Raw genomic sequence first — 56,185 nt, 5'->3', positions numbered from 1 at the left:
GACACCCCCGGCCACGTGGACTTCACGTACGAGGTGTCCCGCTCCCTCGCGGCCTGCGAGGGGACCGTCCTGGTGGTCGACGCCGCCCAGGGCATCGAGGCGCAGACCCTCGCCAACCTGTACCTGGCGCTGGAGAACGACCTCACGATCGTCCCGGTCCTCAACAAGATCGACCTGCCGGCCGCCCAGCCGGAGAAGTACGCCGAGGAGATCGCCCACATCATCGGCTGCGACCCGGGCGACGTGCTCAAGGTCAGCGCCAAGACCGGTCTGGGCGTCGAGGACCTGCTGGACCACATCGTCAACACCGTCCCGGCCCCGGTCGGCGTCGCGGACGCCCCGGCCCGCGCGATGATCTTCGACTCGGTGTACGACGCCTACCGCGGCGTGGTCACCTACGTCCGTGTCGTGGACGGCCAGCTGAACAAGCGCGAGCGCATCCAGATGATGTCGACCGGCGCCACCCACGAGCTGCTGGAGATCGGCGTCATCTCGCCCGAGCCGAAGGTCGCCGACGGCCTGGGCGTCGGCGAGGTGGGCTACATCATTACCGGTGTGAAGGACGTCCGGCAGTCCAAGGTCGGTGACACGATCACCTCGCAGCACAAGGGCGCCACCGAGCCGCTGGGCGGCTACAAGGACCCGCGTCCGATGGTGTTCTCCGGCCTCTACCCGCTGGACGGCTCGGACTACCCGCTGCTGCGCGACGCCCTGGACAAGCTGCGGCTGAACGACGCCGCCCTGGTGTACGAGCCGGAGACCTCGGTCGCGCTGGGCTTCGGCTACCGCTGCGGCTTCCTCGGCCTGCTGCACCTGGAGATCATCCGGGAGCGCCTGGAGCGCGAGTTCAACCTCGACCTGATCTCCACCGCCCCGAACGTGATCTACCGGGTGGTGATGGAGGACGGCACCGAGCACACCGTCACCAACCCGAGCGAGTTCCCGTCCGGCAAGATCTCCGAGGTCTACGAGCCGGTCGTGCGCGGCACCATCCTGGCGCCCAACGACTTCGTCGGCGCGATCATGGAGCTCTGCCAGTCCCGCCGCGGCAGCCTGCAGGGCATGGACTACCTGTCCGAGGACCGGGTCGAGCTGCGCTACACCCTGCCGCTCGCGGAGATCGTCTTCGACTTCTTCGACCAGCTGAAGTCCAAGACCCGTGGCTACGCCTCGCTCGACTACGAGCCCATCGGCGAGCAGAGCGCCCAGCTGGTCAAGGTCGACATCCTGCTGCACGGCGACGCGGTGGACGCCTTCTCCGCGATCGTGCACAAGGACAAGGCCTACAGCTACGGCGTCATGATGGCCGGCAAGCTGCAGAAGCTGATCCCGCGCCAGCAGTTCGAGGTGCCGATCCAGGCCGCCATCGGCTCCCGGGTTATCGCCCGGGAGACGGTCCGCGCGATCCGCAAGGACGTCCTCGCCAAGTGCTACGGCGGTGACATCTCCCGCAAGCGGAAGCTGCTGGAGAAGCAGAAGGAAGGCAAGAAGCGGATGAAGATGGTCGGCAGCGTGGAGGTCCCGCAGGAGGCCTTCATCGCGGCGCTGTCCACCGACGCCGAGTCTCCGAAGGACAAGAAGTAGCGACGACGGAGACGTGGTGACGACGGAAGGGCCCCGGGGCCGAACGCCCCGGGGCCCTTCCGCGGGTCGGACCCGGTCAGTCGACCTCGGCCACGGCCTCCGCGAACTGCGCCTGGTAGAGCCGGGCGTAGGCGCCGCCGGCGGCGATCAGCTCGTCGTGCGAGCCCTGCTCCACGATGGAGCCGTTCTCCATCACCAGGATGACGTCGGCGTCGCGGATGGTGGAGAGGCGGTGCGCGATGACGAAGCTGGTGCGGCCGGTGCGCAGCCGGGCCATGGCCCGCTGGATGAGCACCTCGGTGCGGGTGTCGACCGAGCTGGTGGCCTCGTCCAGGACCAGGATCGACGGCTGGGCGAGGAAGGCCCGGGCGATGGTGATCAGCTGCTTCTCGCCCGCGCTGACGCCGGTGCCCTCGTCGTCGATGACGGTGTCGTAGCCGTCCGGGAGGGTGCGGACGAAGCGGTCGACGTGGGCGGCCTTCGCGGCCTCGACGACCTGTTCGCGGGTGGCCGACCCGGCGCCGTAGGCGATGTTGTCGGCGATGGTGCCGCCGAACAGCCAGGTGTCCTGGAGGACCATGCCGATGCCGGCGCGCAGGTCCTCGCGGGACATCGCGGCGATGTCGACGCCGTCGAGGGTGATCCGGCCCGAGCTGACCTCGTAGAACCTCATCAGCAGGTTGACCAGGGTGGTCTTGCCGGCACCGGTGGGGCCGACGATGGCGACGGTCTGGCCGGGTTCGACCTTGAGCGAGAGGTCGTCGATGAGCGGCTTGTCGGGGTCGTAGCGGAAGGACACGTCCTGGAAGGCGACCCGGCCGTGGACCGCGTCGGGCTTCTCGGGCATGGCCGGCTCGGGGCTCTGCTCGGGGGCGTCGATGAGCTCGAAGACGCGTTCGGCGGAGGCGACCCCGGACTGCACCAGGTTGGCCATGCTGGCGACCTGGGTGAGCGGCTGGCTGAACTGCCGGGAGTACTGGATGAAGGCCTGGACGTCGCCGATGGACAGCGAGCCGCTGGCCACCCGCAGGCCGCCGACGACCGCGACCAGCACGTACTGGAGGTTGCCGATCAGCATCATCGCGGGCTGGATGATCCCGGAGATGAACTGGGCGCGGAAGCTGGCGTGGAACAGCGCGTCGTTGTGCTCGCGGAAGGTCTCGGCGGACTCGCGCTGGCGCCCGAACACCTTGACCAGGGTGTGGCCGGTGTACATCTCCTCGATGTGGGCGTTGAGCTGGCCGGTGGACTTCCACTGCTGGACGAACTGCGGCTGGGCCCGCTTGCCGACCTTGGCGGCGACGACCACCGACAGCGGCACCGAGACGAGGGCGATCAACGCCAGCAGCCAGGAGATCCAGAACATCATCGCCAGCACGCCGACCACGGTGAGCAGCGAGTTGACGACCTGTCCCATGGTCTGCTGCATGGACTGGCCGATGTTGTCGATGTCGTTGGTGACCCGGCTGAGCACCTCGCCGCGCGGCTGCTTGTCGAAGTAGCTGAGCGGCAGGCGGGCGAGCTTGGCCTCGACGTCCTGGCGCAGCCGGTAGCTGGCGGACTGGATGGCCTTGGTGGCCAGGCGGCCCTGGAGGATGCCGAAGCCGGCGGAGGCGACGTAGATGCCGAGCACCCAGAGCAGGACGGAGCCGATGGCGCCGAAGTCCATGCCGTGCCCGGGGGTGAAGTCGACCGCGGAGAGCAGGTCGGCGATGCCGCCCTGGCCGTGGGCGCGCAGGCCCTCGATGACCTCGGTCTTGGAGGTGCCGGGCTGGAAGCGGGCGCCGATGACGCCGGCGAAGATCAGGTCGGTGGCGTGGCCGAGGATCTTGGGGCCGGTGACGGCGCAGCCGATGCCGAGGACGCCGAGCACCAAGACGCCGATCAGCAGTTTGCGTTCGGGGCGCAGCAGTCCGAGGACGCGCTTGCCGGAGCCCTTGAAGTCCATGGACTTCTCGGCGCCCTGGCCGCCCATGAAGCGGCCCGGTCCGGCCGGTCCGCGGCGGGCGGCGGCGGCCTGGGAGTCGCTGGGCAGCCGGTCGTGCGGCTTTCCGGCGGGCTTGCCGTCGGGGCTCGCGGCGGGCTTTGCTGGGGTGGTCACGCCGCCTCCTGCTCGGTGAGCTGGGAGAGCACGATCTCCCGGTACGTCGGGTTGTCGGCCATCAGCTCGTGGTGGGTGCCGGTGCCGACGACGGCGCCCTCGTCGAGGACGATGATCCGGTCGGCGTCGCGGATGGTGGAGACGCGCTGGGCGACGATCAGGACGGTGGCATCGGCGGTCTCGCGGGCGAGGGCCTTGCGCAGCCTGGCGTCGGTGGCGTAGTCGAGCGCGGAGAAGGAGTCGTCGAAGAGGTAGACGTCGGGTCTGCGGACGAGGGCCCGGGCGATGGCCAGGCGCTGGCGCTGGCCGCCGGAGACGTTGCTGCCGCCCTGGGCGATGGGGGCGTCCAGGCCCTCGGCGAGCTTCTCGACGAACTCCTTGGCCTGGGCGATCTCCAGGGCGTGCCAGAGTTCCTCGTCGGTGGCGTCGGGGCGCCCGTAGCGGAGGTTGCTGGCGACGGTGCCGGTGAACAGGTAGGGCTTCTGCGGGACGATGCCGATGCTGTCGGCGATGGCGTCGGCGGAGAGTTCGCGCACGTCCACGCCGTCGAGCAGGACCTGGCCGGAGGTGGCGTCGAAGAGCCGGGGGACGAGGCCGAGCAGGGTGGACTTGCCGCTGCCGGTGGAGCCGATGATGGCGGTGGTCTCGCCGGGGCGGGCGGTGAGGTCGATGCCGCGCAGCACCGAGGCCTCGGCGCCGGGGTAGCGGAAGTCGACGTCGCGCAGTTCGAGGTGGCCGCGGCGCAGCAGCTCGGTGACGGGGGCGGCGGGCGGGACGACGCTGGAGGAGGTGCCGAGGACTTCCTGGACGCGTTCGGCGCAGACCTCGGCGCGCGGCACCATCATGAACATGAAGGTGGCCATCATGACGCTCATCAGGATCTGCATCAGGTAGGAGAGGAAGGCGGTGAGCCCGCCGATCTCCATGTCGCCGCTGTCGATGCGGTGGGCGCCGAACCAGAGCACGGCGACGCTGGAGACGTTCACGACCAGCATCACGGCCGGGAACATGACGGACATCAGCCGGCCGACCTGGCCGGCGGTGCGGGTGAGGTCCTCGTTGGCGTCGGCGAAGCGGGCCTGCTCGTGGCCGTCCTTGACGAAGGCGCGGATGACCCGGATGCCGGTGATCTGCTCGCGCAGGACCCGGTTCACGGTGTCGATCTTCACCTGCATGCTGCGGAACTTCGGCCGCAGGGCGCGCACCAGCAGGACGACGACCACGCCGAGCGCGGGGATGACGGCGAGCAGGAGTCCGGAGAGCGGGACGTCCTGGTTGAGCGCCATGATGATGCCGCCGACGCACATGATCGGGGCGGCGACCATGAGGGTGAAGCTCATCAGGGCCAGCATCTGGACCTGCTGGACGTCGTTGGTGGTGCGGGTGATCAGGGAGGGGGCTCCGAACTGGCCGACCTCGCGGGAGGAGAAGCTCTGCACCCGCTCGAAGACGGCGGCGCGGACGTCGCGGCCGAAGGCCATCGCGGTGCGGGCGCCGAAGTAGACGGCGCCGATCGAGCACAGCGCCTGCACCAGGGTGACGCCGATCATGACGGCGCCGAGGCGCAGGATGTAGCCGGTGTCGCCCTTGACCACGCCCTTGTCGATGATGTCGGCGTTGAGTGTCGGCAGGTAGAGCGCCGCGAGCGTGGATACCAGTTGGAGGATCACCAGCATGGTGATCGGTCGGGAGTACGGGCGCAGGTACGCCCGGAGCAGTCTGATCAGCACTGGCCCACTCTTGTCGTCGCCGGTCGGGTTCGCACCCCAATTCTCGGTGTTCTGTGGCGGCGGACAGACGATTCCGGGGCTGTCCGGCTGAGGTTTGCCGGGCCTTTGCCATTGCCGCCGCGGGGTGGGGCACCGGCCCCGCGGGGGTGTGCCAGCTGGATTCGCCCCCTTACGGAATGACCGGTTTCCCCCTAGGCTGCTGACTACGCCCTTGTTACTGACCGGTACCGCTCACGTTAACGGGCCCGGCGGCCGCCCCCACGGACGCCGCGACAATCCCTCAGACGGCCACCCGCCCCCGGAGGTCCTCGTTGAGTTCCGCGCAGTCCCTGATCGACTCCGGCAAAGCCGACATCGTCGCCGGGCGTCCCGCCTCCGTCGCCCACCTGTTCCTGGAACGCGTCGCCGCCACCCCGAACCATGAGGCCTACCGCTACCCCGCCTCGGTCGACGAGCAGGCCGCGGACGGCGCGCCGGGCGCCGAGCAGTGGCGCTCGCTCACCTGGGCGCAGACCGCCGTCCGGGTCAAGGCGGTGGCCGCCGGCCTGATGGCGCTCGGCATCCAGCCGGAGGACCGGGTCGCACTGGCCGCCTCCACCCGGCTCGAATGGATCCTCACGGACCTCGGCGCGATGTGCGCGGGCGCGGCCATCACCACGATCTACCCGAGCACCAACGCGGACGAGACGGCCTTCATCCTCTCCAACTCCGGCTCCCGGGCCATGTTCGCCGAGAACGTCGCCCAGCTGGCCAAGGCCGTCGACCACATCGACCAGCTGCCCGAGCTGCGCACCGTGATCCTCTTCGACGCGCCCGCCGAGGCGCCCCAGCCGGAGGCCCTCCGGACGGCCGGCCTCGACCTGATCACCCTGGCCGAGCTGGAACGGCGCGGCGCCGAGTACCTGGAGCAGCACCCGGACGCCGTCGAGAAGGCCGTGGCCGCGCTCGACCGGGAGCAGCTCGCCACCCTCATCTACACCTCCGGCACCACCGGCCGCCCCAAGGGCGTGCGCCTGGTGCACGACTGCTGGGCGTACGAGGGCCGGGCCCAGGAGGCCAGCGGCCTGCTCGGCCCCGACGACGTCCAGTTCATGTGGCTGCCGCTGTCGCACGTCTTCGGCAAGACGCTGATCTCCGGCCAGATCGCCACCGGCCACGTGATGGCGGTGGACGGCCGGGTCGACCGGATCATCCACAACCTGCCGGTCATCCGGCCCACCGTGATGGCCTCGGCGCCGCGCATCTTCGAGAAGGTGTACAACGGCATCGCCGGCCGGGCCCGGGCCGAGGGCGGCGCCAAGTACAAGATCTTCATGTGGGCCGCCCAGGTCGCCCGCGAGTACGCCCGGGTGGTCCAGGAGAGCCGGATCGCCACCGGCACCGAGAGCGCCCCGCTCGGCCTGCGGCTGCAGCACGCGCTCGCCGACAAGCTGGTGTACGCGAAGATCCGGGCAGCCTTCGGCGGCCGGCTGCGCGGCGCCGTCTCCGGCAGCGCCGCGCTCGCCCCCGAGATCGGCTACTTCTTCCTCGGCGCCGGGGTGCCGATCCTGGAGGGCTACGGGCTGAGCGAGACCAGCGCCGGCTCCTGCGTCAACCGCAAGGAGGATGTGCGGATCGGCACGGTCGGCCGCCCGCTGCCCGGCACCGAGGTGCGGATCGCCGAGGACGGCGAGATCCTGCTGCGCGGCCCCGGCGTCATGCGCGGCTACCACGACCTGCCGGAGAAGACCGCCGAGGTGCTGGAACCGGACGGCTGGTTCCACACCGAGGACATCGGCGAGCTGAGCCCCGACGGCTTCCTGCGGATCACCGACCGCAAGAAGGACCTGTTCAAGACCTCCGGCGGCAAGTACGTGGCGCCCAGCGAGGTCGAGGGCAAGTTCAAGGCGGTCTGCCCGTTCGTCAGCAACATCCTGGTGATCGGCAACGGCCGCAACTACTGCACCGCGCTGATCGGGCTGGACGAGTCGGTGCTGCTGCCGTGGGCCGCCGAGCACGGCCTGGCCGGGAAGAGCTACGCCGAACTGGCCGTCGAGCCGGCCGTGCACCAGCTGATCGAGGGCTTCGTCAAGCGGGTCAACGGCGACCTCCAGCGCTGGCAGACGATCAAGAAGTTCCACCTGCTGCCGCGCGACCTCGACATCGAGCACGGCGAGCTCACCCCCAGCCTGAAGATCAAGCGCCCGGTGGTCGAGCGGACCTACGCGGACGCCGTGGCGGCCATGTACGCGGGCGCCAACGAGGCCTGATCCCCGCTCCCGTACGGTCCGCGCGGAGTTCGCGGGCCGTACGGGACAATGGGGTCATGCCCTCCGCACTCCCCGACGGCGAACCGGTGCCGTCCGACGGTTCCCTGCCCACCGACGCCCTCGCCGGGCTGGGCCGGCGGCCGTTCGGCTTCTACCTGCACGTGCCGTACTGCGCCAGCCGCTGCGGCTACTGCGACTTCAACACCTACACCGCCACCGAGCTGCGCTCCTCCGGGGCGGTCGCCTCGCAGGAGACCTACGCGGACAACGTGGTCGCCGAGATCCGGCTCGCCCGCAGGGTGCTGGGCGACGTCGACCTGCCGGTGCGCACGGTGTTCCTCGGCGGCGGCACCCCCACCCTGCTGCCGGCCCGCGACCTGGTGAAGATGCTCGCCGCGCTGCGCGAGGAGTTCGGGCTCGCCCCGGACGCCGAGGTCACCACCGAGGCCAATCCGGAGTCCGTCGACCCGGCGTACCTGGCCGAGCTGCGCGAGGGCGGCTACAACCGGATCTCCTTCGGCATGCAGAGCGCCCGCCCGCACGTCCTCCAGCTGCTCGACCGCCACCACACCCCGGGCCGCCCCGAGGCCTGCGTGGCCGAGGCCCGCGCGGCCGGCTTCGAGCACGTCAACCTCGACCTGATCTACGGCACCCCCGGCGAGTCCGACGACGACTGGCGGGCCTCCCTGGACGCCGCGATCGGTGCCGGGCCGGACCACGTCTCCGCGTACTCCCTGATCGTCGAGGAGGGCACCAAGCTGGCCGCCCGGGTCAAGCGCGGCGAACTGCCGATGATCGACGACGACGTGCACGCCGACCGCTACCTCATCGCCGAGCAGGCCCTCGCCGCGGCCGGCTACTCCTGGTACGAGGTGTCCAACTGGGCCACCACCCCCGAGGGCCGCTGCCGCCACAACGAGCTGTACTGGACCGGCGCCGACTGGTGGGGCGCCGGCCCCGGCGCCCACAGCCACGTCGGCGGCGTCCGCTGGTGGAACGCCAAGCACCCCGCCGCCTACGCCCGGGCCCTGGCGGAGGGCCGCACCCCGGCCCAGGGCCGCGAGGTCCTCGGCGACGAGGACCGCCGGGTGGAGCGCATCCTGCTGGAGCTGCGCCTGGTGGAGGGCGTCCCGCTCGACCTGCTGACCGACGTGGGCCGCAAGGCCGCCGCCAAGGCCCTGGCCGACGGCCTCCTCGCCGAGGAGTCCTACGAGCAGGGCCGCGCCGCCCTCACCCTCCAGGGGAGGCTGCTGGCCGACGCCGTCGTGCGTGACCTGGTGGACTGACATTCGTTAACGTGGGCGTCAGCCGTCGGAGGGAGCGTGCGATGACCGCCATCGATGATCGGATGACCGGGATCTTCGAGAACCTGGAGGTGCCGGAAGGCGTCAAGGCCGAACTCATCAGGGGGGAAATCGTGATGATGGCCGGGCCGGACATGGTCCACAACCTCATCGTCTCCGCGATTCAGCACCAGACTCCCTACGCCCGGTGGCGGGCACTCCAGACCCAGGACCTGATCATCTCCGGTGAGGCCAGCGAACCCCAACCGGATCTGGTCGTCTTCGAGCGTGGTGTCGTCCCGGAGACGGGCCGTCTGCTGCCCGCCTCCGCGGTGACGCTCGTGGTCGAGGTGGTCTCCAAGACCAGCGTGCACCGGGACTACCGGATCAAGCGTGAGATGTACGCCCAGGGTGGTATTCCGGCGTACCTCATCGTCGATCCGCTCAAGGGCGTGTGCGTGCTCCTCACGGACCTGACCACCGACACCCCGTCGGGGCTCCCGGTGTACTGGTCCGAACGGACCACCAAATTCGGTGACCCGATTCGGGTGGACCTGCTCGACATCACCATGGACACCTCGGAGTTCCGGACCTACTCCTGACCCGGCAGGGCCGTGAAGTCGATCAGTTCCTCGACCCGGCCCAGGAGTTCGGGTTCCAGGTCCTTGTAGCTGTTCACCTTCGAGAGGATGTGCTTCCAGGCGGCCGGGGTGTCCACCGGCCAGCCGAGGCGGCGGCAGGTGCCCTCCTTCCAGTCCTCGCCGCGGGGGACGGCGGGCCAGGCGGGGATGCCGACACTGGACGGTTTCACGGCCTGCCAGATGTCGATGTAGGGGTGGCCGACGACCAGCACGTTCTCGCCGGTGACCTGGGCGGCGATGCGGTGCTCCTTCGTCCCCGGGAGCAGGTGGTCGACCAGGACGCCCAGGCGCCGTCCCGGGCCGGGGGCGAAGTCGGCGACGATCGCCGGGAGGTCGTCGATGCCCCGGAGGTACTCGACGACGACGCCCTCGATGCGCAGGTCGTCGCCCCAGACCCGTTCGACGAGCTCGGCGTCGTGCCGGCCCTCGACGTAGATCCGGGATTCCCGGGCGACCCGGGCCCGGGCGCCGGGGACGGCGACGGAGCCGGAGGCCGTACGGCCCGGGCCGCGGGAGGGGGCCGGGGCGGCGGGGCGGACCAGGGTGACGACCCTGCCCTCCAGCAGGAAGCCGCGCGGCACCATGGGGAAGACCCGGTGCTTGCCGAAGCGGTCCTCCAGGGTGACGGTGAAGCCCTCGGCGGTCTTCTCGCAGCGCACCACCGCCCCGCAGTAGCCGGTGGCCGCCTCCTCGACCACCAGGTCCCGCTCGGCGGGCACCTCGGGTGCCGGCTGCTGCTTCTTCCACGGCGGGGTGAGGTCGGGTCCGTACTGGTGGCTGCGCATGGGGGCGACTATACGGACGGACCGTCAGAGGCCCGGCGCGCCCCAGACCGGGAACCAGCGGCCGAGGTCCTTCTCCAGCCGCAGGTCGTTCGCCAGCATCGCGTTGACCTGCAGCTCCAGCGGGCTGTTGCGCCGCTCCCCGCCGCCGGGCATCGGGGCGAAGGGGTAGAAGGTGCCGCGCTTGTAGAGGTAGACCAGGGCCAGTGACTGGCCCTCCCCGTTGCGGAAGCCCACCAGCGAGCAGAGCAGCTGCGGCCCGAAGCCGTTGGCCTCCAGCTCGCTGTTGACCGCGTGGAGGTCGTTCACCAGCTCCGGCAGTTCCTCGGGGGCGTGCCGGGCGAGCAGCCAGGAGTAGCCGTAGCCGTCCTTGGAGGCCTCCACCGGGACGCCGCCGCGCTCGGTGTCGGCGTCCAGCAGCGCCCGGACCTGCTGCTCCACCTGGACGAAGGCCGCGCCCTCGACGGCCGCGAAGCAGACCGAACCGAGCCCGGTGGGCAGGAACCCGGCCCCGGCCTCCAGGGTGAGCGCGGCGGACGGCACGCCGAACAGCTGGTCGAGGTCGGGCTTCACGGGCTTGGTGCGGCCGAACAGGGCGTCCAGGAATCCCACGTCGGTCCTTTCGTGAGCGGGGTCGGAACGGGTCAGCGGCCGAGCTGCTCGGAGATCTTCGCCAGCTGGGCCAGTCGCTTCTCCAGCGTCGGGTGGGTGGAGAACAGCTGGGAGGCGGTCTCCCGGGCGCTCAGCGCGGGGGCGAAGTAGAAGGCGTTGTAGGGCTGGGAGCGGCGCAGGTCCTCGGTGGGGATGGCGGCGATCTGCCCGGTCACCTTGGTGAGGGCGGAGGCCAGGGCGCTGGGCCGGCCGGTGAGCTGGGCGGCGGCCCGGTCGGCGGCCAGCTCACGGTAGCGGGAGAGCAGCCGGGTGAGCAGGAAGCTGATGGCGTAGACGACCATCGACACCAGCGGGATGACCAGCGCCGCGATCGCCGCGTTCTGGTCGTTGCTGTTGCGGTTGCCGCCGATGAACCCGCCGTACATCGCGATCCGGGTGATCGCCCCGGCGAGCACCCCGAGGAAGCCGGCGATGGTCATCACCGCGACGTCCCGGTGGGCGACGTGCGACAGCTCGTGCGCCAGGACGCCCTCCAGCTCCTCCGGTTCGAGCCGGCGCAGCAGGCCGGTGGTGACGCAGACCACGGCGTTCTGCGGGTTGCGGCCGGTGGCGAAAGCGTTGGGCATGTCGTTGTCGGCGACCGCCACGCGGGGTTTGGGCATGTCGGCCAGGGCGCAGAGCCGGTCGATCGTGCCGTGCAGCTGGGGGAACTGCTCCTCGGTCACCGGCCGGGCGCCCATGGCCCGCTCGGTGATCTTGTCGCTGAACCAGAACTGGGCCACGAACAGCCCGCCCGAGATCAGCACGATCAGCGGCCAGGCCCCGCGCAGCAGCGCGATCAGCAGGCCCGTGAAACCGACGTACAGCAGCCCGATCACGAACATCGTCGCGACCATGCGGCCGGTCAGACCGCGGTCGGGTGCGAAACGGGTGTGCTGGCCCGAGCTCGACATCTCCTGCTCCTCCGTTCGCCGTCGCTTCCGATGCTGCCACCCGGACGGCCCCGGGGCACCACCCGCGCACGCGGAGTGTCGTGGCGGCCGTCCGGAACTGCGGGCAGGATCACCCCGGCCGGGCCGTTCCTGCGGTAGGACCCGGGCCGTACACTGGCAGGTACGGTTTTGGCACTCGCGTGTGCAGAGTGCCAAGGTCGGGGCCGTCCGAGGAGCGGCTCACAGCATCACAGACGGACAACGTGCGAAGACGGAGGTGCGTGCCCCATGGCCGGTGAGGTCCGCCAGCTGGACGACCGCAAGCTCGCCGTGCTGCGCGCGATCGTCCAGGACTACGTGGGCACCGAGGAGCCGGTGGGCTCCAAGGCCCTGGTGGAGCGGCACAACCTGGGAGTGTCCCCGGCCACGGTCCGCAACGACATGGCGGCGCTGGAGGAGGAGGGGTACATCCACCAGCCGCACACCAGCGCCGGGCGCATCCCCACCGACAAGGGCTACCGGCTGTTCGTCGACAGGCTCGCCGAGATCAAGCCGATGAGCTCTCCGGAGCGCCGGGCGATCCGGCACTTCCTGGACGGCGCCGTCGACCTGGACGACGTGGTCAGACGGACGGTGCGGCTGCTCGCCCAGCTGACCCGGCAGGTCGCCGTGGTGCAGTACCCCTCGCTCACCCGCTCCACCGTCCGGCACATCGAGCTGGTGGCGCTGGCCCCGGCGAAGGTGATGCTGGTGCTGATCACCAACACCGGCCGGGTCGAGCAGCGGATGATCGACTGCCCGGGCACGGTCGGCGAGACGGTGCTGGCGGACCTGCGGTCGCGGATCAACGCGCGGGCGGCCGGCCAGCGGCTGCCGGACGTCCCGGGCCTGCTGGAGGACCTGCCGGCGGCCTTCGAGCAGGCCGACCGGCCTACCGTCAGTACGGTCCTGGCGACGCTGTTCGAGGCGCTCGCCGAACAGAACGAGGAGCGGATCATGCTGGCCGGCACGGCCAACCTGACCCGCTTCGGGCACGACTTCCCGCTCACCATCCAGCCGGTGCTGGAGGCACTGGAGGAGCAGGTCGTCCTGCTCCGCCTCCTGGGTGAGACCACGGACGCCGCGATGACGGTCCGGATCGGGCGGGAGAACGCGTACGAAGGGCTGAATTCCACCTCGGTCGTTTCGGTCGGCTACGGTTCGGGCGACGAGAGCGTGGCCAAACTGGGTGTGATCGGTCCGACCCGGATGGACTACCCGGGCACAATGGGGGCGGTGCGAGCGGTGGCACGGTACGTGGGCCAGATCCTGGCCGAGTCGTAGCAAACAGCCGTCGCCGGATGTCCGGCGGCGGTGTCCAGTCGCACTACTACAGGCGGAACAAGCGGAGCATTTGGTGGCCACGGACTACTACGCGGTACTCGGCGTCCGACGGGATGCGGGGCAGGACGAGATCAAGAAGGCGTTCCGGCGCCTGGCACGCGAACTGCACCCGGACGTCAACCCGGACCCGAAGACGCAGGAGCGGTTCAAGGAGATCAACGCCGCCTACGAGGTGCTCTCCGACCCGCAGAAGCGCCAGGTCTACGACCTCGGCGGCGACCCGCTGTCTCCCGGCGGCGGCGGTGGCGCGGGCGGCTTCGGCGCCGGCGCGGCGGGCTTCGGCTTCTCCGACATCATGGACGCCTTCTTCGGCGCCGCGGCCGGCCAGCGCGGCCCGCGCTCGCGCACCCGCCGCGGCCAGGACGCCATGATCCGGCTGGAGATCACCCTGGAGGAGGCCGCCTTCGGCACCACCAAGGAACTCCAGGTCGACACCGCCGTCACCTGCACCACCTGCAACGGCGAGGGCGCGGCCCCCGGCACCTCCGCCCAGACCTGCGACATGTGCCGCGGCAAGGGCGAGGTCTCCCAGGTCACCCGGTCCTTCCTGGGCCAGGTCATGACCTCCCGTCCGTGCCCGCAGTGCCAGGGCTTCGGCACCGTCGTGCCGACCCCGTGCCCCGAGTGCGCCGGCGACGGCCGGGTGCGGGCCCGCCGCACCCTGACGGTCAAGATCCCGGCCGGTGTGGACAACGGCACCCGGATCCAGCTGGCCGGCGAGGGCGAGGTCGGCCCCGGCGGCGGCCCGGCCGGCGACCTGTACGTCGAGATCGCCGAGACCTCCCACAGCGTCTTCCAGCGGCGCGGGGACGACCTGCACTGCACCGTCACCATCCCGATGACGGCGGCCGCGCTCGGCACCCAGGTGCCGCTGCAGACCCTGGACGGGCTGGAGGAGGTCGACATCCGGCCCGGCACCCAGTCCGGCCAGTCGATCCCGCTGCACGGCCGGGGCATCACCCACCTGCGCGGGGGCGGCCGCGGCGACCTGATAGTGCATGTCGAGGTGCAGACGCCCACCAAGCTCGACGCCGAGCAGGAGGAGCTGCTGCGCCGGCTCTCCATGCTGCGCGGCGAGGAGCGGCCGTCCGGCCAGTTCGCGCCGGGCCAGCAGGGCCTGTTCTCGCGCCTGAAGGACGCCTTCAACGGCCGGTAGTCGTCCCGGAAGGGGTGCCGGGGTCGGTTCCCTGGCACCCCTTCCGTGTTGTCCCCATTCGGCCGCAGGCCCCTTTCCGGAAAGGTCCCCCTCATGACCGCGCCCGTCTTCGTCGTCGAGACCGAGCGGATCGCCGCCGCCGCGCCCGGGGCCGTGGTGCGGCTCGACGGCGCGGAGGGGCGGCACGCGGCGGCGGTGAAGCGGCTCACGGCCGGCGAGGCGGTGACCCTGGCGGACGGGCTGGGCCTCGGCGTGGACGGCACCGTCGCCGAGGTGCTCGGCAAGGACGCCATCGACGTCACCGTGGACGCCGTGCGGCGGGAGCCGGAGCCGGTGCCGCGGATCGTGGTGGTCCAGGCGCTGCCCAAGGGCGACCGCGGCGAGCTGGCCGTGGAGACCATGACCGAGGTCGGCGTGGACGTGGTGGTCCCCTGGACCGCCTCCCGCTGCATCACCCAGTGGAAGGGCGAGCGCGGCGCCAAGGCGCTCGCCAAGTGGCGGGCCACCGCCCGGGAGGCGGGCAAGCAGTCCCGCCGGCTGCGCTTCCCCGAGGTGGGCGAGCCGGTGACCACCCGGCAGCTGGCGCCGCTGCTGGCCCAGGCCGCTCTGGCCGCCGTGCTGCACGAGGAGGGCGCCGAGCCGCTGGCGCAGGCCGCGCTGCCCGCCGGCGGGGACATCGTGCTGGTGGTCGGCCCGGAGGGCGGGGTCTCCCCGGAGGAGCTGGCCGCCTTCGCCGAGGCGGGCGCCGCGCCGTACCGGCTGGGTCCCTCGGTGCTGCGCACCTCGACCGCCGGGGTGGCCGCCGGGGCGCTGCTGCTGGGGCGCACCGGCCGCTGGGCGTAACTCCCGCGCGCCTGCCCGGAGTTCTCGGGAAATCGGGGCGGATCGTACCCGCACCTGCTTACGCTGACCGGGTGACGGACTCCGTGAGCACCTTCCCGGGCGCCTATCTGCGCCATCCCCATCTGCACGGTGACCTGGTCGCCTTCGTCGCCGAGGACGACCTGTGGCTCGCCCCGCTGGACGGCGGCCGGGCCTGGCGGCTGACCGCCGATCACCTGCCGGTGCACCATCCCAGGTTCTCCCCGGACGGGCGGCTGATCGCCTTCACCTCCACCCGGGACGGCGCCCCCGAGGTGCACGTGGTGCCGGTCGACGGCGGGCCGTCCCGGCGGCTGACGTACTGGGGCAACGGCGAGACCCGGGTGCAGGGCTGGACGGCGGACGGGCGCCCGATCGCCACCACCGGCGCGGGCGGCTCCGGCGTGCGGCGCACCTGGGCGCACGCCGTCCCGCTGGACGGCGGCGAGGCGGCGCGGCTGCCGTACGGGCCGGTCGGCGGGCTGGCCTTCGAGCCGGACGGCGAGCGCGTGCTGCTGGTGACGGTCAACAACCGCGAGCCGGCCTGGTGGAAGCGCTACCGGGGCGGCCGGGCGGGCAAGTTGTGGATCGGACGGGACCGGTTCGCCCGCGTCCACGAGGAGTTGGACGGGCAGCTCGACTCCCCGCTGTGGGTCGCCGGCGAGGGGGCGCCGGGCGGCCGGATCGCCTTCCTGTCCGACCACGAGGGCGTCGGGGAGCTGTGGTCCAGCCGCCCGGACGGCTCCGACCTGCGCCGCCACAGCAGCCACCCGGACGGCTTCTACGCCCGCAACGCCGCCACCGACGGCACCCGGGTGGTCTTCCACCGGGCCGGCGACCTCTGGCTGCTGGACGACCTGGACACCGCCGTGCCCCGCCGTCTGGACGTCCGGCTGGCCGGGCCGCGCACCGGCCGCCGCCCCCGCCCGGTGCCCGCCGCGCACTGGCTGGAGTCCGCCGCCCCCGACCGCACCGGGCGGGCCAGCGCCGTGGTGGTGCGCGGCAGCGTGCACTGGCTGACCCACCGGGAGGGCCCGGCCCGGGTGCTGGACGAGTCCCCGGGCGTGCGCGCCCGGCTGGTCCGGGTGGTGCCGGGGGAGGACGGCGGGCAGGGCGTGCTGTGGGTGTCCGACGCCGAGGGCGAGGACGCCCTGGAGTACGCCCCCGCCGTCCACGACCCCGAGCGGCGCCGGCTGGCCGCCGGGCGGCTGGGCCGGGTCAACTCGCTGGTGGTCTCCCCGGACGGCAAGCAGGCGGCGCTCGGCGTGCACGACGGCCGGGTGCTGCTGGTCGCCCTGGCCGACGGCGCCGTGCACGAGCTGGACCGCAGCACCGACGGCGAGGTCAGCGGGCTGGTGTTCAGCCCGGACTCGGCCTGGCTGGCCTGGTCCCGCCCGGTGCACCGGATGGGCCCGTACTCGCTGCGCCAGATCGTGCTGGCGAACCTGGCCACCCGCACCGTCAGCGAGGTCACTCAGCAGCGCTTCGTCGACACCTCGCCGGCCTTCACCGCGGACGGCCGCTACCTGGCCTTCCTGTCGGTGCGCAACTTCGACCCGGTCTACGACGCGCACGCCTTCGACCTGTCCTTCCCGAACGGCTGCCGCCCGTACCTGGTCACCCTCGCCGCGGACACGCCGTCGCCGTTCGGGCCGCAGCGGGCCGGCCGCCCGCCGGGCGGGGAGGAGGACGAGCCCAGGGCCCGCAAGGCGGACGGCGAGGAGGGGGCGGACGGGGCCGCGCCGGCCACCAGGGTGGACCTGGACGGCATCGCCGACCGGATCCTGCCGTTCCCGGTCGAGGGCGGCCGCTTCCATGCGCTGCGTGCCGCCAAGGACGGGGTGCTGTGGACCAGGGCGCCGCTGCTGGGCGAACTCGGCGACGAGGCGGCCTCGTTGGACGACGAGCGGCCCCGCCCGGTGCTGGAGCGCTTCGACCTCAGGAAGCGCCGGGCCGAGCAACTGGTGCACGGGGTCGACGGGTTCGCGGTCAGCGGGGACGGCACCCGGGTGGCGGTGCTGGACGAGGGTGAGCTGCGGATCGTCCCGGCCGACCACAAGGCGGGCGGTGAGGACGACGGGACCGCCGTCGACCTCACCCGGCTGCGGGTGACCGTCGACCCGGCCGCCGAGTGGCGGCAGATGTACGCGGAGAACGGCCGCCTGATGCGGGACAACTTCTGGCGCCCGGACCTCGGCGGCCTCGACTGGGCCGGGATCCTGGACCGCTACCGGCCGCTGGTCGAGCGGGTCGGCTCGCACGACGAACTGGTCGACCTGCTCTGGGAGGTGCACGGCGAACTCGGGACCTCGCACGCCTACGTCGTGCCCTACGGCCGCTACACCGAGCCCGCCCGGCGGCAGGGCCTGCTCGGCGCCGACCTGGTCAAGGACGGCGATCGGTGGCGGATCGCCCGGATCCTGCCCGGCGAGTCCTCCGACCCCCGGGCCCGCTCGCCGCTGGCCGCGCCCGGCGCCGCGATCCGCCCCGGCGACGCCGTACTGGCCGTCAACGGCCGCCCGGTGGACCCGGTCACCGGCCCGGCCCCGCTGCTGGCCGGCACCGCCGGACAGCCGGTCGAGCTGACCGTGGCCGGCAAGGACGGCACCGACCAGCGCCATCCCGTGGTCGTCCCGCTCGCCGACGAGGAGGCGCTGCGCTACCACGACTGGGTGGCCGGGCGGCGGGCCGCGGTGCGGGAGCTGTCCGGCGGCCGGCTGGGCTACCTGCACATCCCCGACATGCAGACGGCCGGCTGGGCCCAGCTGCACCGCGACCTGTCCACCGAGATGGCCCGGGAGGGCCTGATCGTGGACGTCCGGGAGAACCGCGGCGGCCACACCTCGCAGCTGGTGATCGAGAAGCTGGCCCGGCGGATCGTCGGCTGGTACGCCATCCGGGACACCGACCACCCGGTGCCCTACCCGATGGACGCCCCGCGCGGGCCGGTGGTCGCCCTCGCCGACGAGCTGTCCGGCTCGGACGGCGACGTGGTCAACGCCGCGATCCAGGCGCTCGGGATCGGCCCGGTGGTCGGCACCCGCACCTGGGGCGGGGTGATCGGCATCGACAGCAGGTACCAGCTGGTCGACGGCACCCTGGTCACCCAGCCCAAGTACGCGATGTGGCTGGAGAACTACGGCTGGGGCCTGGAGAACCACGGCGTCGACCCGGACGTGGAGGTGCCGTTCGCCCCGCACCACTGGGCGGCCGGCGAGGACCCGCAGCTGGCCGAGGGCGTGCGGATCGCCCTGGAGACCCTGGCCGGCACCCCGGCCCGCTCGGGGCCGCGGCTGCCCTGGGCGTAGTGGCGGTGTCCGGGGCGGGAGGTCGGGGCCGACCCCCCGCCCCGGGGCGTGGGTAGGATGCGGGGCTGTCCTTGATCGCGATCTTGATCTGATCGACAGCTCACGGGGGAGCACAGCATGGCTCAGGGCTATCCGCCGCCGCAGTACCCGCAGTACCCGCAGGATCCGCAAGGTCCGCCGAACGGCTACGGGGCGAACCCGTACGGCCGGGGGCCGTACGCGCAGCCTCCGCAGCCGTACCCGCAGGCCCAGCAGCCGTACGCCCAGCCCCAGCCGTACCCGCAACCCCAGCCGTACGGCCAGCCCCAGCCGTACCCGCAACCCCAGCCGTACGGGCAGGGCCCCCACCCGCAGGCGCAGCCCGCACTGCCGCCGTGCCCCCCGGAGGCGTACGCCGGACGGCGCTTCCTGGCGATCGTGCTCGACTTCGTCCTCGCCTTCGGCCTCGGCTTCGCCACCGCCATCGCCGACGACAACACCGCGAAGCATGCCAAGCCCGTCGTGCACGCGGCCGGCCACGCCGCCGTCCAGAGCCCGGTGGTGCCGTTCTGGGTGGCGTTCCTGGGAGCGGGCCTGCTCGCCTCCTTCCTCAACCAGGTGGTGCTGGCGCGGCTGACCGGCTTCAGCGTGGGCAAGGGGATCCTGGCGATGCGGGTGGTGCGCCGCAAGCGGGTCATGCGCCCCAACACCTGGCGGCTGACCCGGCGCTGGCTGCTCGGCTTCGTCTTCCTGGCGGTGGTCCTCATCTCCGAGGACTTCGACCTGTCCGAGGGGGACGTCGTCGGGATGCGCTCGGTGCGCTGGAAGCACCTGCAGGAGTACCAGCAGGCGGTCGGACGGCTCGGCTAGGCTGCCGCCAGTACGGCCCACGTCAACGAAGAACCCAGCGAACCGAGGAGAAACCGATGGCCGGCGAGCCGCAGCCCGACTGCCTGTTCTGCAAGATCGTGGCGGGCGAGATCCCGGCGACCGTGGTGCGCAAGACGGACCGCGTCCTCGCCTTCCGGGACATCGCGCCCAAGGCCCCGGTGCACGTCCTGGTCATCCCGCACGTCCACTACCCGAACGCCGCGGCGCTGGCCGCCGCCGAGCCGGAGATCGCCGGTGAGCTGCTCGCCGAGGCGGGTGCGGTGGCCAGGGACGAGGGCGTCGAGGACTACCGGCTGATCTTCAACACCGGTGCGGACGCCGGGCAGACCGTCTTCCACGCCCACGTGCACGTGCTCGGCGGCAAGCGCATGACCGAGAGCATGGTCTGATCCCAGGTGTCGCAGCGCGAACTGGTCGTCCTGGGCACCGCGAGCCAGGTGCCCACCCGGCACCGCAACCACAACGGCTACCTGCTCCGCTGGGACGGCGAGGGCCTGCTGTTCGACCCCGGCGAGGGCACCCAGCGGCAGATGCTGCGCGCCGGGGTCTCGGCCACCCAGATCACCCGGATCGCGGTGACCCACTTCCACGGCGACCACTGCCTGGGCCTCGCCGGGGTGATCCAGCGGATCAACCTTGACCGGGTCCCGCACCCGGTGGACGTCTACTTCCCGGCCTCCGGCGAGGTCTACTTCGAGCGGCTGCGGCACGCCACCGCCTACCACGAGACCGCCGTGCTGCGGCCCCGGCCGATCGACGAGCCGGGCCCGCTGCCCGCGCCCGGCGCCCGATTCGCGCTGGACGCCGTCCGGCTGGACCACCCGGTGGAGTCCTTCGGCTACCGGCTGTCCGAGCCGGACGGCCGCCGCCTGGTGCCCGAGCGGCTCGCCGCGGCCGGCGTGCACGGCCCGGCCGTCGGCCGGCTCCAGCACGAGGGCGCGATCGAGGTGGACGGCCGCACCGTCAGCCTGGACGAGGTCAGCGAGCCGCGGCCGGGCCAGAGGTTCGCCTTCGTGATGGACACCCGGCTGTGCGAGGGGGTGCACCAACTCGCCGAGGGCGCCGACCTGCTGGTGGTCGAGGCCACCTTCACCGACGCCGACGCCCGGCTCGCCGAGGACCACGGCCACCTCACCGCCGGCCAGGCCGCCAAGGCCGCCGCCGAGGCCGGGGTGCGCACCCTGGTGCTGACCCACTTCTCCCAGCGCTACCCGGACCTGGGCCAGCACCTGGCCGACGCCCGCAAGCACTTCGACGGGGAGTTGGTGCTCGCCGAGGACCTCGCCCGGGTCCCCGTCCCGGCCCGCCGCCACCCGTGAAAAAGGGTTCGCGCCGCCCCGCGATCTGCCGCAGCATCGTCGGGTGCGGCCCCGCCGCCCGCCGCAGCGATCACGCTCGCGGCGTACCCTGGTGCCCCGGAGACCGAGCGGCACACGAGACCACGGATGGGATGAGGCAGGCCCCAGCGCCGACCTATGAGTGACACATCGCAGACCCGTACCGACGGGCAGTCGCGCCCCGAACCGGCCGACGACGGCCGGGTGAGCGCCCGGATCGTGATCCCCGAGAAGCACCCGATGGTCACCCTGCTCGGCACGGCGGACTCGCTGCTGCGCGTGATCGAGCAGGGCTTCCCCGCCGCCGACATCCACGTCCGCGGCAACGAGGTGACCGCCACCGGGGAGCGGGCCGAGGTCGCCCTCGTTCAGAAGCTCTTCAACGAGATGATGCTGGTGCTGCGCACCGGCCAGCCCCTGACGGAGGACTCCGTGGAGCGCTCCATCGCCATGCTCCGTGAGGAGGACCCGGACAGCCCGGCGCCGTCCCAGGTGTTCACCGCGAACATCCTGTCCAACCGGGGCCGCACGATCCGCCCCAAGACGCTCAACCAGCAGCGCTACGTCGACGCGATCGACAAGCACACGATCGTCTTCGGCCTCGGCCCGGCCGGCACCGGCAAGACCTACCTGGCGATGGCCAAGGCCGTCCAGGCCCTCCAGGCCAAGGAGGTCAACCGGATCATCCTGACCCGCCCCGCGGTCGAGGCGGGCGAGCGGCTGGGCTTCCTGCCCGGCACCCTCTACGAGAAGATCGACCCGTACCTGCGCCCGCTGTACGACGCGCTGCACGACATGATGGACCCGGACTCCATCCCGCGCCTGATGGCGGCCGGCACCATCGAGGTCGCCCCGCTCGCGTACATGCGCGGCCGCACCCTCAACGACGCCTTCATCATCCTCGACGAGGCCCAGAACACCTCGCCCGAGCAGATGAAGATGTTCCTCACCCGCCTCGGGTTCAACTCCCGGGTGGTGGTCACCGGCGACACCAGCCAGATCGACCTCCCGGGCGGCACCCGCAGCGGCCTCAAGGTCGTCCAGGAGATCCTGGCCGACGTCCCGGACATCCACTTCTCCGTCCTCACCAGCACCGACGTGGTCCGCCACAAGCTGGTCGGCCGGATCGTGGACGCCTACGAGCGCTGGGACGCCCGGCAGGAGGCCGAGGAGAACGCCCCGGCCGCCCGCAAGCCCGCCCAGCGGCGCCCCGGCAAGACCGCCGCGGCGCGCGCACCCCGACAGTCCCACCGCACCGAAAGCTGAGCACACAGCCCGTCATGTCGATCGACATCGCCAACGAGTCCGGCTGGGACGCCGATGAGGAAGCCATCCTCGACGTCGCCCGCTTCGCGCTGGACAAGATGCGGATCCACCCGCAGTCCGAACTGTCCGTGATCCTGGTGGACGGTGCGGCGATGGAGGAGCTGCACATCCAGTGGATGGACCTGCCCGGCCCGACCGACGTGATGTCGTTCCCGATGGACGAGCTGCGTCCCGGCAAGGAGGGCGAGGAGCTGCCGCAGGGCCTGCTCGGCGACATCGTGCTCTGCCCCGAGGTCGCCGAGCAGCAGGGCAAGGCGGCCCCCTCCAAGCACTCGATGGACGAGGAGCTGCAGCTGCTCACCGTCCACGGCGTGCTGCACGTCCTCGGCTACGACCACGAGGAGCCGGAGGAGGAGGAGGAGATGTTCGCCCTCCAGAAGCGCATCCTGGACGACTGGCGGGCGGGCCGCGGCCTCGGCGGCATCTCGCCGGCCCCCACCACCCACTGAGCGCGGAGCCCGAACCCCTGTGAGTGGTGAGAGTACGAGCTACATCCTCGGTGCCGTCGCCCTGGTCGTGCTCGGCTGGCTGGCGGCGTGCGCCGAGGCGGGCATCTCCCGGGTCTCCCGGTTCCGGGCCGAGGAGGCCGTGCGCAACGGGCGGCGCGGCTCCGCCCGGCTGCTGGCCGTCGCCTCCGACCCGTTCCGCTACCTCAACCTGGCGACCCTGATCCGGGTCGCCAGCGAGATGGCGGCCGCGGTGCTGGTCACCGCGGTGTGCGTGCGCAACATCCACCCGACCTGGCAGGCCGTGCTGCTGGCCTTCGGCGTGATGGTGCTGGTGTCCTTCGTCGCGGTGGGCGTCTCGCCGCGCACGATCGGGCGCCAGCACCCGATCTCCACCGCGACCGCGGCCTCCTTCGTGCTGCTGCCGCTGGCCGCGGTGCTCGGCCCGATCCCGCGGCTGCTGATCCTGCTGGGCAACGCGCTGACCCCGGGCAAGGGCTACCGGGAGGGGCCGTTCGCCTCCGAGGCGGAGCTGCGGGCGCTGGTCGACCTCGCCGAGAAGGACGACCTGATCGAGGACGAGGAGCGCCGGATGGTGCACTCGGTCTTCGAGCTGGGCGACACCATCGTGCGCGAGGTGATGGTGCCGCGCACCGACCTGGTGATGATCGAGCGGCACAAGACCGTCCGGCAGGCGCTGACCCTGGCCCTGCGCTCGGGCTTCTCGCGGATCCCGGTGGTCGGCGACAACGAGGACGACGTGGTCGGCATCGTCTACCTCAAGGACCTGGTGCGCCGCACCCACATCAACCGCGGGGCGGAGGCCGAGGAGGTCGGCGCGGTGATGCGCCCGGCCGTGTTCGTCCCGGACTCCAAGCCGGCCGGCGACCTGCTGCGCGAGATGCAGCAGCGCCGCTCGCACGTCGCCATCGTGATCGACGAGTACGGCGGTACGGCGGGCCTGGTCACCATCGAGGACGTCCTGGAGGAGATCGTCGGCGAGATCACCGACGAGTACGACCGGGAGATCGCGCCGATCGAGGACCTCGGTGACGGCTCGTACCGGATCACCGCCCGCCTGCTGGTGGAGGACCTGGGCGAGCTGTTCGGCATCGAGCTGGAGGACGAGGACGTCGAGACCGTCGGCGGGCTGCTGGCCAAGCACCTGGGCCGGGTGCCGATCCCCGGCTCCTCCTGCGAGATCCCGCTGCCGGAGCCGGTCGCGGACGGCCTGACCGGCATCCTGCTGACCGCCGAGTCCTCGGCCGGGCGCCGCAACCGGATCGGCTCGATGGTCGCCTCGCCGGTGCGCGGGGCGGAGGCGGCGCAGGCCCCGGGCGAGTAGCGGGTGGGCGGCGGCCGCGCGACCATGGAGGGCATGACGCACAAACTGCGCGCGGAGTACGGCCCGCAGGGGCCGGCCGGCGGGGTCAGGTCCTGGCACGTGGTGCGGGACGAGGACCCGGCGACGGCCCTCTGCGGCCGGACCATGCCCGACGACGCCGAGACGCGGCCCGAGCAGGAGTGGGGCACCGGGCTGCGCTGCTGCCAGCAGTGCGGCTCGCTCTACATGCACGAGACGCCGCACCTGCAGGGGAGCCACCCGTACAGCTAGCCGTCCGTACGGCTGGCGAGTCGCTGAAGCCCTGAAGCTCTGGAGGTCTCCATGAAGCTGCAAGACGAACTGCCGACCGTCGATCGCCGGCTCGCCCTGGTGTGGCGGGTCGGGGCGGGGCTGGGGGGGATCTTCCTGATCGTGTTCGGCAGCCTGGGGCTGGCCGACCACCCCGGCTTCCTCTCCACCCACGGTGACCGGATCGCCGGGCTGTCCACCAACGGGACGCTGGCCGTCCTGTCCATCGTGGCGGGCGCGGTCCTGGTGCTCGGGGCGGTGGTCGGCGGGAACTTCGCGTCCAACCTCAACATGATCGTCGGTGTGCTGTTCGTCCTGTCCGGTTTCTACGGACTGACGGTGCTCGGCCGGCCGGACGCGAACATCCTGAACTTCCGGATGTCGAACGTGCTGTTCGCGTTCGTCTTCGGGATCGTCGTGACCACCTTCGGCATGTACGGCCGGGTGAGCAGCCACCTGCCGCACGACAACCCGTTCTGGCGCAAGCGGATCGCGGACGAGGAGCCGCTGCCGTCCGGGGCCGCGAAGACCTTCGTCAAGGTGATCCGTCCGAACCCGGGGCGCACCCACCCGGTCGGCCACTGAGTGGTGCCTCGCCGGCGCCGCCTATGCTCGGCGCATGAGTGACATCGTCGAACTCGACCCCGAAGACAAGAAGATCATCACCCTGGCCCGCTCGGCCCGCGCCCGCAACGGCGTGGCCGAGGGGGCCGCGGTGCGTGACGAGACCGGCCGCACCTACGTGGCCGGGACGGTCGCGCTGGATTCGCTGCGGCTGAGCGCGCTGCAGACGGCGGTGGCGATGGCGGTGGCCAGCGGCGCGAAGTCGCTGGAGGCGGCCGCCGTGGTGAGCGAGGCCGAGCAGCCGGCCGAGGCCGATCTGGCTGCCGTGCGGGACCTGGGCGGGGCCGGGACGCCGGTGCTGCTGGCCGGTCCGGACGGGACGCTGCGGGTGTCGGCCGAGGCCCGCTGAAGGGCCATGACGGCCCTTGCCCCCATGCATTCAGCCGATAATCTCACCGGGGGAGTGGACTCGGTGAGGGGCTGGGGCATGGGGGCGTTGGCGTTCGTCGCCGGGCTGGTGCTGTTCGTGATGGGAATGGGGAAGTGGCAGGAGACCGGCACGGTCTACTGGCTCTGGGGCTCGCTCGCCTTCCTGGCGCTGCTGGTGCTGTTCTCCCTGGTCGGCCGGGGCGGCGGCAAGGCGTGAGCGGAGCGTGACGACCGGCCCGGGACGGCGGGGCTCCGGTGATCAGGGAGAATGGAGCCCATGAATGCCCCTTCCTCCTCGTACCGCTCCGGGTTCGCGTGCTTCGTCGGCCGTCCCAACGCGGGCAAGTCGACCCTGACCAACGCCCTGGTGGGGACGAAGGTCGCGATCACCTCCGACCGCCCGCAGACCACCCGGCACACGGTGCGCGGCATCGTGCACCGCCCGGACGCCCAGCTCGTGCTGGTCGACACCCCCGGTCTGCACAAGCCCCGCACCCTGCTCGGCGAGCGCCTCAACGACCTGGTCCGCACCACCTGGGCCGAGGTCGACGTGATCGGCTTCTGCCTGCCCGCCGACCAGAAGATCGGCCCCGGCGACAAGTTCATCGCCAAGGAGATCGCCGGGATCAAGAAGACCCCCAAGGTCGCCATCGTCACCAAGACCGACCTGGTCGACTCCAAGCGGCTGGCCGAGCAGCTGATCGCCATCCAGCAGCTCGGCGCGGAGCTGGGCTTCGAGTGGGCCGAGATCATCCCGGTCTCCGCCGTCGGCGACAAGCAGGTCGAGCTGGTCGCCGACCTGCTCACCAAGCTGCTGCCCGAGGGCGACCAGCTCTACCCCGAGGGCGACCTCACCGACGAGCCCGAGCAGATCATGGTCGCCGAGCTGATCCGCGAGGCCGCCCTGGAGGGCGTGCGGGACGAACTGCCGCACTCGCTGGCCGTCGTGGTCGAGGAGATGCTGCCGCGCGAGGGCCGCCCCGCCGACCGCCCGCTGCTGGACATCCACGCCAACGTCTACATCGAGCGGCAGAGCCAGAAGGCGATCGTGATCGGCGCCAAGGGCGCGCGGCTCAAGCACGTCGGCACCACCGCCCGCAAGCACATCGAGGCGCTGCTCGGCACGCCGGTCTACCTGGACCTGCACGTCAAGGTGGCCAAGGACTGGCAGCGTGACCCCAAGCAGCTGCGCAAGCTCGGCTTCTGACGGGCTCCGCCTCCCGGCGGACGAGTCGGGAGGCCTCGGAGCCCGGTGGGGAGCGGCCGGTGCCGCGCGGGGGTCAGGCGCCCTCGCGCAGCACCAGCGACACCAGCTCCCGCTGGGAGTCGGTGAGCTTGGGATCGGCGCAGTGCACCGTCCGCCCGTCGACGGTGATCTCGTAGTGGAACCCGTCCGGCACCCCGTACGAGGGGGCGCGCAGCCCGCCCGCGACGGCTTCGCGGGCGAGTGCGTGGACGTGCGGGGCGTCGGTGCGGTCGACGGTGTCGAGCTCCGCGTGGCGGACGATTCCGGCGAGGCCGCCGGTCCGGGTCACCTGGATGCGCATGGTGTCCATGGTGCTACGCAGAGAAGGCTTTTGCGGCACTTTTTCCGGACCGTGACCTTGAGTGCGACTCGACCCGCTCTCAACCGGGACTGACGCCGACCTGGGCCCAGGAGGCCGTCACGGTGTCCGCGATCGAGGACTCGTCGGGGTAGCGGGCCTTGGCCGCGGCCACGGTGGCCCGGGCGAAGGCGGTGAAGTCGGCGGTGGTGGACAGCCCGCCGCCGGTCAGGGCGTCGTACCAGATCCGCCCGGCGCGGTCCCAGGCCTGGCCGCCGAGGGCGGTGGCCAGCAGGTAGAACGCGTGGTTGGGGATGCCGGAGTTGATGTGCACCCCGCCGTTGTCCTCGGTGGTGTCCACGTAGTCCCGCATGTGCGCGGGCTGCGGGTCCTTGCCGAGCCGGGGGTCGTCGTAGGCGGTGCCGGGGGCCCTCATCGAGCGCAGCGCCACGCCCTGGATGCCGGGGGCGAGCAGCCCGGCGCCGATCAGCCAGTCGGCGTCGGCGGCGCTCTGGTGCAGCGCGTACTGCTTGACCAGCGAGCCGAAGACGTCGGAGACGGACTCGTTCAGCGCGCCGGGCTGGTCCCGGTACTCCAGGTTGGCGGTGAACTGGGTGACGCCGTGGGTGAGTTCGTGGCCGATGACGTCGACGCAGGCGGTGAAGTCGCCGAAGATCTGGCCGTCGCCGTCCCCGAAGACCATCCGCCGGCCGTTCCAGAAGGCGTTGTCGTAGTTCCGGCCGTAGTGGACGCTGGCGTCCAGGCGCAGCCCGCGGCCGTCGATCGAGTCGCGGCCGAAGACCTGGGAGTACAGCGTGAAGGTGTCGCCGAGGCCGTCGTAGGCGTGGTTGACGGAGGCGTCGGTGACCGGGGCGTGGCCCTCGGTGCGGACGGTGCGCCCGGGCAGCCGCTGGCCGTGCCCGGCGTCGGAGATCACCCGGTTCAGCCCGGGGGCGCCGGCGGCCGGCGGGGGAGCGGCGAGACGGGCCGCGCGGTGCGCGGTGTCGAGGGCGAGGGAGCGGACGGCGGGCTCGTGACCGGCCTCGGCGAGGCGGTCCAGGACGTACGGCGGGACGATCGCGCAGATCGGTACTGCTGCAGTCATGTGGCCCAGAGTGAGGCTTCGATGACGCTTTGTCACCAGGTTTGCCGTGGCCGGTCGACGTCTCAAGGAGTGGAACGGAAGCCCGGATCACTTCGGGGGCGCGCGGCGCTGGGTTACGCTGGGTCCCATCATGCGCAACGGACTGCTTCTTCTTAGCTGCCGCGTCGAGGGCCTGTAGTCCACTGGGGCCGGCTCCCTCGCCGCGGGGAACGAGCTGTGCGCGGAATCGGCGATCCAACGGCGTATCGCGAGCGGCAGCAGAGGCCGGCCAGTCGGTGTTGACCCCTCCCGACCCGCCCGCACCACGCATCCACAGGAAGCCGAGAGTCACCTCCATGACCGAGCAGACCTCCGCCGCGTCCGTCCCCGCCGCTCGCGCCTTCGTCGACCGGCCGACCCCGATCACCGCCGCCTCCGTCCGCCAGCGGCCCTCGGGCATGCGGCACGGGCGCTACCTGCCGTTCGGCACCGTCGACCTGCCGGACCGCACCTGGCCGGACAAGGTGATCACCAAGGCGCCGCGCTGGCTCTCCACCGACCTGCGGGACGGCAACCAGGCGCTGATCGACCCCATGTCCCCGGCCCGCAAGCGGAAGATGTTCGACCTGCTGGTCGCCATGGGCTACAAGGAGATCGAGGTCGGCTTCCCGTCCTCCGGCGCCACCGACCACGCCTTCGTGCGGTCGCTGATCGAGGAGGGGGCGATCCCGGAGGACGTCACCATCTCGGTGCTGACCCAGGCCCGCGAGGAGCTGATCGAGAAGACCGTGGAGGCGCTGGTCGGCGCCCCGCGGGCGACCGTCCACCTGTACAACGCGACCGCGCCGCTGTTCCGCCGGGTGGTGTTCCGCAACGACAGGGCGGCCACCAAGGCGATCGCCGTGGACGGCACCCGGCTGGTGATGGAGTACGCGGAGAAGCTGCTGGGCGACGACACCGTCTTCGGCTACCAGTACTCGCCGGAGATCTTCGTGGACACCGAGCTGGACTTCGCGCTGGAGGTCTGCGAGGCGGTGATGGACGTCTGGCAGCCGGGCGAGGGCCGCGAGATCATCCTGAACCTGCCGGCCACCATCGAGCGGGCCACCCCGAACGTCCAGGCCGACCAGTTCGAGTGGATGTCGCGCAACCTGTCCCGCCGCGAGTTCGTCTGCCTGTCGGTGCACCCGCACAACGACCGCGGCACCGCCGTCGCCTCCGCCGAGCTGGCGTACATGGCGGGCGCCGACCGCATCGAGGGCTGTCTGTTCGGGCAGGGCGAGCGGACCGGCAACGTCGACCTGGTGACGCTGGGGATGAACCTGTTCTCGCAGGGCATCGACCCGCAGATCGACTTCTCCGACATCGACGAGGTGCGCCGCACCGCCGAGTACTGCAACCAGATGGAGGTGCACCCGCGCCACCCGTACGCCGGCGACCTGGTGTACACCTCCTTCTCCGGCTCGCACCAGGACGCCATCAAGAAGGGCTTCGAGGTCCTGGAGGCGGACGCGCGGGCGGCCGGGGTCCCGGTGGAGGAGCACACCTGGGGCGTGCCGTACCTGCCGATCGACCCGAAGGACGTCGGCCGCACCTACGAGGCGGTCATCCGGGTCAACAGCCAGTCCGGCAAGGGCGGGGTCGCGTACGTCCTGAAGAACGACCACAAGCTGGACCTCCCGCGCCGGATGCAGATCGAGTTCTCCCGGATCATCCAGGCCAAGACCGACGCCGAGGGCGGCGAGGTCACCCCGGCCGAGATCTGGCGGGTCTTCGAGGACGAGTACCTGCCGACCCCGGACAACCCGTGGGGCCGGCTGTCGCTGGCCGGCTCGCGCAGCCTGACCACCGAGGACGGCCGGGACGCGCTGACCGCCGAGGCCGTGGTGGACGGCGCCCCGGTGACCCTGTCCGGCGCGGGCAACGGCCCGGTCTCGGCCTTCGCGGACGCGTTGGCCCGGATCGGCGTGGACGTACGGGTGCTGGACTACGCCGAGCACGCGCTGAGCGAGGGCGGCGACGCCCAGGCCGCCGCGTACGTGGAGTGCGCCGTGGACGGCAAGGTGCTGTGGGGCGTGGGCATCGACGGCAACACCGTGCTGGCCTCGCTGAAGGCGATGATCAGTGCCGTCAACCGCTCGCAGCGCGGCTAACTCCTAAGGGTGGTACGCGAAGGGCCGTCCCCGCGGGCGGCCCTTCGCCGTGCGCGAGGCCGACTGTGGCCTGCGCCACACTTTTTCGATCGGAAGCCGTTCGAGGTACTGACACGTGCCGGTAACCATGGCAACATCGATCCACCGGAAAGCCGGGGCCGGTGGGACGGCCCGGTGTCCGGACGCGTGACCTGCCCATAGTTGTGCAGGCCGCCTGCCATGTCTGGGGAGTGGCGCCGTGACCAGGTTGTGGGGTGTTCGCCCGAGGTGGCGGACTGACGTTCTCGGTGACTTCTTCTGCCCCGGCTGCGGCGGGGACCGCAACTACCGGCGGCAGCACGGCCGGAGGTGGCTGCGGCTGCTGGGGACGCCCGTCCTCCCGCTCGGGCCGGTGATCGGCAGCGTGCAGTGCACCAGCTGCCACGGGCGCTACGGCGTCGAGGCGCTGGAGCAGCCCACCAGCGTGCGCCTCGGCGCGATGCTGCGGGACGCCCAGTACACGATCGCGCTGGCCCTGCTGGCGGCCGGCGGCACCGCCCACCGGGCGGCCCGCGAGGCGGCCTGCACGGCGGTGCGCGAGGCCGGGTTCGAGGACTGCGGCGAGGCCCAGGTGCTGGCCGCGCTCGCCGCGCTGTCCGGGCTCGGCGGAGAGCTCCACGACGCCCACGAACTGGGGGCGCCCGGCCAACGGCTGGGGGAGGCCGGCGGCCTGGCCGTGGAGCTGCACGCGGTGCTCGAACCGCTCGCCCCGCACCTGGCCCAGCAGGGCCGGGAGCGGCTGCTGCTGCAGGGCGCCGCGATCGCCCTGGCCGACGGGCGCTACCTGCCGCAGGAGCGCGAGGCGCTGGCCGCGGTCGGGAGCTGTCTGGGTCTGCCGAAGAGCCAGGTGCCCGCGCTGCTGGAGGCGGCGACCCGGGCGCCGTACGAGAACCTGTAGGACCCGGCGCCCGGGCGCCCGTAGACCTTCCGCATCCCCCACAAACGGGCCCGATCCCCCTCCGGGCCCGCCGTGACCCGCACCGCAGTGGTCCTCCCCCACGGCCCCGGTGCGGGCAACACGGCTGCCCGTCGCCGTCCGGCGGCGTCCGGGGCCGTCCCCGGCTGTCCGTGGCTGGGGGACAATGGTTCCCATGAGTCTTTTCCGGGACGACGGCGTCGTGCTGCGGGCGCAGAAGCTCGGCGAGGCCGATCGGATCATCACCCTGCTGACCCGCCAGCACGGCAAGGTGCGCGCGGTGGCGCGCGGGGTGCGGAAGACCAAGTCCAAGTTCGGCGCCCGTCTGGAGCCGTTCTCGCACGTCGACGTGCAGTTCTTCAGCCGGGGCAGCGAGCTGGTCGGCCGCGGGCTGCCGCTGTGCACCCAGGTGGAGACCATCGCCCCGTACGGGGGTTCGATCGTCACCGACTACGGCCGCTACACCGCCGGCACGGCGATGCTGGAGACGGCCGAGCGCTTCGCCGAGAACGAGGGCGAGCCGGCCGTCCAGCAGTACCTGCTGCTGGTGGGCGGGCTGCGCACGCTGGCGGCCGGGCTGCACGAGTCGCACCTGGTGCTGGACGCCTTCCTGCTGCGCTCGCTCGCGGTGAACGGGTACGGCGCGAGCTTCACCGACTGCGCCAAGTGCGGCCTGGACGGGCCGAACCGTTTCTTCTCCCTCCCCGCAGGGGGGGTGCTCTGCTCGGACTGCCGAGTGCCCGGATGTGCCGTACCCTCCCCTGAGACACTGGTACTGCTCGGGGCGCTGCTGTCAGGGGACTGGCGGACGGCCGACGCCTGCGAGCCGCGGTACTGGCGGGAGGGCAGCGGCCTGGTCGCGGCCTATCTGCAGTGGCACCTGGAGCGGGGCATCCGCTCGATGAGATACGTGGAGAAGTGAGCACATGGCAGCGCGACGGCTCTTCGGCGGCGGCAAGCAGCGGAACTACGTTCCCCCGACCCCGCACCCCAGCGGCGCACAGCCGCCGAAGATCCCCGGTGAGCTGGTCCCCGAGCACGTCGCCATCGTGATGGACGGCAACGGCCGCTGGGCCAAGGAGCGCGGACTGCCGCGCACCGAGGGCCACAAGGTGGGCGAGTCCGTCGTGCTGGACGTCCTCAAGGGCGCGATCGAGCTCGGCGTCAAGAACATCTCGCTGTACGCGTTCTCCACCGAGAACTGGAAGCGTTCCCCCGACGAGGTGAAGTTCCTGATGAACTTCAACCGGGACGTCATCGCCCGTCGCCGGGACGAGATGGACGCCATGGGCGTGCGGATCCGCTGGGCGGGCCGGATGCCCAAGCTGTGGAAGAGCGTCGTCCAGGAGCTGCAGGTCGCCGAGGAGCAGACCAAGGGCAACGACGCGGTGACGCTCTACATGTGCGTCAACTACGGCGGCCGGGCCGAACTCGCCGACGCCGCACAGGCGATCGCCCGTGACGTCGCCGCGGGGAAGCTCGACCCGAAGAAGGTCAACGAGAAGACCCTCGCCCGCTACATGTACCACCCGGACATGCCGGACGTGGACCTGTTCCTGCGTCCCAGCGGCGAGCAGCGCACCTCCAACTTCCTGCTCTGGCAGTCCGCGTACGCCGAGTTCGTGTTCCAGGACGTGCTCTGGCCGGACTTCGACCGTCGCGACCTGTGGCGCGCCTGCGAGCAGTTCGCGATGCGCGACCGCCGCTTCGGCGGGGCCATCCCCAACGAGCTCCCCGCGCCCGGCGCGCTGCCCGCCCAGCGCTGACGGCCGCCCGCGCTGACGGCCACCCAGGCACCGGGAGGGGCCCGCAGGAACGATTCCTGCGGGCCCCTCCCGTTCGTCCGCACCGGCTGCCCCGGTACGGTCTCAGTCCTTCTTCGCGCAGTCCGCGCAGGTGCCGAAGATCTCCAGGGTGTGGGCGATGTCGCTGAACCCGTGCTCGGCGGCGACCGTGTTGGCCCAGCGTTCGACCGCCGGGCCCTCGACCTCGACGGTGGCGCCGCAGTGCCGGCAGACCAGGTGGTGGTGGTGTCCGCTGCTGCACCGGCGGTAGACGGCCTCGCCGTCGGCGGTGCGCAGCACGTCCACCTCACCGGCGTCGGCGAGCGACTGCAGGGTGCGGTAGACCGTGGTCAGACCGACGGAGTCCCCGCGGTGCTTGAGCAGGTCGTGGAGCTCCTGCGCGCTGCGGAAGTCCGCGATCTCGTCCAGGGCCGCCGAGACGGCGGCACGCTGCCGGGTCGAGCGGGCGCGCGGCGACGGGCCTGCGGTGGTCACCGTGGGTCCTCCTGGGGTCGTGGGCGTCACGCACCTCATTGTGCCAGCCCGGCCCGCCGCTCCGGGGTGGTCGTGCCGGAGGAAGTCTTTTCCTCGGCTTGGCCGGGGATTTGGCTCCGGGCCCGATCGGGGAGCCGGACGTCGCAGACCTGCGGCCCCGGCTCGGTGCCGCCGCGGCGGTGGCGGCGGCGGGCGAGCGGGGCGGCGATCACGCCGAACACGGCGAAGACCGCGATGGCGAGCAGCACGATGGCCGGGCCGGAGGGCACGTCGAGCTGGTAGGAGCCGGTGACGCCGGCCAGCGAGACCACCACGCCGAGCGCGATCGAGGCGGCCTGGGTGGCGGCGAAGGAGCGGGTGAGCTGCTGGGCGGCGACCACCGGGACCACCATGAGGGCGCTGACCAGCAGCAGCCCGACCACCCGCATGGCGACGGTGACGGTGACCGCGGCCATCACGGCGAGCATCAGGTTGAGCGTGCGCACCGGCACGCCGGTGACCCGGGCGAAGTCCTCGTCCTGGCAGATCGCGAAGAGCTGGCGGCGCAGGCCGACGGCCACCGCGATGACCACGGCGCCGAGCACCGCGATGGTGACCAGGTCCTCGGGGGCGACGGTGAGGATCGAGCCCCACAGGTAGCTCTCCAGCGAGCCGGCCCCGGCCTGGGCGGACATCGAGACCAGCAGCTTGCCGCAGGCCATGCCGCCGTAGAAGAGCATCGCGAGGGCGATGTCGCCGCGCTGGTTGCCGCGCGAGCGGACGAGTTCCATGGTGACCGCGCCGAGCACGCAGACCAGCACGGCCATCCAGACCGGGCTGGTCCGGAAGATGAAGCCGAGGCCGACGCCGGTCATCGCGACGTGGCCCATGCCGTCGCCCATCAGGGCCTGGCGGCGCTGCACCAGGTAGATGCCGACGGCGGGGGCGGTGATCCCGACCAGTACGGCGGCGAGCAGGGCGCGCTGCATGAAGTCGTAGGAGAGCATCTCGGTCATGCGAGCAGCCTCGGCGGGGTGAGGTCGGCGTGCGGGTGGACGTGGTCGTGGCCGGGCAGCGCGTGCAGGCCGGTGTTGGGCACGGGCGGGCCGTCGTGGGCGACGCAGCCGTCCCGCAGCACCACGGCGCGGTCGATCAGCGGCTCCAGCGGCCCGAGTTCGTGCAGCACCAGGAGGACGGAGGCGCCGCGCCCGACCTCGGTGCGCAGGGTGTCGGCGAGCACCTGCTGGCTGGCTGCGTCCACGCCGGCCATCGGCTCGTCCATGATCAGCAGGTCGGGGGTGCCGACCAGGGCGCGGGCGATCAGCACCCGCTGCTGCTGGCCGCCGGACAGGTCGGCGACGCCGTCCCCGGCCCGGTCCAGCATGCCGACGGCGTCCAGGGCGCGGTCGACCGCGGCGCGGTCCCTGCGGCGGAAGGGCAGCAGCCGGTGCTGCGCCAGCCGCCCGGTGGAGACCACCTCGCGCACGGTGGCCGGGACGCCGGAGGCCGCGGTGGTGCGCTGCGGGACGTACCCGATCCGGTGCCAGGCGCGGAAGGAGCCGTACGGGGTGCCGAACAGCTCCAGGGTGCCCTGCTCCAGCGGCACGGAGCCGATCACGGCCTTGACGGTGGTCGACTTGCCGGAGCCGTTGGCGCCGAGCAGGGCGACGACCTCGCCCGGTCGGACGGTGAGGTCGACGCCGCGCAGCACCGGCCGGCCGCCGCGCGAGGCGACGGCGTCACGGAGGCGGACGGCCGGGGGTATCGGGTCGGTCATGGCGGTGTGTCCCGTCAGCTCGCGGGGGTGGCGGTGGTGCTCGGTGCGCCGAGGGCGGCGCGGAGGTTGGCCAGGTTCTGCTTCATGACGGTGAGGTAGTCGTCCTTGGAGGGGTCCGCGACGCCCTCCAGCGGGTCCAGGACGGCGGTCTTGAGGCCGAGGTCCTTGGCGACGGTGTCGGCGAGCTTGGGGCTGACCAGGGTCTCGAAGAAGACCGTGGTGACGCCGTTGTCCTTGGCGGCCTTCTGCACCTCGGCCAGGCGGGCCGGGGTGGGCTCGGACTCCGGGTCGACGCCGTTGATGGCGACCTGGGTGAGGCCGTAGTGGTCGGCGAGGTAGCCGAAGGCGGCGTGGCTGGTGACGAAGGTCCTGGTCCTGGCGTCCTTCAGCCCGGCCTGGAACTCCTGGTCCAGGGCGGTGAGCCTGGTGACCAGCTCGTCGGTGTTCTTCCGGTAGTCCTCGGCGTGGGCCGGGTCGGCCTTGGCGAAACCGTCGCCGACGCTCTTGGCGATCGCGGCGTAGCGGGCCGGGTCGAGCCAGATGTGCGGGTCGCCGGCCGGGCCCTTGTCCTGGTGGGCGTCCCCGCCCCCGGCGCCCTCGTCGAGGTGGTGGTCGACCAGCGGGCTGGCGGCGGTGGCGTCGATCCTGGCCTTGGCGGACGACTGGTCGACGGCCTGGTCGACGGTGGGCTGCAGGCCCTTGAGGTAGACGATCGCGTCGGCCTTCTGGACGGCGGCGACCTGCTTGGCGGTGAGCTCCAGGTCGTGCGGTTCGACGCGGGGCGCGGTGAGGTCGGTGACCGAGACGTGGTCCCTGCCGATCTGCTGGGCCAGGAACTCCATCGGGTAGAAGGAGGCGACGACGTTCAGCTTGCCGTCCGCGCCCTTGGCGCTGCTGCTCCCGCCGCAGGCCGTGAGGGCCAGCGAGGCCGCGAGGGCGGTGACGGTCAGGGCGGTGGTGGTACGGGCCCGGCGTCCGGTCAGTCCGATCATCATGACAATCATTCTCATCTGAAGTGGAAATGATTGTCAAATCACTCGGACGGGTGAACGGGAGGTGTCCATGGCCGGAGGGAGCCGGACGATACCGATTTGAACCCCGTACCCGTCTGGCCGGTAACCTGAGGTATTCGGGTACGCGCAACCAGCCGTGCCCTGACCGTGCCGTACGTACTGAAGAGAGCACTGTGGCCGCCGACAAGATCGACACGATCGTCAGCCTGAGCAAGCGCCGTGGCTTCGTCTACCCCTGCAGCGAGATCTACGGCGGCACGCGTGCCGCCTGGGACTACGGACCGCTGGGTGTCGAGCTCAAGGAGAACATCAAGCGCCAGTGGTGGCGCGCGATGGTCCAGGCCCGTGAGGACGTCGTCGGACTCGACTCGTCGGTGATCCTGGCCCGCGAGGTCTGGGAGGCCTCCGGTCACGTCGCCACCTTCAACGACCCGCTGACCGAGTGCATGTCCTGCCACAAGCGCCACCGGGCCGACCACCTGGAGGAGAAGTACGAGGCCAAGCACGGCTTCCCGCCGCCGAACGGCCTCAAGGACGTCAACTGCCCCGACTGCGGCACCAAGGGCCAGTTCACCGAGCCCAAGGACTTCTCGGGCATGCTGAAGACCCACCTCGGCGTCACCGAGGAGGCCGCCGGCCTGGCGTACCTGCGCCCGGAGACCGCCCAGGGCATCTTCACCAACTTCAAGGCCGTCCAGACCACTTCGCGCAAGAAGCCGCCGTTCGGCATCGCCCAGACCGGCAAGAGCTTCCGCAACGAGATCACCCCCGGCAACTTCATCTTCCGCACCCGCGAGTTCGAGCAGATGGAGATGGAGTTCTTCGTCAAGCCGGGCGAGGACGAGCAGTGGCACGAGTACTGGCTCCAGCAGCGCTGGGACTGGTACGTCGACCTCGGCCTGCGCACCGAGAACATGCGCTTCTTCGAGCACCCGAAGGAGAAGCTCTCCCACTACGCCAAGCGCACGGTGGACATCGAGTACCGCTTCAACTTCGGCGGCAGCGAGTTCTCCGAGCTGGAGGGCATCGCCAACCGCACCGACTACGACCTGACGGTGCACAGCAACGCCTCCGGCCAGGACCTCAAGTACTTCGACCAGGAGAGCGGCGAGCGGTACTTCCCGTACGTCATCGAGCCGGCGGCCGGCCTCAACCGCGCCATGCTGGCCTTCCTGATCGACGCCTACTTCGAGGACGAGGCGCCGAACGCCAAGGGCGTCATGGAGAAGCGCGTCGGCATGCGGCTCGACCCGCGCCTGGCCCCGGTCAAGGTCGCCGTCCTGCCGCTGTCGCGCAACGCCGACCTCTCCCCGAAGGCCCGCGGCCTGGCCGCCGACCTGCGCACCGCGTGGAACGTCGAGTTCGACGACGCGGGCGCGATCGGCAAGCGCTACCGCCGCCAGGACGAGATCGGCACGCCGTTCTGCGTCACGGTCGACTTCGACACCCTTGAGGACAACGCGGTGACCGTCCGCGACCGCGACACCATGTCGCAGGAGCGCGTGTCGCTGGACCAGGTGAAGGGCTACCTGGCGGCCCGTCTGATCGGCTGCTGAGTCCGGAGCTCCGGGAGCCCCCGGCCGTCCCCTCCGTGGGGACGGGCGGGGGCTCCCTGCTTTCGCGGGGACTCAGCGCCGGCCCCAGCGGGAGCGCTGGGCGCCCGGCGGGGCGGTCGGCAGTCCGGCGCTGCGCAGGGCGGCCAAGGTGGTGCGGTGGCGCGAGCCGTCGGCGAGCAGCGCGCCCAGCAGCTGCCCGTAGAGGTCCGGGCGGCCGTCCAGCGCGGTGGCCAGGCGCACCAGTTCGACCGGCGGGCGCAGGGGGGCCAGCTCGTGCAGCAGCTGGGCGGCGAGCCCGGGCGGCAGCTCCGTGGCGAGGTCGGCGAGGTCGGCGGTCGGGCGACCGGCGGCCTGGCGCAGCAGGGTCCGGACGTCGGCGGGGCGGCCGTGCTGCTGGAGGTGGGCGGTGAGGGAGGTCAGCTCCGGAGTCGGGGCCGAGCCCCACTTCCAGAGCAGGGTGGCGCAGTCGGCGTGCTGGCCGGCCCGCTCCAGGGCGGTGAGCAGGGCCGGGACGGCGGACGCCGGGTAGGCCCAGAAGGCGTGGAACAGCTCGGCGGCCTCCTCGGCCAGGCCGAGTTCGCGCAGCTCCGTCAGTACGGCTACCGCGTGGTCGGGGGTGCCCGCGGCGGCGGTTCGGGCCAGGTGGAGCGAGGCGCCGGTCGGGCCGCGCTGGGAGAGCATCCCGACCAGCAGCGCGGCGTCGGCGGGGGCGAGTCGGGCGGCGGCCTGGCTCAGCAGCTCCTCGGCCTCGGGGAAGGCGCCGCGCCGGTGGAGGCCGGTGATCCGCTGGGTGAGGGCGCCGAGGTCGGGCCGGACGGGCGGCGGTGGCGGTGGCGGTGGCGGCGGGGTGTGGTGGGGGTGCGGCTCCGGGGGGAGCGGCGGGTGCGGCGGCTGTGGCTCTTGCGGGTGCGGGTGCGGTTGCGGGTGCGGGTGCGGTGGGTCTTGCGGCTCCGGTGGGGGTTGCGGGTGCTGCCGCTGTCTGAGCTCGGCCTCCAACTCGTGCAGTTCGTCGCTGAGTCGGAGGCAGCGTGCGCCCAGACCCTCGCGGAGGGTGCGGGCCTGGGCGAGCTGCCGGAGCAGGTCGCCGTCCGGGCGCCGGCGACCGGGGGCCGCCCGTATCGCCTCGTTCAGTCGCCGTTCGCGTTGGCTCGCGTAGCGGCTCGCGCTGAGCAACTCGTCCAGTTCTGCCCGGAGTTCGGCGGCCCGCTGCTCGCCCTCCGGCAGCCGGCCTGCGGATTCCACCGTCGACCGCATGCGCATGATCGCCCCAACCTGTCCATCTCGACCCTGACTGCGGGCCATCCTGGCGTCGGAATGTGGCGAAGGAGTTACGGCAGCGCGACCAGTCGTGCCCGAGTGGTGTCAAGGAGCGTGCAGGGGGCGGCCGTTGAGCGAAGTGCGCCGGTCGCGCGCTCCGCGGTGGGGCGGCCCCGCGGTGCGGTCCGGTGGCGCGGCGAGTGGCCTCAGCCGGCCAGCCGCGCCCGCGCCTCCATCAGGGCGAAGCCGAGCAGGTTCGACCCGCGCCACTCCAGCGGGCGTTCGGCACGGATGTCGTCCGCGGCCAGCCCGATGCCCCAGATCCGGTCCACCGGGCTGGCCTCGACCAGGACGCGGCCGCCGGTGCTCAGCAGGTACTCCCGCAGGGCCTCGTCCTGGCCGAACTTGGCGACGTTCCCCTCGACCACCAGGTCGAACCGGCCCGCCACCCAGGTCTCGTCGTCGAAGCCCCTGACCAGTCGGCCCAGCTTCTTCGCCTCGGCGGGCGTGCGGGCCTCCAGCACCCGCTGCTCGACGTCCTCGTCGCCGAACATCCGGGCCTTCCCGGCCATCATCCAGTGCTCGGCGGAGGCGTACGTCACCCCGTCGACGGTGAACCGCCCGGGCCACCACTGGCTCAGGCACTCGTGCCGCACCGCGCTGCCCTTGCGGACGGTGTGCCCCCAGAACATCACCCACTTCGGCCGCGCCCCGGTGGCCATCAGGGCCGCCAGCTCCTCGCGGTCGCGGACGTCGGCGAAGTCCCCCACATGCTGCTTGCTCATAATCGTCATTCTGACACGAAGGGTCGGGCGCCCGCCAACCCTTTGTCAGCCACGGCCGCGGCCACGGCGGCGGTGGTGACGGGTGGGCGGTGACGGATCGGCGGGTGCCCGGCCGATCAGTCCCGCTCGGCGGCCGCGACCAACTCCAGGAAGCGCAGGCCGAGTTCGGTGACCTCCTCGGCCGTCCACTCCTGTGCCGAGTCGGACAGCCGCATCTCGGTCATCGCGAGGCCCGGAGCGGCGTCGGTCCACTCCTGGCAGAACCAGACCCGCTCCTGCTCGGCGAGGGTGAGGAGGGCCGCGTTCAGGGCCTTCGCGGAGTGCGGCAGCCAGAGCTGGAACTCGTGGGTGGGCGGCACGGCCGGGTGGACGCGGGTGCCGGGGAGGGCGGCCAGCGCGGGTACCAGGGTCGCGGCGTGGGCGGCGTAGCCGGGCAGCTCCGGAAGCACGGTGTCCAGCAGCTCTTCCTGGTGAGGGGACCGAGCAGGCTGCCGGGGGCCGCGGCGAGCGGCTTGCCGTTGTAGCCGTCGGCGGTCCACTCGGCGGCGGAGTCGCAGGAGCCGCTGTGACGGAGGTCACCGGAAAAGGGTGACACCGGGTTGTCGCGGACGGTCGCCAGGATGGACCCATGACGATCACCGACGAGGACTGCCTCACCGAGACCCTGGCCTTCAACGAGCGGTTCGAGGCCGCCGCCGCACTGCGCCCGACCCGCGCCCGGACGCTGGACGCCGCCACGCTCGAACGCCTGCGGACCAACCGCCTCGGCGGCGACGCACCCCCGGTGCGGCTGCCGCAGGGCCGCGACCGGGTCCTGCCGGACGGGGTCGGGCTCCGGACCTTCGTGCCCGAGCACGTCGACGGCGCGTACCTGCACATCCACGGCGGCGGCTGGACCTTCGGCTCGGCCGGCGGGCAGGACGAGAAGCTGTGGCGCCTCGCCGCCGGGGCCCGGCTGGCCGTGGTGAGCGTGGACTACCGGCTGGCGCCCGAGCACCCCTTCCCCGCCGGACCCGATGACTGCGAGACGGCCGCCCGCTGGCTGGTGGAGCACGCCGAGGCCGAGTTCGGCACCCGGCGGCTGCTGATCGGCGGCGAGTCGGCCGGCGCCCACCTCGCCGTCCTGACCCTGCTCCGCCTGCGCGACCGGCACGGCATCACCGGCGCCTTCCGGGCCGCCCACCTCGCCTTCGGCCCGTACGACCTGTCGATGACGCCCAGCCAGCGACTCTTCGGCTCCCGGCAGCTGCTGAGCAACACCGACTCGATCCGCGGGAGTTACGAGCTCTTCACGCCCGGAATGACCCCCGAGCAGCGCCGCGGGCCGGAGGTGTCCCCGCTGTACGCGGACCTGACCGGCCTGCCGCCCGCCCGGATGGTCGTCGGCACCGAGGACCCGCTGCTGGACGACTCGCGCTTCCTCGCCCAGCGGTGGCGGGCGACCGGCGCGCCCGTCCGGCTGGACGTCGTGGCCGGCGCGATGCACGGCTTCACCCTGTTCCCGCTGACCGTCACCGAGCGCGAGCACCAGCGGGAGCGGGACTTCCTGGCCGCCGCAGGGCGGTAGCGTCGGCCGCATGGACCGCACCCCTCGGCTCTACGCACTGGTGGAGGAACTGCGCGCGGTGGCGCCCCGGTCACTGACGGTCGGCGCGCTCGCCGCGCGCTTCGAGGTGAGCACCCGCACGGTGCAGCGCGACCTCCAGGCGCTGATGGAGGCGGGCGTCCCGGTGCGCGCCACCACCGGGCGCGGCGGCGGCTGGTCGATCGACCCGGCGATGACCCTCCCGCCGATCCGCTTCACCCCCGACGAGGCCTCGGCCCTGGTTGCCGCACTGGCCGCGGCCGACGCCTCCGCCCCGTACGCCGGGGCGGCCCGTACGGCCTCGCAGAAGATCGCGGCCTCGATGACCGGCCCCGCCGCCGCGGCGGCCCAGCAACTCGCCGCCCGGATCGTCGCCCTGCCGACCCGCACCGCCGAGTCCGTCCGGACGGCCGTCGAGCGGGCCCTCGCCGAGAGCACGGTGCTGCGGCTCTCCTACCTGGACGCGGCCGGACGGGAGAGCGACCGGATGGTCGAACCGGCCGGGCTGCTGACCGCGGAGGGCAAGTGGTACCTGATCGCCTGGTGCCGCACCCGGCAGGCCGGCCGGGGCTTCCGGCTGGACCGCATCGCGGCGGCGACCCCGACCGGCGAACCGGTGCCCCCGCACGACCTGGCCGCCCTGCTGCTCGGCTCGGCCGCCGCCGGCGCGGTCCGCCCGGCGGCGCTTTCGCCGCTCGCGCCGTGAAGCCCCCTCGCGCCGTGAAGCCCCTCCCGCCGTGAAGCCCCCTCGCGCCGTGAAGCCCGCTCAGCTCGGTGCCGCGGTGCGCGCCGCGGGCGAGCCGAAGCGGGCGAGGCAGTGCCACACCTTCTTGACGGCCTGCGGGTCGTGGCGGCCCGTCTCGGCGGCGGCGCCGACGATGCGCGGATCGAGCACGCCGTCCACGGCGATCGCGGCGCCCAGGTCGACGAACTCCCGCCCGCGGTAGTCGGGATGACGGCGGAGCTCCTGCACGGTCAGCCGGAAGCCGGGGTGCCACTCCACCGGGCAGGGGAGGCGGTGGGCGGCCTCCTCGACGGCGGTGCCCCGGTAGCAGGGGTCCAGCACCAGCGCCTCGATGTCGTGGGCGAGCCGGACCGGGCCGTGGACCTGGGCCTCGATGTAGTCGTCGAGGGCGTCCTGGCGGTCGGCCAGGGCGAGTTCGACCAGCCGCATGCGGCCGGAGGTGCCGAAGTCCGTGGGCTCCAGGAAGCTGTCCGGGTAGCAGAAGGTGGTGCGCTCCAGAGCAGGGGCGGCGAGCCGGAAGTGGGCGGAGCCGAAGCGGGGCGCGGCGCCGACCGGCTTGCGGCGGTAGTTCAGCGCCCCGTAGGCGGGCCGCTCGGCGGGCAGGGCGTCGTCGTAGGCGCCGTCGAAGATCCTGCTCTCCCACCGCCACCGGTCCCCGCCGGGGTGCGCGGTCAGACCGCCGTTGCTCGTGCCGGTGGCGAACTGGGAGAGGTAGACGCCGCCCTCGGCGAGGGCGTCCAGGATCGACCTGCCGCGGGAGGAGCGGTCCGGGTGGAAGTTGAGGGTCACCCGCAGGGTCGGATCGACGGGCGGGCCCGATGACAGCGCGGCCACGTGGGCGAGGGCCCGCTGCTGCGGCGTCCGGACGGCTTGGGAGGTCATGCGGGTAGTGTCGCGCGGCGCGACCGGCCGGCGCACCGGGTTTCCGTCCGTCCCCCGGTACGCCCTCAGTGATGGTACTCGTGCAGGTCGTCGGTGTACAGGCCGTGGCCGTTGTGGACGGCCACGCTGGTGTAAGTGCTGCGCATCCGGGCGGCCTGGGCGGTCCGGTGCTGCTCGACCGACAGGCCCTCGGTCTCGCCCGCCCAGCGCCGGCGGGCCCGCTCCCGCCGCACCAGGAACAGGGTGGCGCCGGCGATGGTGGCCACCAGTGCGACCAGGAACACCAGAACGACGCCCATGGAATCCCTTCCCCATCCTCCGGGCCTGATCATTGCACGAACCGGTGCGGTGCGGTACGGGCTGCGGCGCCTCGGCGGGATGAAGTAGCTTGAGGCGCATGGCAGATGAGAGATCGGAAGCCGGCCCCGGAGCCACTCCTCCGTCCTCCCGCGGCGCCGTGGCCGCCCTGATGTTCTCCCAGGGCGTCAGCGTGGCGGGCACCCAGGTCACGGCTCTGGCCCTGCCCACGCTGGCGATCCTCCTGCTGGACGCCGGGCCGCTGGCGGCCTCGCTGGTCTTCGCCCTGGAGTACGGGATCCAGGGGCTGACCGGGCCGTTCGCCGGGGTGCTGGTCGACCGGGTCGCCTCCCGCCGACGGCTGCTGATCGCGGTGGACGTCGTCCAGCTGCTGCTGATCGCCACCGTCCCGCTGGCCCACGCCGCCGGTGCGCTCACGCTGGTCCAGCTCTACGCGGTCGCGGCCGTTTCCGGCGCGCTGGGCGGGGTGTCCGCCATCGCGGTGCCGACCACGGTGGCGGACTTCGTGCCCGAGGGCGGCCTGGTGGCGGTCAACGCCAGGCTGGCCGGGGCCCGTTCGGTCGGCCAGATAGCCGGGCCGGGGCTGGCGGCCGCCCTGGTGCAGGCGGTGGGCGCGGCCGCCGCGATGCTGGCGGACGCGGTCAGCTACGGGCTGTCCGCGCTGGCCCTGAGCCTCCTCCGGCTCCGGCGGGACGAGGAACCGGAGCGGCCGGCCGCGCGCCCCGGGATCGCCGAGTCGCTGCGGGAGGGGATCGACGTCCTGCGCGACCAGCCGCTGCTGGCCCGGCTCGCCGTCGCCGCGGCCGCCCTCAACCTCGGCGGGGCCGGGCTCGGCGGCCTCTTCGCCTACTTCGCCTACCAGGTCGTGGACCTGGGACCCGGCGAACTCGGGCTGACCCAGGCGGTCTACAGCGTCGCCGCGGTGACGGCCGTGTTCACCGCCGAGCGGGTCATCCGGCGCGTCGGCCTGACCAGGGTGATCCCGGTCTTCGGCCCGCTCGCCGCCGGCGTCCTGTTCCTGATCCCGCTGGCCTCGCTCGGGGCCGCGCTCCCGGTGCTGATCGCCTACCAGCTGGTGTTCGGCTTCTGTGCGACGGTCTGGGGCGTCAGTTGGGTGACCCTGCAGCAACAGCTGTCGCCGCCTGAGCAGTTGGGGCGGGTGCTCGGGCTCTCCCGGTCGATCGGCCAACTGGTCGTGCCGGTGGGCGCGCTGCTGGGCGGCGCACTGGCCGGCGCGGTCGGCACCACCGGGGCGCTGGCGGTCTTCGCCTCGATCGCCCTGGCCGGCACCCTCGCGGTGGTCGCCGCCCGGCCCCGGCCGGCCCTGCCCGCGGCCGGTCGGACGTGAAGTGCCAAAAGGCGTGCCTGGCAGGAAGGTTCGGCGGGTAGCCTGCGCCCATGTCCGCTCCCGCCGCCCTCGGCCTTCCCGCCCGCCTGGACGGCGACCCGGACCGGGTCGCCCTGGTCATCCCCGGCGTCGGCTACTCGCCGGCCCGCCCGCTGCTGCACTTCGCCGGAGCCGTACTCCAACGGCACGGCTGGACGGTCCAGGAGCTGTGGTGGCAACTCCCCGACCAATTCGCCGAGTTCGCGATGGGGGAGCGGATCGCCTGGGTCGAGCGGCAGGTCGCCGAGGCCGTCGACGCCGAACACGGCGCCTGCCGGCTCCTGGTCGGCAAGTCGCTCGGCAGCTTCGCCGCCGGCCTCGCTGCCGACCGGGACCTCGCCGCCGCCTGGCTGACCCCCGTCCTGACCCTCGACCACGTGACCCGGGCCCTCCGCCGCGCCTCCGCCCCGACCCTCCTGATCGGCGGCGGCGCCGACGAGCTGTGGAACCGCGCCACCGCCGACTCGACCGGCCACCAGGTGCTCGAACTCCCCGCCGCCGACCACGGCCTGGAGCTGCCCCACGACCCGATCGGCTCCGTCGACACCCTGCGCGAGGCCGTCACCCGACTCGACGAGTTCATCGCCTCGCTGGCGCCCGGCACGAGCTGATGGCAGCTATGAGGGCTCGGTGCCCGGCACCGGGCCCGGCGAGCTGATCGGACAGTCGGAGGGAAGCGGCCCCGCGACCGGAGGAACCGGTCGCGGGGCCGTTCGCCGTCGCCCGGGGGCCCGGGGGCCCGGCGGGCTCAGCCGATGGAGCGGGGCAGGCGGGTGGTCAGGTACAGGACGGTGAAGGAGCCGAGCAACTGGATGCCCAGGCACAGGGCGAGCGCGCGGCCCATGCCGAGGCTGGGGGAGAGGGAGAGGTAGAGGGTGCCGAGGGTGGCGACGCCGAGGGCGAGGCTGGACTGCTGGCTGGTGGCGAGGACACCGCTGCCGACACCGGCCCGGGCGGCGGGCACCTTGGAGAGGACGACCCGGAACAGCGGGGTGCCGATCAGGCCCTGGCCGATGCCCGCGAGGGCGACGCCGGGCGCCATCCGCAGCGGGGAGAAGTGGTCCGCGTCGGCGAGGACGGTCAGCGCGATGGTGGTGAGGCCGACGGCCTGGACGACGGCGCCGGCGCTGAGCACCCGGCTGCCCCAGCGGCCGATCAGCCGCGGGCCGGAGAGCGAGGCGGTGAAGTAGCCGACGGCCATCGGGACGAGCGCCCAGCCGGCCGCGACCACGCCCAGCCGGAGGCCCTGCTGGAGGGCAACGGCGATGACGAACATGAAGCCGCCGAAGCCCGCGAAGTAGGGGACGGCGATGCCGAGGCCGCGCCGCATCTCGGGGATCCGCAGCAGGGTGGGCGGCACCAGCGGGACGGCTCCGCGCTGTTCGGCGCGCCGCTCGACCAGGGCGAAGGCGGCGGCGAACACCGGGAACAGCGCGAGCAGCACCCAGGACCAGAGCGGCCAGCCGGCCGCCCGGCCCTCCATCAGCGGGACGAGCAGGGAGAGCAGGGTGGCGGTGAGCAGGGCGGTGCCGGGCACGTCCACCGCGGCGGCCTGGGTGGCCCGGCTCTCCGGCACGTACCGGACGGCGAGGAGGACGGCGAGCAGCGCGAACGGCACGTTCAGCAGGAAGACCGAGCGCCAGCCGGTGCCGAACAGGTCGGCGGCGACCAGCATCCCGCCGAGCACCTGCCCGATCACCACGGAGATGCCGCCGACCGCGCCGTAGACGCTGAGCGCGCGGCCGCGCCGGGCGCCGTCGGTGGCGGCGGTGATGGTGCCGAGCACCTGCGGGATCAGCAGTGCGGCCGAGGCGCCCTGGGCGGCCCGGGCGGCGACCAGGGACCAGGCGTCGGGGGCGAGTCCGCAGGCCAGCGAGGTGAGGGCGAAGGCGGCGGCGCCGACGACGAAGAGCCGGCGGCGGCCGAAGATGTCGCCGAGCCGCCCGCCGAGGACCAGCAGGACGGCGAAGGCGATGCCGTAACCGGCGGCGACGAGTTCCAGGACGGCGGGTCCGGCGGCCAGGTCCTTGTCGATGGTGGGCAGGGCGACGTTGACGATGAAGAAGTCGAGCATCGGCAGGAACGCGCCGAGCAGGACGGTGACCAGTCCGGCGGTGCCGAGGGTGGGGGTGTGGGGAGCGGCTGCGGGGGCGGTCCGGGTCGGGGCCGGGGCGACGGCGAGTTGTTGAGTCACGGGTCATACGATCCGCCGCTTCGTACCCTGGTACCAGAGTGTGGTTATCCAGGTATAAGAAGTACCTGGCAACAGGCTGCGGCGTGCCGCATGCTGGGGAGCATGAGCCTGATGACCCCGGCCGCGCAAGCCCGTCCCGCTTTCGCCGGACCGCACCGCAACACCCCGGACGAGGCCCGCCGGCACGACCTGGCGGCGTTCCTGCGCAGCCGCCGCGAGCGCATCGCGCCCGAGCAGGTGGGCCTGCCGATGACCGGCCGCCGCCGCACCCCGGGGCTGCGCCGGGAGGAGGTGGCGCAGCTGGCCGCCGTCGGGGTGACCTGGTACACGTGGCTGGAGCAGGGGCGGGACATCCAGGTGTCCGCCCAGGTGCTGGACGCGGTGGCCCGGGCGCTGCTGCTGGATCCGAGCGAGCGCGCGCACCTGTTCACCCTGGCCGGCGCGGAGGACCCCGCGCCGGTGACGGAGTGCCCCTCGGTGACCCCGAGCGTGCGCCTGGTGCTGGAGCAGCTGGCGCCGTACCCGGCCGCGGTGGTCAACTCCCGCTACGACATCCTGGCGCACAACGTGCCGTACACCGCCGTGGTCGGCAACCTCCGTGAACTGCCGCCGGAGGAGCGGAACCTGATGTGGCTGGCGTTCACCGAGTCGCGCTTCCGCGAGGTGCTGATCGACTACCGGACGGAACGCCTCGGCATGGTGGCCCGGTTCCGCGCCGCGATGGCCGACCACTCCGCGGAACCGGCCTGGAAGGCGCTGCTGGCCCGGCTGCGCAAGGCCTCGCCGGACTTCGAGGAGGAGTGGCAGCGGCACGAGGTGATGCGGCCGGGCAACGGGATCAAGCGCTTCCAGGTGCCGGGCGTGGGCCTGCTGCGCTGCGAGTACACCAACTTCTGGCTCGGCCCCCGGCTCGGCACGCGCCTGATCAGCTACACCCCGCTGGACGAGGAGACCCGCGTCCTGATGGACAAGCTCCCGGCTCAGCGTTAGCCGTGCCGGGCGGTCGCGCCGTCAGCCGCGTATCGCCTCGCGCCCGAGCAGCACGCACACCGCCGCCAGCGGCAGTTCGACGCAGCAGGCCATCAGCAGCGCGGCGAGCACCGCGTGCCCCGGCCCGGCGCAGGCGATGTCGACCAGCGCGTCCCCGGCCAGCAGCAGTGCCGCCGCCCCGCCCAGCCAGGGGGCGGCGGCACTGCGCCGGCGCAGCAACGAGTCCAGCGACAGCAGGGCGGCGAACTCCGCGAGGTCCAGCACCACCCAGGGCGTCTCGTGGTTGACGGCCAGGACCATCAGCCAGGGCAGCAGTCCGAAGGCCGCCAGCCGGGGCAGCTGCCGGAACCGCTCCGGCAGCGCGAGCGCCGGAGCGCCGGAGACGACGGCCGTGGTCATGCCGCACCCCCGACCGCGGCCGCCCGCCGCGCCCGAACCCGCGGCACCCGCACCCGTCGCAGCGCCAGCCGCTCGGCGCCGCCGCCCGCCGGGTGCTCGACCAGCACCGTGTCGTACGGGCCCTCGGCCCAGGCCAGCCAGAACACCCCGGCCACCGTGACCACTTCGCCCGCCGCCGCCCGGACCTTGCGGAACGGCCACCACCCGCCGGTGAACAGCACCGAGGGCTCCGCGCCGTCGGCGGGCAGCCGCCCCCAGGCGAGCACGTGCGAGTCGCGCCCGGCGGACGGGCTGCGCCGAGCGCCGCGCAGCAGCTGCGGCGCGAGTCGGGCGGCGACCAGGACGTCGGCCAGTTCGCCGTGCTGGTACAGCTCCAGCGCGGCCCGCCCGTGACCGGAGCCGACGCTGCGGACCGACCAGGGCCCGGCCCCGGTGGGCAGCGTCCCCTCCGGCCCCGGCGCCGGGCGGAGCGCGCCCCCGGGAACACCCCCGTGGCTCCCGGGGACGGGCCGCCCGTGCGGCGGAGTGGCGGAGTGCGATGCGGTGCTCGTCATGCCCCCCAGCTTTCCGCCGGGAGGGGCCCGTTGTCGGTGGTGCTCCACACCGAATCGGGGGTGTATCCAGCTACACCCCCGCCGGGTACCCCCCTTCATGGTGGACGTTGATCACCGGGCCCTACGCTGTCCGGCATGCCCTCCACCACGTTGCGCCGAGCGCTCGTCAGGAGCCTCCGGCGGCCACCGTGGTCGGCCGCGGCCTGGCGGGACACCCGGTTCACGGCCGCCGGAATACCCATGGCCGTGCCGGTCTGGCTGGCCGTCACCGAATCCAAGCTGCTGTTCCCGGTCCTCGCGGCGGTGCTGGTCTGCACCCGCCCGCTGACCGCCGCCCAGCGCGGCCGGCTGCACTCCCTGTACGGGGTGGAGGTGCCGCCGCCGCGACCCGGGGAGTCCCCGGGCCGGCTGCTGGACCGGCTGCGGCTGGTCCTGACCTGGCGGCAGGCCGTCTACCACCTGGCGGTCGGCCCGCTGCTGGCGCTCGGCGCGCTGGTGACGGTGTACGCCTGGGGCGCGGCCCTGGTGCTGACCACGGTGTTCGGCTGGACCTGGCTGATGCCGCCCGCCGACGGGCTGCGCGGGGAGTGGCCCGTGCTGCTCGGTCTCACCGTCGCCGGCCTGGGGCTGGCGGTCGCGGCCCCCTGGCTGGCGGGGCTGTCGGCCTGGCTGGAGGTGTGGGCGGCGCGGCGGTTGCTCGGCCCCAACCGGGCGGAGCAGCTGGAGCAGCGGGTCGAGGAGATCGCGGAGAGCCGGGCCGGCCTGGTCGACGCGGTGGACGCCGAGCGCCGCCGGATCGAGCGCGACCTGCACGACGGCGCCCAGCAGCGCCTGACCTCCCTCGCGATGAACCTGGGCCTGGCCCGGCGCACCCTCAAGGACGTCCCGCCGGAGGTGATGCAGGTGATCGTGGAGGCGCACGAGGAGGCCCAGGCGGCCATCGACGAGCTGCGCGACCTGGTCCGCGGCCTGCACCCGGCCGTCCTGGAGGACCGCGGCCTGGACGCGGCGCTGTCCGGGATCGCCGCCCGTGCCCCGCTGCCGGTGCGCCTGGACGTCGAGCTGTCCGGGCAGATCGCCCCGACGGTCGAGGCGGTCGCCTACTTCACCGTCTCCGAGGCGCTCACCAACGTGGCCAAGCACGCCCGGGCCAAGCAGGTCGACGTGTCGGTGCGCACCACCGGCGACCGGCTGCGCCTGATCATCAGCGACGACGGCGTGGGCGGCGCGGACCCCTCGCGCGGCACCGGGCTCACCGGTCTGCGCAAGCGCGCGGCCTCGGTCGACGGCACGCTGTCCGTTCTCAGCCCCCTCGGGGGTCCCACCACCATCACCGTGGAGTTGCCGTGCGTGCTGTGATCGCCGAGGACTCGGTCCTGCTGAGGGTCGGCCTGGTCAAGGTCCTGGAGGCGGTGGGGTACGAGGTGGTGGCCGCCGTCGGGGACGCCGAGGAACTGCTGACCGCCGTCGAGGAGCACCGCCCGGGGGTGGTGGTCGCGGACGTCCGGATGCCTCCGGGCTTCTCGGACGAGGGCGTCAAGGCGGCGATGGTGATCCGCCGGCAGTGGCCGGAGGTCGCGGTGCTGCTGCTCTCCCAGTTCGTGGAGGAGCGCTACGCCGCGGACCTGCTGGCGACCAACACCAGCGGCGTCGGCTACCTGCTCAAGCAGCGGGTGGCCAACGTGGACGACTTCGTGGACGCGCTGCAGCGGGTCGCCGAGGGCGGCACCGCGCTGGACCCGGAGGTGGTGGCCCAGCTGCTGGTGCGCCGCCACCGGGATCCGCTGGAGAAGCTGACCCCGCGCGAGCGGGACGTGCTGGCGCTGATGGCGGAGGGCCGTTCCAACGCGGCCATCGCGGCGGCGCTGGTGGTCAGCGACAGCGCGGTGGCCAAGCACATCAACTCGATCTTCACCAAGCTGGACCTCCCGCCGGCCGACGACAGCCACCGCCGGGTGATGGCCGTGCTGCGGTTCCTGGAGGTCGGGTAGCCGTGGACGGCGCGAAGGCCTGGCGGGTCACCGGGACGCTCGCGGTCGTCCTGGTGATGCTCGCCGCGGGGCTGCAGACCTGGTCGCTGGTGGTGCACCAGCAGACCACCTCGACCAAGCCCTACGACGTGGTGATCCACCAGCTCAGGCTGGAGACCGGCAGCGCCGCGGTGCGGGTGCACGCGGGCCGGGAGGGCCACGTGGTGGTCACGCAGCGGCTGGACTGGACGGTCCGCAAGCCGGTGGTGTCGAGCACCGTCGTCGGCGACGTGCTCACCGTCGGGATGCGCTGCCGGCAGGTGCTGCCGTTCTCCGACTTCGGCTGCGGCGCCGAGATCGAGCTGGAGGTGCCCGCCGCGACCGAGGTGACCGGGTCGGTGGGCTCGGGCGCGGTGTCGGTGGAGGGCCTGAGCGGGAGCGTGCGGATGGAGCTGACCTCCGGGCAACTGTCGCTGGTGGACACCTCGGGCGAGGTGTGGGCGCGGAGCACCTCCGGTGAGCTGCTGGGCACCGCCCTGCGGGCCCAGCGGGTGACCGCGGCGACCGGCTCGGGCTCGGTGGAGCTGCACTTCGCCAAGGCCCCGCACGCGGTGGACGCCCGGGCGACCTCCGGCTCGGTGACCGTGAGCGTGCCGAGGAACAGCCGCTACGCCTTCTCCAGCGAGGTCGGCAGCGGCAGCGGCCAGATCGACCCGGCGCTGGCGGACGCGACGAGCCCGGACACCATCCACGCCGAGGTCACCTCGGGCTCGCTCGCGGTCAATCCGGCTCCGTAGCGGGCCGCCCCGCGGCCGGGGCGGCGGCCGCTCACCCGGGTGGGGGACAATGGGGAGTCCCGTCCCCCTACCCGAGGTCAGCCGCGCATGACAGCCACGCCCGCACCCACCGCGCCCGAGACCGAGTTCGCGCCGCTGGACATCGGCCCGATCCGGGTCTGGCCGCCCGTCGTGCTGGCGCCGATGGCCGGCATCACCAACGCCCCGTTCCGCACCCTGTGCCGGGAGCAGAGCGGCGGCAAGGGGCTGTACGTCTCGGAGATGATCACCACCCGGGCGCTGGTCGAGCGCAACGCCAAGACCATGCAGCTGATCAAGTTCGACCCGAGCGAGAAGCCGCGTTCGATCCAGCTGTACGGGGTGGACCCGGCGACCGTCGGCAAGGCGGCCCGGATGATCGCGGACGAGGGCCTGGCCGACCACATCGACCTCAACTTCGGCTGCCCCGTCCCCAAGGTGACCCGCAAGGGTGGCGGCTCGGCGCTGCCGTACAAGCGCAACCTGCTGCGCGAGATCCTGCGCGAGGCCGTCGCCAACGCCGGAGGTCTGCCGGTGACCATGAAGATGCGCAAGGGCATCGACGACGACCACCTCACCTATCTGGACGCCGGCCGGATCGGCGCCGAGGAGGGCGTGGCGGCGATCGCCCTGCACGGCCGCACCGCCGCCCAGCACTACGGGGGGACGGCCGACTGGTCGGCGATCGCCCGGCTGCGCGAGGCCGTCCCGGCGCACGTGCCGGTACTGGGCAACGGGGACATCTGGTCGGCCGACGACGCGCTGCGGATGATGCGCGGGACCGGCTGCGACGGCGTCGTGGTGGGCCGCGGCTGCCTGGGCCGGCCCTGGCTGTTCAAGGACCTGGTGTCGATCTTCGAGGGCGACGTCGACTACGCCCGTCCCGACTTCGGCTACGTGGCCCGGGCGATGGTGCGCCACGCCCAGCTGCTCGGCGAGTGGCTGGGGGACGAGACGCGCGGCGTCATCGACTTCCGCAAGCACGTCGCCTGGTACACCAAGGGCTTCTCGGTCGGCTCCGAGCTGCGGGTGAAGCTCGCGAACTCCTCCTCGCTGGCCGAACTGGCCGAAACCCTCGACCAGGTGGAGCAGACCCAGACCTGGCCGGTCGGCGCGGACGGCCCGCGCGGCCGCACCAGCGGCAACGGCAGGGTCGTCCTGCCCGAGGGCTGGCTGGACGATCCGTACGACTGCGCCCGCCCGGGCGAGGACGCCGAATCGGACACCTCTGGCGGATGATCTAGCCGAAGCGGCAAAATCGGCCCTTCGGGGCCACTGGCCATCCGGTCGCAGCCCTCTTGTCCATCCTGGACAAGAGGGCTCCTTTTCGTCCCATCGGCGTCACTCGGTGAGCACGGTTCTGGACACAGTGCGACGATTGGCGCAGGCGTCCTACGTCCGGGCCGCGAGGCGGACTGGTGACGCTTGCCACACGCGGACTGGGCTGACGTCGGGTCAGTGGACGAAATGGACAGGTCGACGGTGGATCGCTTCCCGAAGCCGGTTCGACGCGGATCGGCCGATCCGGTTGCAGGAAATCAAGCCGGGGCAACGCGAGCGACCCACGGCCGCTACCCAGCGTCCGGATCGGGCGATCTTCCCGTTTCCTTGTCTTCAAGTCTTGAACGCCGCCTCGCGTCAGGGGGACGATTTCACCAACAGAGGTGAACGCCTTTATGCGCATTCGATCTAGCGGGTTACCCCTCGGTACCGGCCTCGTGTGGCCTATTCAGGGCAGAGAAGTGCCTTCGAAATGGGTATGTTCTCCGGCGTCAGGGCAACCGCGTACGAGGAGACCGACCCGTGCCGTCCCAGCAGAAGTTTGTTTACTCCTTCACCGAAGGAAACAAGGACCTCAAGGATCTTCTTGGCGGCAAGGGCGCGAACCTGGCCGAGATGACCAACCTGGGGCTCCCCGTCCCTCCCGGGTTCACCATCACCACCGAGGCCTGCAAGGTCTTCCTGGAGACCGGTAGCGAGCCCACCTCGCTGCACGAGGAGATCAGCGCCCACCTGGACGCCCTCGAACAGGAGATGGGCAAGAAGCTCGGCCAGGCCGACAACCCGCTCCTGGTCTCCGTCCGTTCCGGTGCGAAGTTCTCCATGCCCGGCATGATGGACACCGTCCTCAACATCGGCCTCTCCGACGCCTCGGTGGTCGGCCTCGCCGCCCAGTCCGGCAACGAGCGCTTCGCCTGGGACTCCTACCGCCGCCTGGTCCAGATGTTCGGCAAGACCGTGCTGGGCGTCGACGGCGAGCTGTTCGAGGAGGCCCTGGACGAGGCCAAGCACGCCAAGGGCACCGCCAACGACCTGGACCTGGACGCTTCCGACCTCCGGGAACTGGTCGAGGTGTTCAAGGGCATCGTCGAGCGCGAGACCGGCCGGGCCTTCCCGCAGGACCCGCGCGAGCAGATGGACCTCGCCATCCACGCCGTCTTCCACTCCTGGAACGGCGACCGCGCCCGGCTGTACCGCCGCCAGGAGCGCATCCCGAACGACCTGGGCACCGCGGTCAACGTCTGCACCATGGTCTTCGGCAACCTCGGCGAGGACTCCGGCACCGGCGTCGCCTTCACCCGCGACCCCTCCACCGGCACCCAGGGCGTCTACGGCGACTACCTGTCCAACGCCCAGGGCGAGGACGTCGTCGCCGGCATTCGCAACACGCTGCAGCTGTCCGAGCTGGAGAAGCTCGACAAGAAGTCGTACGACGAGCTGATGGCGATCATGCAGACGCTGGAGAACCACTACCGCGACCTCTGCGACATCGAGTTCACCATCGAGCGCGGCAAGCTCTGGATGCTGCAGACCCGCGTCGGCAAGCGCACCGCCGCGGCCGCCTTCCGGATCGCCGTCCAGCTGGTCGACCAGGGCCTGATCGACCTGGACGAGGCCCTGATGCGCGTCACCGGCGGCCAGCTGGCCCAGCTGATGTTCCCGCGCTTCGCCCCGACCGCCGAGTCCAAGCAGATCGGCTGGGGCCTGGCCGCCTCGCCCGGCGCCGCGATCGGCAAGGTCGTCTTCGACTCCTACACCGCCGTCAAGTGGTCCCGCTCCGGTGAGAAGGTCATCCTGGTCCGCCGCGAGACCAACCCGGACGACCTGGACGGCATGATCGCCGCCGAGGGCATCCTCACCTCGCGCGGCGGCAAGACCTCGCACGCCGCCGTCGTCGCCCGCGGCATGGGCAAGACCTGTGTCTGCGGCGCCGAGGAGCTGGAGGTCGACACCAAGGGCCGCAAGTTCACCACCGCCGACGGCCTGGTGGTCCACGAGGGCGACGTCGTCTCGATCGACGGCGCCACCGGCAAGGTCTACCTCGGCGAGGTACCCGTGCTGCCGTCCCCCGTGGTCGAGTACTTCGAGGGCACCCTGCACGCCGGCGCCGACGTCCAGGGCGGACTGGTCCAGGCCGTCCACCGGCTGATGTCGCACGCCGACGGCCGCCGCCGCCTCGCGGTGCGCGCCAACGCCGACAACGCCGAGGACGGCTCGCGCGCCCGCCGCTACGGCGCCCAGGGCATCGGCCTGTGCCGCACCGAGCACATGTTCCTCGGTGAGGAGCGCCGCAAGGAGGTCGAGCACCTGATCCTGGCGGACAACGACAAGGACCGCGAGCTCGCCCTCTCCACCCTGCTGCCGCTGCAGAAGGGCGACTTCCTGGAGCTCTTCCAGGCGATGGACGGCCTGCCCGTCACGGTCCGCCTGCTCGACCCGCCGCTGCACGAGTTCCTGCCCGACATCACCGAGCTGTCGGTGCGCGTCGCCCTCGCCGAGGCCCGCAAGGACCCGAACGAGAACGACCTGCGCCTGCTCCAGGCGGTGCACAAGCTGCACGAGCAGAACCCGATGCTGGGCCTGCGCGGCGTGCGCCTCGGCCTGGTCATCCCCGGCCTGTTCGGCATGCAGGTCCGGGCCATCGCCGAGGCCGCCGCCGAGCGCAAGCTGGCCGGCGGGGACCCGCGCCCCGAGGTGATGATCCCGCTGGTCGGCACCGTCCAGGAGCTGGAGCTGGTCCGCGACGAGTGCGAGCGGGTGCTCGCCGAGGTCGCCCAGTCCACCGGCGTCAAGCTGGACATCAAGCTCGGCACCATGATCGAGCTGCCGCGCGCCGCGGTGACCGCCGGTCAGATCGCCGAGGCCGCCGAGTTCTTCTCCTTCGGCACCAACGACCTGACCCAGACGGTCTGGGGCTTCTCCCGGGACGACGTGGAGGCCTCGTTCTTCACCGCCTACCTGGAGAAGGGCATCTTCGGGGTCTCCCCGTTCGAGACCATCGACCGCGACGGCGTCGGCTCGCTCGTCAGGCACGCCGTCGAGGCCGGCCGGGCCACCCGTCCGGACCTCAAGCTCGGCGTCTGCGGCGAGCACGGCGGCGACCCGGACTCGGTCCACTTCTTCCACGAGGTGGGGCTGGACTACGTCTCCTGCTCCCCCTTCCGCATCCCGGTGGCGCGCCTGGAGGCAGGCCGCGCCGCCATCGAGTCGGCGGGCAGCGACTCGCGCTGAGAGGGTAGGCATCCCCTACTCACGCGCGGGTACGACTGACCGCTTCCCCTCCCGTCGGGAGGGCGTACACCGGAGCTCGGCGCAGGAGAACCGGCGTACGTGACACGGCCGGGGGGGGGCGGGGCCCGGCGCGCCGTCCGCCCCCGCCGGACCGCGGGGGGGGGGCCGGGCAGGGGGGTGCCGGGGCGCCGGCGGGCCGGGGGGGGCGGAGCTGCGCCCCCCGCC

At 72.5% G+C, this 56,185-nt stretch carries 53 protein-coding genes (1 of these 53 only partly in view); 34 read left to right on the top strand and 19 right to left on the bottom strand.

The features are described from left to right. A protein-coding gene (gene lepA, locus ACIRVF_RS11870; RefSeq protein ID WP_402816159.1) for a translation elongation factor 4 crosses the window boundary here: on the top strand, window positions 1-1,584 show its 3' portion. Its footprint begins 285 nt before the window's first position; only the last 1,584 of its 1,869 coding nucleotides appear in the window; its start codon lies off the left edge, out of view; it ends in the stop codon at window positions 1,582-1,584. 76 nt (window positions 1,585-1,660) lie between these two features. On the opposite strand, the gene ACIRVF_RS11865 is transcribed toward lepA, so the two are convergent. Both ACIRVF_RS11865 and ACIRVF_RS11860 read right to left on the bottom strand, forming a co-directional pair. Then, window positions 1,661-3,559 (bottom strand): ABC transporter ATP-binding protein, encoded by a 1,899-nt coding sequence (locus tag ACIRVF_RS11865; protein WP_402816260.1) that lies wholly within the window; start codon window positions 3,557-3,559, stop codon window positions 1,661-1,663. A gap of 122 nt (window positions 3,560-3,681) precedes the next feature. Then, complete coding sequence (locus ACIRVF_RS11860; RefSeq protein WP_402816158.1) at window positions 3,682-5,415, bottom strand: ABC transporter ATP-binding protein; 1,734 nt, start codon at window positions 5,413-5,415, stop codon at window positions 3,682-3,684. A gap of 311 nt (window positions 5,416-5,726) precedes the next feature. On the opposite strand from ACIRVF_RS11860, the gene ACIRVF_RS11855 reads away from it, so the two are divergent. The 3 genes from ACIRVF_RS11855 to ACIRVF_RS11845 are packed head-to-tail and all read left to right on the top strand — an operon-like array spanning window position 5,727 to window position 9,549. Then, window positions 5,727-7,664: an AMP-dependent synthetase/ligase gene (locus ACIRVF_RS11855; RefSeq protein WP_402816157.1), complete on the top strand. Its 1,938-nt coding sequence runs from the start codon at window positions 5,727-5,729 to the stop codon at window positions 7,662-7,664. Window positions 7,665-7,720: 56 nt separating this feature from the next. Next, complete coding sequence (hemW, locus tag ACIRVF_RS11850; RefSeq protein WP_402816156.1) at window positions 7,721-8,950, top strand: radical SAM family heme chaperone HemW; 1,230 nt, start codon at window positions 7,721-7,723, stop codon at window positions 8,948-8,950. A gap of 41 nt (window positions 8,951-8,991) precedes the next feature. Then, window positions 8,992-9,549 (top strand): Uma2 family endonuclease, encoded by a 558-nt coding sequence (locus ACIRVF_RS11845; protein WP_402816155.1) that lies wholly within the window; start codon window positions 8,992-8,994, stop codon window positions 9,547-9,549. Here ACIRVF_RS11845 and ACIRVF_RS11840 read toward each other — a convergent pair. From ACIRVF_RS11840 to htpX, 3 genes are read right to left on the bottom strand one after another with little or no spacing between them, the layout of a single operon-like run. Further along, window positions 9,540-10,373 carry a DUF3097 domain-containing protein gene (locus ACIRVF_RS11840; RefSeq protein ID WP_402816154.1) on the bottom strand — a complete coding sequence of 278 codons (834 nt, stop codon included), beginning with the start codon at window positions 10,371-10,373 and terminating at the stop codon, window positions 9,540-9,542. The genes ACIRVF_RS11845 and ACIRVF_RS11840 overlap by 10 nt on opposite strands. A 24-nt stretch (window positions 10,374-10,397) precedes the next feature. After that, window positions 10,398-10,982 (bottom strand): hypothetical protein, encoded by a 585-nt coding sequence (locus ACIRVF_RS11835; protein WP_402816153.1) that lies wholly within the window; start codon window positions 10,980-10,982, stop codon window positions 10,398-10,400. Window positions 10,983-11,014: 32 nt separating this feature from the next. Then, window positions 11,015-11,935 (bottom strand): zinc metalloprotease HtpX, encoded by a 921-nt coding sequence (htpX, locus tag ACIRVF_RS11830; RefSeq protein WP_402816152.1) that lies wholly within the window; start codon window positions 11,933-11,935, stop codon window positions 11,015-11,017. Between the two features lie 267 nt (window positions 11,936-12,202). Here htpX and hrcA point away from each other — a divergent pair, with 267 nt between their 5' ends. The 15 genes from hrcA (at window position 12,203) to era (ending at window position 26,434) form a co-directional block, all read left to right on the top strand. Then, on the top strand, window positions 12,203-13,237 hold the full coding sequence (gene hrcA / locus ACIRVF_RS11825; protein WP_402816151.1) for a heat-inducible transcriptional repressor HrcA: 1,035 nt from the start codon (window positions 12,203-12,205) through the stop codon (window positions 13,235-13,237). Window positions 13,238-13,310: 73 nt separating this feature from the next. After that, complete coding sequence (dnaJ, locus tag ACIRVF_RS11820; protein ID WP_360462963.1) at window positions 13,311-14,453, top strand: molecular chaperone DnaJ; 1,143 nt, start codon at window positions 13,311-13,313, stop codon at window positions 14,451-14,453. A 93-nt stretch (window positions 14,454-14,546) separates the two neighbouring features. After that, entirely contained in the window at window positions 14,547-15,296 is a 750-nt protein-coding gene (locus ACIRVF_RS11815; protein ID WP_402816150.1) for a 16S rRNA (uracil(1498)-N(3))-methyltransferase, read from the top strand. A 71-nt stretch (window positions 15,297-15,367) separates the two neighbouring features. Further along, window positions 15,368-18,622 (top strand): PDZ domain-containing protein, encoded by a 3,255-nt coding sequence (locus ACIRVF_RS11810; RefSeq protein WP_402816149.1) that lies wholly within the window; start codon window positions 15,368-15,370, stop codon window positions 18,620-18,622. A gap of 117 nt (window positions 18,623-18,739) precedes the next feature. Further along, the gene (locus ACIRVF_RS11805; protein ID WP_402816148.1) at window positions 18,740-19,471 is read left to right on the top strand and encodes an RDD family protein; all 732 of its coding nucleotides are present in this window, start codon (window positions 18,740-18,742) and stop codon (window positions 19,469-19,471) included. A gap of 56 nt (window positions 19,472-19,527) precedes the next feature. After that, the gene (locus ACIRVF_RS11800; protein ID WP_402816147.1) at window positions 19,528-19,881 is read left to right on the top strand and encodes a histidine triad nucleotide-binding protein; all 354 of its coding nucleotides are present in this window, start codon (window positions 19,528-19,530) and stop codon (window positions 19,879-19,881) included. A 6-nt stretch (window positions 19,882-19,887) separates the two neighbouring features. Continuing rightward, window positions 19,888-20,811 (top strand): ribonuclease Z, encoded by a 924-nt coding sequence (locus ACIRVF_RS11795; RefSeq protein ID WP_402816146.1) that lies wholly within the window; start codon window positions 19,888-19,890, stop codon window positions 20,809-20,811. Between the two features lie 156 nt (window positions 20,812-20,967). Beyond that, window positions 20,968-22,095, top strand: coding sequence for a PhoH family protein (locus ACIRVF_RS11790; RefSeq protein WP_402816145.1), 1,128 nt, complete (start codon window positions 20,968-20,970; stop codon window positions 22,093-22,095). Between the two features lie 14 nt (window positions 22,096-22,109). Next, a complete protein-coding gene (gene ybeY / locus ACIRVF_RS11785; RefSeq protein WP_030061268.1) occupies window positions 22,110-22,604 on the top strand; it encodes an rRNA maturation RNase YbeY in 495 nt (164 codons plus the stop codon). A gap of 19 nt (window positions 22,605-22,623) precedes the next feature. Beyond that, the gene (locus ACIRVF_RS11780) at window positions 22,624-23,946 is read left to right on the top strand and encodes a hemolysin family protein (protein ID WP_402816144.1); all 1,323 of its coding nucleotides are present in this window, start codon (window positions 22,624-22,626) and stop codon (window positions 23,944-23,946) included. A 33-nt stretch (window positions 23,947-23,979) separates the two neighbouring features. After that, complete coding sequence (locus ACIRVF_RS11775; RefSeq protein WP_402816143.1) at window positions 23,980-24,216, top strand: hypothetical protein; 237 nt, start codon at window positions 23,980-23,982, stop codon at window positions 24,214-24,216. A gap of 51 nt (window positions 24,217-24,267) precedes the next feature. Next, window positions 24,268-24,819, top strand: coding sequence for a DUF4383 domain-containing protein (locus ACIRVF_RS11770; protein WP_402816142.1), 552 nt, complete (start codon window positions 24,268-24,270; stop codon window positions 24,817-24,819). 34 nt (window positions 24,820-24,853) lie between these two features. Further along, a complete protein-coding gene (locus tag ACIRVF_RS11765; RefSeq protein WP_402816141.1) occupies window positions 24,854-25,207 on the top strand; it encodes a cytidine deaminase in 354 nt (117 codons plus the stop codon). 54 nt (window positions 25,208-25,261) lie between these two features. Next, window positions 25,262-25,444 carry a hypothetical protein gene (locus tag ACIRVF_RS11760; RefSeq protein ID WP_402816140.1) on the top strand — a complete coding sequence of 61 codons (183 nt, stop codon included), beginning with the start codon at window positions 25,262-25,264 and terminating at the stop codon, window positions 25,442-25,444. A gap of 60 nt (window positions 25,445-25,504) precedes the next feature. Beyond that, window positions 25,505-26,434 (top strand): GTPase Era, encoded by a 930-nt coding sequence (era, locus tag ACIRVF_RS11755; protein WP_380414106.1) that lies wholly within the window; start codon window positions 25,505-25,507, stop codon window positions 26,432-26,434. Window positions 26,435-26,507: 73 nt separating this feature from the next. Here era and ACIRVF_RS11750 read toward each other — a convergent pair whose 3' ends face one another. After that, window positions 26,508-26,774 (bottom strand): protealysin inhibitor emfourin, encoded by a 267-nt coding sequence (locus tag ACIRVF_RS11750; RefSeq protein WP_030290773.1) that lies wholly within the window; start codon window positions 26,772-26,774, stop codon window positions 26,508-26,510. Window positions 26,775-26,853: 79 nt separating this feature from the next. Next, complete coding sequence (locus ACIRVF_RS11745) at window positions 26,854-27,876, bottom strand: M4 family metallopeptidase (RefSeq protein ID WP_402816139.1); 1,023 nt, start codon at window positions 27,874-27,876, stop codon at window positions 26,854-26,856. Window positions 27,877-28,211: 335 nt separating this feature from the next. On the opposite strand from ACIRVF_RS11745, the gene leuA reads away from it, so the two are divergent. The 4 genes from leuA to ACIRVF_RS11725 all read left to right on the top strand — a co-directional run bounded on the left by leuA (window position 28,212) and on the right by ACIRVF_RS11725 (window position 32,729). Beyond that, window positions 28,212-30,008 (top strand): 2-isopropylmalate synthase, encoded by a 1,797-nt coding sequence (gene leuA, locus ACIRVF_RS11740; protein ID WP_402816138.1) that lies wholly within the window; start codon window positions 28,212-28,214, stop codon window positions 30,006-30,008. Window positions 30,009-30,246: 238 nt separating this feature from the next. Then, window positions 30,247-30,945 carry a TerB family tellurite resistance protein gene (locus ACIRVF_RS11735; RefSeq protein WP_402816137.1) on the top strand — a complete coding sequence of 233 codons (699 nt, stop codon included), beginning with the start codon at window positions 30,247-30,249 and terminating at the stop codon, window positions 30,943-30,945. Window positions 30,946-31,138: 193 nt separating this feature from the next. Next, window positions 31,139-31,885, top strand: coding sequence for a DNA repair protein RecO (gene recO, locus ACIRVF_RS11730; protein WP_380414114.1), 747 nt, complete (start codon window positions 31,139-31,141; stop codon window positions 31,883-31,885). A 4-nt stretch (window positions 31,886-31,889) separates the two neighbouring features. Next, window positions 31,890-32,729 carry an isoprenyl transferase gene (locus ACIRVF_RS11725; RefSeq protein WP_402816136.1) on the top strand — a complete coding sequence of 280 codons (840 nt, stop codon included), beginning with the start codon at window positions 31,890-31,892 and terminating at the stop codon, window positions 32,727-32,729. Window positions 32,730-32,831: 102 nt separating this feature from the next. On the opposite strand, the gene ACIRVF_RS11720 is transcribed toward ACIRVF_RS11725, so the two are convergent. Genes ACIRVF_RS11720 through ACIRVF_RS11705 form a run of 4 tightly spaced genes read right to left on the bottom strand, consistent with a single transcriptional unit; the run spans window position 32,832 to window position 35,990 of the window. Beyond that, window positions 32,832-33,242 (bottom strand): Fur family transcriptional regulator, encoded by a 411-nt coding sequence (locus ACIRVF_RS11720; protein WP_402816135.1) that lies wholly within the window; start codon window positions 33,240-33,242, stop codon window positions 32,832-32,834. 35 nt (window positions 33,243-33,277) lie between these two features. After that, window positions 33,278-34,237, bottom strand: a complete 960-nt coding sequence (locus tag ACIRVF_RS11715; protein ID WP_402816134.1) for a metal ABC transporter permease — start codon at window positions 34,235-34,237, stop codon at window positions 33,278-33,280. Next, complete coding sequence (locus ACIRVF_RS11710) at window positions 34,234-34,998, bottom strand: metal ABC transporter ATP-binding protein (protein ID WP_402816133.1); 765 nt, start codon at window positions 34,996-34,998, stop codon at window positions 34,234-34,236. Before ACIRVF_RS11710 ends, ACIRVF_RS11715 begins: the two co-directional genes overlap by 4 nt. A 14-nt stretch (window positions 34,999-35,012) precedes the next feature. Then, window positions 35,013-35,990, bottom strand: coding sequence for a metal ABC transporter substrate-binding protein (locus tag ACIRVF_RS11705; protein WP_402816259.1), 978 nt, complete (start codon window positions 35,988-35,990; stop codon window positions 35,013-35,015). A gap of 194 nt (window positions 35,991-36,184) precedes the next feature. On the opposite strand from ACIRVF_RS11705, the gene ACIRVF_RS11700 reads away from it, so the two are divergent. Next, entirely contained in the window at window positions 36,185-37,567 is a 1,383-nt protein-coding gene (locus ACIRVF_RS11700; protein ID WP_402816132.1) for a glycine--tRNA ligase, read from the top strand. Between the two features lie 72 nt (window positions 37,568-37,639). Here ACIRVF_RS11700 and ACIRVF_RS11695 read toward each other — a convergent pair whose 3' ends face one another. From ACIRVF_RS11695 to ACIRVF_RS11685, 3 genes are all read right to left on the bottom strand, one after another. Next, the gene (locus tag ACIRVF_RS11695; RefSeq protein ID WP_402816131.1) at window positions 37,640-38,827 is read right to left on the bottom strand and encodes a hypothetical protein; all 1,188 of its coding nucleotides are present in this window, start codon (window positions 38,825-38,827) and stop codon (window positions 37,640-37,642) included. Window positions 38,828-39,030: 203 nt separating this feature from the next. Next, window positions 39,031-39,609 (bottom strand): NADAR family protein, encoded by a 579-nt coding sequence (locus ACIRVF_RS11690; protein ID WP_402816130.1) that lies wholly within the window; start codon window positions 39,607-39,609, stop codon window positions 39,031-39,033. Between the two features lie 116 nt (window positions 39,610-39,725). Then, window positions 39,726-40,058 carry a hypothetical protein gene (locus tag ACIRVF_RS11685; protein WP_402816129.1) on the bottom strand — a complete coding sequence of 111 codons (333 nt, stop codon included), beginning with the start codon at window positions 40,056-40,058 and terminating at the stop codon, window positions 39,726-39,728. 179 nt (window positions 40,059-40,237) lie between these two features. Between ACIRVF_RS11685 and ACIRVF_RS11680 the strand changes: the two genes are divergently transcribed. Beyond that, window positions 40,238-41,176: an alpha/beta hydrolase gene (locus ACIRVF_RS11680; protein WP_402816128.1), complete on the top strand. Its 939-nt coding sequence runs from the start codon at window positions 40,238-40,240 to the stop codon at window positions 41,174-41,176. Between the two features lie 10 nt (window positions 41,177-41,186). Further along, window positions 41,187-41,900, top strand: a complete 714-nt coding sequence (locus tag ACIRVF_RS11675) for a helix-turn-helix transcriptional regulator (protein ID WP_402816127.1) — start codon at window positions 41,187-41,189, stop codon at window positions 41,898-41,900. 60 nt (window positions 41,901-41,960) lie between these two features. Here the strand turns inward: ACIRVF_RS11675 and ACIRVF_RS11670 are convergent, their stop codons facing one another. Together ACIRVF_RS11670 and ACIRVF_RS11665 are read right to left on the bottom strand one after the other, a co-directional pair. Then, a complete protein-coding gene (locus tag ACIRVF_RS11670; RefSeq protein ID WP_402816126.1) occupies window positions 41,961-42,821 on the bottom strand; it encodes a DUF3626 domain-containing protein in 861 nt (286 codons plus the stop codon). Window positions 42,822-42,886: 65 nt separating this feature from the next. After that, window positions 42,887-43,120, bottom strand: a complete 234-nt coding sequence (locus tag ACIRVF_RS11665) for a hypothetical protein (protein WP_402816125.1) — start codon at window positions 43,118-43,120, stop codon at window positions 42,887-42,889. Between the two features lie 98 nt (window positions 43,121-43,218). Between ACIRVF_RS11665 and ACIRVF_RS11660 the strand changes: the two genes are divergently transcribed. Together ACIRVF_RS11660 and ACIRVF_RS11655 are read left to right on the top strand one after the other, a co-directional pair. Continuing rightward, window positions 43,219-44,487 (top strand): MFS transporter, encoded by a 1,269-nt coding sequence (locus ACIRVF_RS11660; RefSeq protein ID WP_402816124.1) that lies wholly within the window; start codon window positions 43,219-43,221, stop codon window positions 44,485-44,487. A 50-nt stretch (window positions 44,488-44,537) separates the two neighbouring features. After that, on the top strand, window positions 44,538-45,137 hold the full coding sequence (locus ACIRVF_RS11655; protein ID WP_402816123.1) for an alpha/beta hydrolase: 600 nt from the start codon (window positions 44,538-44,540) through the stop codon (window positions 45,135-45,137). Window positions 45,138-45,274: 137 nt separating this feature from the next. On the opposite strand, the gene ACIRVF_RS11650 is transcribed toward ACIRVF_RS11655, so the two are convergent. Next, window positions 45,275-46,720, bottom strand: coding sequence for an MFS transporter (locus ACIRVF_RS11650; RefSeq protein WP_402816122.1), 1,446 nt, complete (start codon window positions 46,718-46,720; stop codon window positions 45,275-45,277). A gap of 111 nt (window positions 46,721-46,831) precedes the next feature. On the opposite strand from ACIRVF_RS11650, the gene ACIRVF_RS11645 reads away from it, so the two are divergent. Continuing rightward, window positions 46,832-47,710 (top strand): helix-turn-helix transcriptional regulator, encoded by an 879-nt coding sequence (locus ACIRVF_RS11645; RefSeq protein WP_402816258.1) that lies wholly within the window; start codon window positions 46,832-46,834, stop codon window positions 47,708-47,710. Window positions 47,711-47,731: 21 nt separating this feature from the next. Here ACIRVF_RS11645 and ACIRVF_RS11640 read toward each other — a convergent pair whose 3' ends face one another. Continuing rightward, the gene (locus ACIRVF_RS11640; RefSeq protein WP_402816121.1) at window positions 47,732-48,109 is read right to left on the bottom strand and encodes a hypothetical protein; all 378 of its coding nucleotides are present in this window, start codon (window positions 48,107-48,109) and stop codon (window positions 47,732-47,734) included. Continuing rightward, window positions 48,106-48,663, bottom strand: a complete 558-nt coding sequence (locus ACIRVF_RS11635; RefSeq protein ID WP_402816120.1) for a hypothetical protein — start codon at window positions 48,661-48,663, stop codon at window positions 48,106-48,108. The genes ACIRVF_RS11640 and ACIRVF_RS11635 overlap by 4 nt, the downstream gene beginning before the upstream one ends. A gap of 135 nt (window positions 48,664-48,798) precedes the next feature. On the opposite strand from ACIRVF_RS11635, the gene ACIRVF_RS11630 reads away from it, so the two are divergent. The 5 genes from ACIRVF_RS11630 (at window position 48,799) to ppdK (ending at window position 55,960) form a co-directional block, all read left to right on the top strand. Next, window positions 48,799-50,022 (top strand): sensor histidine kinase, encoded by a 1,224-nt coding sequence (locus ACIRVF_RS11630; RefSeq protein ID WP_402816119.1) that lies wholly within the window; start codon window positions 48,799-48,801, stop codon window positions 50,020-50,022. Further along, window positions 50,010-50,654: a response regulator gene (locus ACIRVF_RS11625; RefSeq protein WP_402816118.1), complete on the top strand. Its 645-nt coding sequence runs from the start codon at window positions 50,010-50,012 to the stop codon at window positions 50,652-50,654. Before ACIRVF_RS11630 ends, ACIRVF_RS11625 begins: the two co-directional genes overlap by 13 nt. 2 nt (window positions 50,655-50,656) lie before the next feature. Then, window positions 50,657-51,430 (top strand): DUF4097 family beta strand repeat-containing protein, encoded by a 774-nt coding sequence (locus ACIRVF_RS11620; RefSeq protein WP_402816117.1) that lies wholly within the window; start codon window positions 50,657-50,659, stop codon window positions 51,428-51,430. Window positions 51,431-51,517: 87 nt separating this feature from the next. After that, window positions 51,518-52,687: a tRNA dihydrouridine synthase DusB gene (gene dusB / locus ACIRVF_RS11615; RefSeq protein ID WP_402816116.1), complete on the top strand. Its 1,170-nt coding sequence runs from the start codon at window positions 51,518-51,520 to the stop codon at window positions 52,685-52,687. 564 nt (window positions 52,688-53,251) lie between these two features. After that, window positions 53,252-55,960: a pyruvate, phosphate dikinase gene (gene ppdK, locus ACIRVF_RS11610; protein WP_402816115.1), complete on the top strand. Its 2,709-nt coding sequence runs from the start codon at window positions 53,252-53,254 to the stop codon at window positions 55,958-55,960. Window positions 55,961-56,185: the final 225 nt, after the last annotated feature.

Origin of the sequence: Kitasatospora sp. NPDC101157, assembly GCF_044768255.1 — a bacterium.
Classification (GTDB): Bacteria; Actinomycetota; Actinomycetes; order Streptomycetales; family Streptomycetaceae; genus Kitasatospora.
This window is presented reverse-complemented; position numbering and strand designations above follow the sequence as displayed.

Excerpts from the sequence above, each read along its gene's own strand:
- ACIRVF_RS11865 (WP_402816260.1), bottom strand. The coding sequence starts at position 3,559 with ATGGGCGGCCAGGGCGCCGAGAAGTCCATGGACTTCAAGGGCTCCGGC.
- hemW (WP_402816156.1), top strand. The coding sequence starts at position 7,721 with ATGCCCTCCGCACTCCCCGACGGCGAACCGGTGCCGTCCGACGGTTCC.
- ACIRVF_RS11845 (WP_402816155.1), top strand. The coding sequence starts at position 8,992 with ATGACCGCCATCGATGATCGGATGACCGGGATCTTCGAGAACCTGGAG.
- ACIRVF_RS11840 (WP_402816154.1), bottom strand. The coding sequence starts at position 10,373 with ATGCGCAGCCACCAGTACGGACCCGACCTCACCCCGCCGTGGAAGAAG.
- htpX (WP_402816152.1), bottom strand. The coding sequence starts at position 11,935 with ATGTCGAGCTCGGGCCAGCACACCCGTTTCGCACCCGACCGCGGTCTG.
- hrcA (WP_402816151.1), top strand. The coding sequence starts at position 12,203 with ATGGCCGGTGAGGTCCGCCAGCTGGACGACCGCAAGCTCGCCGTGCTG.
- ACIRVF_RS11815 (WP_402816150.1), top strand. The coding sequence starts at position 14,547 with ATGACCGCGCCCGTCTTCGTCGTCGAGACCGAGCGGATCGCCGCCGCC.
- ACIRVF_RS11805 (WP_402816148.1), top strand. The coding sequence starts at position 18,740 with ATGGCTCAGGGCTATCCGCCGCCGCAGTACCCGCAGTACCCGCAGGAT.
- ACIRVF_RS11800 (WP_402816147.1), top strand. The coding sequence starts at position 19,528 with ATGGCCGGCGAGCCGCAGCCCGACTGCCTGTTCTGCAAGATCGTGGCG.
- ACIRVF_RS11790 (WP_402816145.1), top strand. The coding sequence starts at position 20,968 with ATGAGTGACACATCGCAGACCCGTACCGACGGGCAGTCGCGCCCCGAA.
- ybeY (WP_030061268.1), top strand. The coding sequence starts at position 22,110 with ATGTCGATCGACATCGCCAACGAGTCCGGCTGGGACGCCGATGAGGAA.
- ACIRVF_RS11775 (WP_402816143.1), top strand. The coding sequence starts at position 23,980 with ATGACGCACAAACTGCGCGCGGAGTACGGCCCGCAGGGGCCGGCCGGC.
- ACIRVF_RS11770 (WP_402816142.1), top strand. The coding sequence starts at position 24,268 with ATGAAGCTGCAAGACGAACTGCCGACCGTCGATCGCCGGCTCGCCCTG.
- ACIRVF_RS11765 (WP_402816141.1), top strand. The coding sequence starts at position 24,854 with ATGAGTGACATCGTCGAACTCGACCCCGAAGACAAGAAGATCATCACC.
- era (WP_380414106.1), top strand. The coding sequence starts at position 25,505 with ATGAATGCCCCTTCCTCCTCGTACCGCTCCGGGTTCGCGTGCTTCGTC.
- ACIRVF_RS11750 (WP_030290773.1), bottom strand. The coding sequence starts at position 26,774 with ATGCGCATCCAGGTGACCCGGACCGGCGGCCTCGCCGGAATCGTCCGC.
- ACIRVF_RS11745 (WP_402816139.1), bottom strand. The coding sequence starts at position 27,876 with ATGACTGCAGCAGTACCGATCTGCGCGATCGTCCCGCCGTACGTCCTG.
- leuA (WP_402816138.1), top strand. The coding sequence starts at position 28,212 with ATGACCGAGCAGACCTCCGCCGCGTCCGTCCCCGCCGCTCGCGCCTTC.
- recO (WP_380414114.1), top strand. The coding sequence starts at position 31,139 with ATGAGTCTTTTCCGGGACGACGGCGTCGTGCTGCGGGCGCAGAAGCTC.
- ACIRVF_RS11725 (WP_402816136.1), top strand. The coding sequence starts at position 31,890 with ATGGCAGCGCGACGGCTCTTCGGCGGCGGCAAGCAGCGGAACTACGTT.
- ACIRVF_RS11715 (WP_402816134.1), bottom strand. The coding sequence starts at position 34,237 with ATGACCGAGATGCTCTCCTACGACTTCATGCAGCGCGCCCTGCTCGCC.
- ACIRVF_RS11710 (WP_402816133.1), bottom strand. The coding sequence starts at position 34,998 with ATGACCGACCCGATACCCCCGGCCGTCCGCCTCCGTGACGCCGTCGCC.
- ACIRVF_RS11705 (WP_402816259.1), bottom strand. The coding sequence starts at position 35,990 with ATGATCGGACTGACCGGACGCCGGGCCCGTACCACCACCGCCCTGACC.
- ACIRVF_RS11695 (WP_402816131.1), bottom strand. The coding sequence starts at position 38,827 with ATGCGCATGCGGTCGACGGTGGAATCCGCAGGCCGGCTGCCGGAGGGC.
- ACIRVF_RS11690 (WP_402816130.1), bottom strand. The coding sequence starts at position 39,609 with ATGAGCAAGCAGCATGTGGGGGACTTCGCCGACGTCCGCGACCGCGAG.
- ACIRVF_RS11680 (WP_402816128.1), top strand. The coding sequence starts at position 40,238 with ATGACGATCACCGACGAGGACTGCCTCACCGAGACCCTGGCCTTCAAC.
- ACIRVF_RS11675 (WP_402816127.1), top strand. The coding sequence starts at position 41,187 with ATGGACCGCACCCCTCGGCTCTACGCACTGGTGGAGGAACTGCGCGCG.
- ACIRVF_RS11670 (WP_402816126.1), bottom strand. The coding sequence starts at position 42,821 with ATGACCTCCCAAGCCGTCCGGACGCCGCAGCAGCGGGCCCTCGCCCAC.
- ACIRVF_RS11665 (WP_402816125.1), bottom strand. The coding sequence starts at position 43,120 with ATGGGCGTCGTTCTGGTGTTCCTGGTCGCACTGGTGGCCACCATCGCC.
- ACIRVF_RS11660 (WP_402816124.1), top strand. The coding sequence starts at position 43,219 with ATGGCAGATGAGAGATCGGAAGCCGGCCCCGGAGCCACTCCTCCGTCC.
- ACIRVF_RS11655 (WP_402816123.1), top strand. The coding sequence starts at position 44,538 with ATGTCCGCTCCCGCCGCCCTCGGCCTTCCCGCCCGCCTGGACGGCGAC.
- ACIRVF_RS11645 (WP_402816258.1), top strand. The coding sequence starts at position 46,832 with ATGACCCCGGCCGCGCAAGCCCGTCCCGCTTTCGCCGGACCGCACCGC.
- ACIRVF_RS11640 (WP_402816121.1), bottom strand. The coding sequence starts at position 48,109 with ATGACCACGGCCGTCGTCTCCGGCGCTCCGGCGCTCGCGCTGCCGGAG.
- ACIRVF_RS11635 (WP_402816120.1), bottom strand. The coding sequence starts at position 48,663 with ATGACGAGCACCGCATCGCACTCCGCCACTCCGCCGCACGGGCGGCCC.
- ACIRVF_RS11630 (WP_402816119.1), top strand. The coding sequence starts at position 48,799 with ATGCCCTCCACCACGTTGCGCCGAGCGCTCGTCAGGAGCCTCCGGCGG.
- dusB (WP_402816116.1), top strand. The coding sequence starts at position 51,518 with ATGACAGCCACGCCCGCACCCACCGCGCCCGAGACCGAGTTCGCGCCG.